The sequence below is a fragment of the Mucilaginibacter phenanthrenivorans genome (assembly GCF_024721155.1).
GTDB lineage: Bacteria > Bacteroidota > Bacteroidia > Sphingobacteriales > Sphingobacteriaceae > Mucilaginibacter > Mucilaginibacter phenanthrenivorans.
Genome location: NZ_JAHVAP010000001.1, coordinates 921066 through 978736, shown reverse-complemented (window position 1 = coordinate 978736; position 57671 = coordinate 921066). Strand labels below are relative to the sequence as shown.

The 57671-nt window shown below is 41.0% G+C and carries 52 protein-coding genes and 1 riboswitch (2 of these 53 cut by a window edge); of the genes, 27 read left to right on the top strand and 25 right to left on the bottom strand.

What is annotated here, in order from left to right:
* Together KXD93_RS04160 and KXD93_RS04155 are read left to right on the top strand one after the other, a co-directional pair.
* A protein-coding gene (locus KXD93_RS04160; protein ID WP_258135602.1) for a homoserine dehydrogenase crosses the window boundary here: on the top strand, window positions 1-996 show its 3' portion. Its footprint begins 237 nt before the window's first position; 996 of the gene's 1233 nt are visible here — the last part of the coding sequence; its start codon lies off the left edge, out of view; the stop codon is at window positions 994-996.
* 141 nt (window positions 997-1137) lie between these two features.
* Window positions 1138-2325 carry a glycosyltransferase family 87 protein gene (locus KXD93_RS04155; RefSeq protein ID WP_258135601.1) on the top strand — a complete coding sequence of 396 codons (1188 nt, stop codon included), beginning with the start codon at window positions 1138-1140 and terminating at the stop codon, window positions 2323-2325.
* 13 nt (window positions 2326-2338) lie between these two features.
* On the opposite strand, the gene KXD93_RS04150 is transcribed toward KXD93_RS04155, so the two are convergent.
* The 4 genes from KXD93_RS04150 to KXD93_RS04135 all read right to left on the bottom strand — a co-directional run bounded on the left by KXD93_RS04150 (window position 2339) and on the right by KXD93_RS04135 (window position 8694).
* Window positions 2339-2824, bottom strand: coding sequence for a hypothetical protein (locus tag KXD93_RS04150; protein WP_258135600.1), 486 nt, complete (start codon window positions 2822-2824; stop codon window positions 2339-2341).
* A 173-nt stretch (window positions 2825-2997) separates the two neighbouring features.
* Entirely contained in the window at window positions 2998-4653 is a 1656-nt protein-coding gene (locus KXD93_RS04145) for a dihydrolipoamide acetyltransferase family protein (protein WP_258135599.1), read from the bottom strand.
* 43 nt (window positions 4654-4696) lie between these two features.
* On the bottom strand, window positions 4697-5953 hold the full coding sequence (locus KXD93_RS04140; RefSeq protein WP_258135598.1) for a competence/damage-inducible protein A: 1257 nt from the start codon (window positions 5951-5953) through the stop codon (window positions 4697-4699).
* Window positions 5953-8694 (bottom strand): putative LPS assembly protein LptD, encoded by a 2742-nt coding sequence (locus tag KXD93_RS04135; RefSeq protein ID WP_258135597.1) that lies wholly within the window; start codon window positions 8692-8694, stop codon window positions 5953-5955. The genes KXD93_RS04140 and KXD93_RS04135 overlap by 1 nt, the downstream gene beginning before the upstream one ends.
* A gap of 52 nt (window positions 8695-8746) precedes the next feature.
* Between KXD93_RS04135 and KXD93_RS04130 the strand changes: the two genes are divergently transcribed.
* Both KXD93_RS04130 and KXD93_RS04125 read left to right on the top strand, forming a co-directional pair.
* Window positions 8747-9652, top strand: a complete 906-nt coding sequence (locus KXD93_RS04130) for an N-acetylmuramoyl-L-alanine amidase family protein (protein WP_258135596.1) — start codon at window positions 8747-8749, stop codon at window positions 9650-9652.
* A 142-nt stretch (window positions 9653-9794) separates the two neighbouring features.
* The gene (locus KXD93_RS04125) at window positions 9795-10739 is read left to right on the top strand and encodes an MlaD family protein (RefSeq protein ID WP_258135595.1); all 945 of its coding nucleotides are present in this window, start codon (window positions 9795-9797) and stop codon (window positions 10737-10739) included.
* Window positions 10740-10841: 102 nt separating this feature from the next.
* On the opposite strand, the gene KXD93_RS04120 is transcribed toward KXD93_RS04125, so the two are convergent.
* Window positions 10842-11957 (bottom strand): trans-sulfuration enzyme family protein, encoded by a 1116-nt coding sequence (locus KXD93_RS04120; protein ID WP_258135594.1) that lies wholly within the window; start codon window positions 11955-11957, stop codon window positions 10842-10844.
* 77 nt (window positions 11958-12034) lie between these two features.
* Between KXD93_RS04120 and KXD93_RS04115 the strand changes: the two genes are divergently transcribed.
* From KXD93_RS04115 to KXD93_RS04100, 4 genes are all read left to right on the top strand, one after another.
* Window positions 12035-12256 carry a hypothetical protein gene (locus KXD93_RS04115; protein WP_258135593.1) on the top strand — a complete coding sequence of 74 codons (222 nt, stop codon included), beginning with the start codon at window positions 12035-12037 and terminating at the stop codon, window positions 12254-12256.
* 143 nt (window positions 12257-12399) lie between these two features.
* Complete coding sequence (mqnE, locus tag KXD93_RS04110) at window positions 12400-13593, top strand: aminofutalosine synthase MqnE (RefSeq protein ID WP_258135592.1); 1194 nt, start codon at window positions 12400-12402, stop codon at window positions 13591-13593.
* Window positions 13594-13746: 153 nt separating this feature from the next.
* The gene (locus KXD93_RS04105; RefSeq protein ID WP_258135591.1) at window positions 13747-14364 is read left to right on the top strand and encodes a histidine phosphatase family protein; all 618 of its coding nucleotides are present in this window, start codon (window positions 13747-13749) and stop codon (window positions 14362-14364) included.
* A 7-nt stretch (window positions 14365-14371) separates the two neighbouring features.
* Window positions 14372-15118 carry a menaquinone biosynthetic enzyme MqnA/MqnD family protein gene (locus KXD93_RS04100; RefSeq protein ID WP_258135590.1) on the top strand — a complete coding sequence of 249 codons (747 nt, stop codon included), beginning with the start codon at window positions 14372-14374 and terminating at the stop codon, window positions 15116-15118.
* A 100-nt stretch (window positions 15119-15218) separates the two neighbouring features.
* Here the strand turns inward: KXD93_RS04100 and KXD93_RS04095 are convergent, their stop codons facing one another.
* The gene (locus KXD93_RS04095; RefSeq protein WP_258135589.1) at window positions 15219-16352 is read right to left on the bottom strand and encodes a glycosyltransferase family 2 protein; all 1134 of its coding nucleotides are present in this window, start codon (window positions 16350-16352) and stop codon (window positions 15219-15221) included.
* 124 nt (window positions 16353-16476) lie between these two features.
* Here KXD93_RS04095 and KXD93_RS04090 point away from each other — a divergent pair, with 124 nt between their 5' ends.
* From KXD93_RS04090 to KXD93_RS04080, 3 genes are all read left to right on the top strand, one after another.
* Window positions 16477-17286 (top strand): SDR family oxidoreductase, encoded by an 810-nt coding sequence (locus KXD93_RS04090; protein WP_258135588.1) that lies wholly within the window; start codon window positions 16477-16479, stop codon window positions 17284-17286.
* Between the two features lie 332 nt (window positions 17287-17618).
* Complete coding sequence (locus tag KXD93_RS04085; protein ID WP_258135587.1) at window positions 17619-18095, top strand: YajG family lipoprotein; 477 nt, start codon at window positions 17619-17621, stop codon at window positions 18093-18095.
* A 344-nt stretch (window positions 18096-18439) separates the two neighbouring features.
* The gene (locus KXD93_RS04080; RefSeq protein ID WP_258135586.1) at window positions 18440-20632 is read left to right on the top strand and encodes a bifunctional alpha,alpha-trehalose-phosphate synthase (UDP-forming)/trehalose-phosphatase; all 2193 of its coding nucleotides are present in this window, start codon (window positions 18440-18442) and stop codon (window positions 20630-20632) included.
* A gap of 334 nt (window positions 20633-20966) precedes the next feature.
* Here the strand turns inward: KXD93_RS04080 and KXD93_RS04075 are convergent, their stop codons facing one another.
* Complete coding sequence (locus KXD93_RS04075) at window positions 20967-21089, bottom strand: hypothetical protein (protein ID WP_258135585.1); 123 nt, start codon at window positions 21087-21089, stop codon at window positions 20967-20969.
* A 28-nt stretch (window positions 21090-21117) separates the two neighbouring features.
* Entirely contained in the window at window positions 21118-22902 is a 1785-nt protein-coding gene (locus KXD93_RS04070; protein ID WP_258135584.1) for a glycoside hydrolase family 15 protein, read from the bottom strand.
* Between the two features lie 279 nt (window positions 22903-23181).
* Between KXD93_RS04070 and KXD93_RS04065 the strand changes: the two genes are divergently transcribed.
* The 9 genes from KXD93_RS04065 to KXD93_RS04025 all read left to right on the top strand — a co-directional run bounded on the left by KXD93_RS04065 (window position 23182) and on the right by KXD93_RS04025 (window position 33181).
* Complete coding sequence (locus tag KXD93_RS04065; protein WP_258135583.1) at window positions 23182-23817, top strand: peroxiredoxin; 636 nt, start codon at window positions 23182-23184, stop codon at window positions 23815-23817.
* 143 nt (window positions 23818-23960) lie between these two features.
* Window positions 23961-24158 carry a cold-shock protein gene (locus KXD93_RS04060; protein ID WP_091142652.1) on the top strand — a complete coding sequence of 66 codons (198 nt, stop codon included), beginning with the start codon at window positions 23961-23963 and terminating at the stop codon, window positions 24156-24158.
* Between the two features lie 112 nt (window positions 24159-24270).
* Window positions 24271-25503 (top strand): MFS transporter, encoded by a 1233-nt coding sequence (locus KXD93_RS04055; protein ID WP_258135582.1) that lies wholly within the window; start codon window positions 24271-24273, stop codon window positions 25501-25503.
* A 52-nt stretch (window positions 25504-25555) separates the two neighbouring features.
* Window positions 25556-26467 (top strand): oxygen-dependent coproporphyrinogen oxidase, encoded by a 912-nt coding sequence (gene hemF, locus KXD93_RS04050; protein WP_258135581.1) that lies wholly within the window; start codon window positions 25556-25558, stop codon window positions 26465-26467.
* Window positions 26468-26519: 52 nt separating this feature from the next.
* The gene (locus KXD93_RS04045; RefSeq protein ID WP_258135580.1) at window positions 26520-26930 is read left to right on the top strand and encodes a hypothetical protein; all 411 of its coding nucleotides are present in this window, start codon (window positions 26520-26522) and stop codon (window positions 26928-26930) included.
* 245 nt (window positions 26931-27175) lie between these two features.
* Window positions 27176-29752: a DNA gyrase subunit A gene (gyrA, locus tag KXD93_RS04040; protein WP_258135579.1), complete on the top strand. Its 2577-nt coding sequence runs from the start codon at window positions 27176-27178 to the stop codon at window positions 29750-29752.
* Between the two features lie 3 nt (window positions 29753-29755).
* Entirely contained in the window at window positions 29756-30874 is a 1119-nt protein-coding gene (locus KXD93_RS04035) for a tetratricopeptide repeat protein (RefSeq protein ID WP_258135578.1), read from the top strand.
* Between the two features lie 6 nt (window positions 30875-30880).
* The gene (locus tag KXD93_RS04030) at window positions 30881-32182 is read left to right on the top strand and encodes a tetratricopeptide repeat protein (protein WP_258135577.1); all 1302 of its coding nucleotides are present in this window, start codon (window positions 30881-30883) and stop codon (window positions 32180-32182) included.
* A gap of 204 nt (window positions 32183-32386) precedes the next feature.
* Window positions 32387-33181, top strand: coding sequence for an SDR family NAD(P)-dependent oxidoreductase (locus KXD93_RS04025; RefSeq protein ID WP_258135576.1), 795 nt, complete (start codon window positions 32387-32389; stop codon window positions 33179-33181).
* Window positions 33182-33248: 67 nt separating this feature from the next.
* Here KXD93_RS04025 and KXD93_RS04020 read toward each other — a convergent pair whose 3' ends face one another.
* Window positions 33249-33440, bottom strand: a complete 192-nt coding sequence (locus tag KXD93_RS04020) for a hypothetical protein (protein WP_258135575.1) — start codon at window positions 33438-33440, stop codon at window positions 33249-33251.
* 188 nt (window positions 33441-33628) lie between these two features.
* On the opposite strand from KXD93_RS04020, the gene KXD93_RS04015 reads away from it, so the two are divergent.
* The 5 genes from KXD93_RS04015 (at window position 33629) to KXD93_RS03995 (ending at window position 38684) form a co-directional block, all read left to right on the top strand.
* Window positions 33629-35287: a sensor histidine kinase gene (locus KXD93_RS04015; protein ID WP_258135574.1), complete on the top strand. Its 1659-nt coding sequence runs from the start codon at window positions 33629-33631 to the stop codon at window positions 35285-35287.
* Window positions 35280-35969 carry a response regulator transcription factor gene (locus KXD93_RS04010; protein ID WP_258135573.1) on the top strand — a complete coding sequence of 230 codons (690 nt, stop codon included), beginning with the start codon at window positions 35280-35282 and terminating at the stop codon, window positions 35967-35969. Before KXD93_RS04015 ends, KXD93_RS04010 begins: the two co-directional genes overlap by 8 nt.
* Before the next feature lie 145 nt (window positions 35970-36114).
* Entirely contained in the window at window positions 36115-36591 is a 477-nt protein-coding gene (locus KXD93_RS04005) for a GNAT family N-acetyltransferase (protein ID WP_258135572.1), read from the top strand.
* Entirely contained in the window at window positions 36588-37211 is a 624-nt protein-coding gene (locus KXD93_RS04000) for an RNA-binding domain-containing protein (RefSeq protein WP_258135571.1), read from the top strand. The genes KXD93_RS04005 and KXD93_RS04000 overlap by 4 nt, the downstream gene beginning before the upstream one ends.
* Window positions 37212-37307: 96 nt before the next feature.
* Window positions 37308-38684, top strand: a complete 1377-nt coding sequence (locus KXD93_RS03995; protein WP_258135570.1) for an MATE family efflux transporter — start codon at window positions 37308-37310, stop codon at window positions 38682-38684.
* 13 nt (window positions 38685-38697) lie between these two features.
* On the opposite strand, the gene KXD93_RS03990 is transcribed toward KXD93_RS03995, so the two are convergent.
* From KXD93_RS03990 to msrC, 5 genes are all read right to left on the bottom strand, one after another.
* Window positions 38698-39537 carry a histone deacetylase family protein gene (locus KXD93_RS03990; RefSeq protein ID WP_258135697.1) on the bottom strand — a complete coding sequence of 280 codons (840 nt, stop codon included), beginning with the start codon at window positions 39535-39537 and terminating at the stop codon, window positions 38698-38700.
* An 83-nt stretch (window positions 39538-39620) separates the two neighbouring features.
* Window positions 39621-40907, bottom strand: a complete 1287-nt coding sequence (kynU, locus tag KXD93_RS03985) for a kynureninase (RefSeq protein WP_258135569.1) — start codon at window positions 40905-40907, stop codon at window positions 39621-39623.
* Between the two features lie 50 nt (window positions 40908-40957).
* Window positions 40958-41560, bottom strand: coding sequence for a DNA-3-methyladenine glycosylase (locus tag KXD93_RS03980; RefSeq protein ID WP_258135568.1), 603 nt, complete (start codon window positions 41558-41560; stop codon window positions 40958-40960).
* The gene (locus KXD93_RS03975; RefSeq protein ID WP_258135567.1) at window positions 41557-42204 is read right to left on the bottom strand and encodes an alpha/beta hydrolase; all 648 of its coding nucleotides are present in this window, start codon (window positions 42202-42204) and stop codon (window positions 41557-41559) included. The genes KXD93_RS03980 and KXD93_RS03975 overlap by 4 nt, the downstream gene beginning before the upstream one ends.
* Window positions 42201-42680 (bottom strand): free L-methionine (R)-S-oxide reductase MsrC, encoded by a 480-nt coding sequence (gene msrC, locus KXD93_RS03970; RefSeq protein ID WP_258135566.1) that lies wholly within the window; start codon window positions 42678-42680, stop codon window positions 42201-42203. The genes KXD93_RS03975 and msrC overlap by 4 nt, the downstream gene beginning before the upstream one ends.
* Before the next feature lie 123 nt (window positions 42681-42803).
* Between msrC and KXD93_RS03965 the strand changes: the two genes are divergently transcribed.
* The gene (locus KXD93_RS03965; RefSeq protein ID WP_258135565.1) at window positions 42804-43052 is read left to right on the top strand and encodes a hypothetical protein; all 249 of its coding nucleotides are present in this window, start codon (window positions 42804-42806) and stop codon (window positions 43050-43052) included.
* Window positions 43053-43283: 231 nt separating this feature from the next.
* On the opposite strand, the gene KXD93_RS03960 is transcribed toward KXD93_RS03965, so the two are convergent.
* The 7 genes from KXD93_RS03960 to KXD93_RS03930 all read right to left on the bottom strand — a co-directional run bounded on the left by KXD93_RS03960 (window position 43284) and on the right by KXD93_RS03930 (window position 53881).
* Window positions 43284-44036, bottom strand: coding sequence for a Dph6-related ATP pyrophosphatase (locus tag KXD93_RS03960; RefSeq protein WP_258135564.1), 753 nt, complete (start codon window positions 44034-44036; stop codon window positions 43284-43286).
* A 124-nt stretch (window positions 44037-44160) separates the two neighbouring features.
* Window positions 44161-45789 (bottom strand): RagB/SusD family nutrient uptake outer membrane protein, encoded by a 1629-nt coding sequence (locus KXD93_RS03955; RefSeq protein ID WP_258135563.1) that lies wholly within the window; start codon window positions 45787-45789, stop codon window positions 44161-44163.
* A gap of 21 nt (window positions 45790-45810) precedes the next feature.
* A complete protein-coding gene (locus tag KXD93_RS03950) occupies window positions 45811-49041 on the bottom strand; it encodes a SusC/RagA family TonB-linked outer membrane protein (RefSeq protein WP_258135562.1) in 3231 nt (1076 codons plus the stop codon).
* 385 nt (window positions 49042-49426) lie between these two features.
* A complete protein-coding gene (locus KXD93_RS03945) occupies window positions 49427-50110 on the bottom strand; it encodes an SIR2 family NAD-dependent protein deacylase (protein ID WP_258135561.1) in 684 nt (227 codons plus the stop codon).
* 102 nt (window positions 50111-50212) lie between these two features.
* Window positions 50213-50785 carry a DUF6580 family putative transport protein gene (locus KXD93_RS03940; protein ID WP_258135560.1) on the bottom strand — a complete coding sequence of 191 codons (573 nt, stop codon included), beginning with the start codon at window positions 50783-50785 and terminating at the stop codon, window positions 50213-50215.
* Window positions 50786-50847: 62 nt separating this feature from the next.
* Window positions 50848-51909, bottom strand: coding sequence for a DUF5074 domain-containing protein (locus tag KXD93_RS03935; RefSeq protein WP_258135559.1), 1062 nt, complete (start codon window positions 51907-51909; stop codon window positions 50848-50850).
* 13 nt (window positions 51910-51922) lie between these two features.
* Window positions 51923-53881: a TonB-dependent receptor gene (locus KXD93_RS03930; protein WP_258135558.1), complete on the bottom strand. Its 1959-nt coding sequence runs from the start codon at window positions 53879-53881 to the stop codon at window positions 51923-51925.
* Between the two features lie 169 nt (window positions 53882-54050).
* A riboswitch (cobalamin riboswitch) is annotated at window positions 54051-54247 on the bottom strand.
* 160 nt (window positions 54248-54407) lie between these two features.
* On the opposite strand from KXD93_RS03930, the gene KXD93_RS03925 reads away from it, so the two are divergent.
* The gene (locus KXD93_RS03925; RefSeq protein WP_258135557.1) at window positions 54408-55121 is read left to right on the top strand and encodes an SRPBCC family protein; all 714 of its coding nucleotides are present in this window, start codon (window positions 54408-54410) and stop codon (window positions 55119-55121) included.
* A gap of 248 nt (window positions 55122-55369) precedes the next feature.
* Here KXD93_RS03925 and rplT read toward each other — a convergent pair whose 3' ends face one another.
* The 4 genes from rplT to thrS form a co-directional block, all read right to left on the bottom strand.
* Window positions 55370-55714, bottom strand: a complete 345-nt coding sequence (rplT, locus tag KXD93_RS03920) for a 50S ribosomal protein L20 (RefSeq protein WP_252790598.1) — start codon at window positions 55712-55714, stop codon at window positions 55370-55372.
* Between the two features lie 74 nt (window positions 55715-55788).
* The gene (gene rpmI, locus KXD93_RS03915) at window positions 55789-55989 is read right to left on the bottom strand and encodes a 50S ribosomal protein L35 (protein WP_073400151.1); all 201 of its coding nucleotides are present in this window, start codon (window positions 55987-55989) and stop codon (window positions 55789-55791) included.
* Window positions 55990-56102: 113 nt separating this feature from the next.
* A complete protein-coding gene (gene infC / locus KXD93_RS03910) occupies window positions 56103-56669 on the bottom strand; it encodes a translation initiation factor IF-3 (RefSeq protein WP_258135556.1) in 567 nt (188 codons plus the stop codon).
* 1 nt (window position 56670) lies between these two features.
* On the bottom strand, window positions 56671-57671 hold the 3' portion of the coding sequence (gene thrS, locus KXD93_RS03905) for a threonine--tRNA ligase (RefSeq protein WP_258135555.1). The gene runs 925 nt beyond the window's last position; only the last 1001 of its 1926 coding nucleotides appear in the window; the start codon falls outside the window, past its right edge — the gene reads right to left on this strand; the stop codon is at window positions 56671-56673.

Sequence of the window (57671 nt, the reverse complement as noted above, 5' to 3'; positions counted from 1 at the left end):
ATTGTATCAAGGGCGCTAAGTTCAGGCAAAAATGTGGTATCCGCCAGTAAAAAAATGATTGCGCTGCATTTGGAGGAACTCATAGAACTACAACAAAAGCATGGCACATCCTTATTATATGAAGGTTCGGTTTGCGGTAGTATCCCTATTATCCGGAATTTGGAAGAATATTATGACAATGAATTGCTGCACTCTGTAAGCGGCATTTTTAACGGATCGTCAAACTATATTCTTTCCAAAGGATTTAATGAAGGGCTGGACTACAATTCGGCATTGCAACAAGCGCAGAATTTAGGCTTTGCAGAAACCGATCCAACCAGCGATGTGGGCGGCTTTGATGCCAAATACAAACTGGTAATAGCTGCAGCACATGCTTACGGAGTAATTGTAAAGCCGGATGATGTGTTCAATTTAGGCATCCAGAACCTGTCGGCTCACGACCTGCAATATGCCCGTGAGAAGAACCTTAAAATTAAGTTAGTTCCTGTAGCGAAGGAACTTGACGAACAACATGTTGCCTTGTTCGTATTGCCAAAATTTGTTAACGACAAGGAATTCTTATACAACGTGGAGTACGAATACAATGGTGTAATTGTACAGGCAGCGTTTGCCGACCAGCAATTCTTTTTCGGAAAAGGGGCAGGAGGGCACCCAACCGGCTCTGCTGTGCTATCAGACATTGCTGCATTACGTTACGGCTACCAGTATGAGTACAAAAAAGCTAAGGAACGTAAGGGGCTTAACTTCACCAATAATATTGAATTGAATATTTATTTAAGGTATGAAGATGAAAGCCTGGTGGAAGCGCTGGACTTTATACATATCCACGAAAGATACTATTCAGGCAGCTATAAATTTGTTATTGGGAAGATTAATCTTCAAAGTTTGGTTGATAACCAGCAGCTTATTGCAAATAACCAGGCATTTGTGGCATTTGCCGATCAGCTTGCCGGAGTTACTTTGGCAACCGAAGTTAAAGCGGCAGCATTAGCTTAATAAGATTTTTTTTGTAGGTTTTTTAGTTTTCAAAATAGGCCCCTTCCAGGGCCTATTTTATTTAAAGGCAAACTAACGGAGCGGTTTAGCCTCTTTTGCTATATTTGCGCCGAACCAGATATCTTATTCCCGTCTCTCCAAATGAATAAAGTAAAAGATTTTATAACCAGTAAGCCCTTTGTTTTATGGGCGTGGTTTGTTTTAAGCTTTTTACCCATATTAAAAGGTGTGCTTATTCCCGGCGCCAATCCTACAGGCAACTATAATAATTATCTCGTCTACAAACACAATTTCATAAATCTTATACACCTGCATAGCTTATTTGGGGCGCAGCCTGAGTTTTATTTCGATCTTAATCATTACGGGCCTGTGTTTGCAATGGTAATTGCCCCTTTTACCATTTTTCCTGACAAAATCGGAGTGATACTATGGGTGATGTTTAATTCATGGATCCTTTATTTAGCTGTGAGAAAACTCCCTATAAATGAAAAACAATATTTAGCGATCCTGCTAATAAGCCTGTTCAGCATAATTGGATCTGCGGGTAATACACAGGTTAATCCGCTTATTGCTGCGCTGGTGTTATTTAGCTACACATTCATAAAAAACAAGCAGGACTTTTGGGCCGCCCTCATGATCATATTGGGTACCGCAATAAAACTCTATGGCATTGTCGGCCTGGCATTCTTCTTTTTTTCTGATAATAAGATCAAACTGATCCTGAGCATGGTATTTTGGTCGGTAGTGCTATTTGCTTTACCGATGTTATTTTCATCGCCTGCTTTTATCATAAAAACCTACCATGACTGGTACCCCGATCTTGTTGCAAAAAATGCGGCCAATGTTGTTTCTTCAAGAGCCTATGTATGTGTTATGGGGATGATCAGCAAAATTTTCAATTACTCCAACTTACCAAATACGGTGGTGTTACTGCCCGCTCTTGGTCTATTCGGATTATCGATTACAAGAATAAAATATTGGCGAAATGTACAATATCAATTATTGCTCGCCGCTTCGGTGTTGATCTTCACTGTGATTTTTAGCAGCGGATCTGAACCACCGACTTATATTATAGATATGATAGGGGTGGGTATTTGGTTCGTAGCGTTAAAAAGGCCAATAACAGGTTTTGAACGGGTCCTGCTGATCTTCGCATTGGTGGTAACAAATGCTCCTTCTGACATCTTTCCGCACTTTTTGTGGGTCACCTATGTGCGACCGTATGCCTTAATCGCCTTACCGTCATTCATGATTTGGCTAAAAATTGTTTATGAAATGCTGACACGGAAGTTTGATGAAGAAGTTACTACGCCAGTGGCTGCTGTATAGCTCCTTCCTTTTGTTAAGCCTCGATGAACAGCAGTAACGGCGATGTATAAAATTTATCGGCAATCACGACTATCGGCAACCCATAGGCCAAAGCAAGGATTCCGATATTTTTCAAGATGCCAATAAAATGATGCGGTTGTGGGGGCGTGTTACTCAGGGGCAATACAACCAGGTTCATTCCCATCCAAATGACTATTGCAATTGTTAACATTAGGGCAGACCTAAATTTAAGAATAGTTATAAGCCTGGTATAGAATAGGAAAAATACGGTCGTCCAAATAAAGGCTATACTGTAATGGAACAATACACCATAATAAATCATTTCATTTCCGGTGCCGAACGCAGCCTTACCGAAAATCCCACTGGCTATGAATTTAAATATTGACCCGGCGGGAACGTCGTAATTAATAAGGATAACAATTAAGGCGTCTATTGTACCGGTTAATAAACCTGTGAGGATGATCCACGCCAACGGCTTTTTTATTTTTACTTGTTCCATTGTGATACTTTTTGCATAGTGTTAAGTTACAATACTCAAATTTCACAAATCAAAAAGCGCCTTACAATTCACAGGTTATACATGTTGAAACAAATTGATACAAGATTATTGTTCGTCATAAAAAAAATCCCGCTTAACTAGTTAAGCAGGATTGATATTTTAAACCAAAAAATTTAGAATTCCCGGTCTGTTTCCCAATTTTCAAGGTAATCGGCAACTCGCCTTACAAACGATCCGCCCAATGCACCATCAACAACACGGTGATCGTATGATAGCGAAAGGAACATCATATGCCGAATGCCGATCATATCACCTTGCAGTGTTTCAATTACCGCCGGTTTTTTCTTTATAACGCCAATAGCCAAAATAGCTACCTGTGGTTGGTTGATGATGGGCGTACCCATAACGTTGCCAAACGAGCCCACGTTAGTTATGGTAAACGTGCCGCCCTGCACGTCATCTGGTTTAAGTTTACCGCTGCGGGCACGGTTTGCAAGATCATTAACAGCCTTTGTTAGGCCAATAAGGTTTAACTCATCAGCCTTTTTAATAACCGGAACTATCAGGTTACCGCTTGGCAATGCTGTTGCCATGCTGATATTAATATCTTTCTTTTTGATGATCTGTGTGCCATTTACCTGGATATTGATCATCGGTAAATCCTTTATCGCCCTTACAACAGCCTCGATAAATATTGGTGTAAAGGTTATTTTTTCGCCCTCACGCTTTTCAAAGCTCGATTTTATCCGCTCGCGCCATAAAACAAGATTGGTCACATCAGCCTCAACGAAGGAGGTAACATGCGGTGAGGTATGCTTGCTCATCACCATATGGTCGGCAATTAAGCGGCGCATCCTGTCCATTTCGATTATCTCGTCTCCACCCGATACCGAAACTCCCTTTGTTTTGCTTTCTGCCGGTTCCTGCGCAACAGGTTCAGGAGCAGCGGCGACAGGTTCTGGCTTTGGTGCTTCTGCAACAGGTGCTGGGGCTGGGGTTGGCGCAACAGGCTCCGGCTTCGGTGCTTCTGCCACGGGTTCAGCTTTTGGCGCTTCCACAACCGGCTCAGGAGCTGGGGGCGGAGTAACAGGAGCGGCAACGGGCTCTGGTTTCGGAGCAGCTGCAACAGGTTGTGATCTTTGCTGAACATAAGCCAAAAGATCGTCCTTGGTAAGGCGGCCTTCAGCCCCCGTCCCGGGAATTTGATCTAATTCAGCATTAGATATGCCTTCCTGTGCGGCAATATTTTTTACCAGTGGTGAGTAAAAACGCAAACCGTTTTTATTCCCATCATCAATTTTATCTTCTGTTTTTTCCTGAAGTTGCTCAATGTATGGTACTGCAACAGGCTCAGCAAATACCGGCTGTTTAGGTTCTTCGGGTTGTTTTATTTCTGGCTGTGGTACAGGCGCACTAACAACGGGTGCAGGAGCCTGGTAAACAGGGGGAGGAGTACTAATAACAGGTGGCGGTGTTTCCTGAATTGGCGGCTTAATTTCTTCAATAGGCCTGTGCATTGGTGGAAATGCAGCAGTAGCAGCTTCATGAACGGCAGGGGCACCGGGTGCTTCCTTTGTTTCTTCAGGTTCGTTTGTTTCAATTATTGCAATAACTGCACCAACCTTTACAACATCATTGTCTTTATATAACTGCTCAACCAATTTACCTGATACCGGCGATGGAACTTCCGAATCCACCTTGTCGGTAGCAATTTCCATTACTGTTTCGTCGGCTTCAATGTAATCACCTGGTTTTTTAGTCCATTTAATTATAGTTGCCTCTTCAACACTTTCGCCCATTTTTGGCAGCAACAATTTATATTTAGCCATAGACAATATATAGATTAAAAGCCAAAATTAGGGGATTTTGCGGTTATTCCGCAGAATTGTGGAGTAAAGTATTCAACATATTTAAGGCCGAAATTGCAGTCCTTTCGATGTTTTCCCGGCGTTTATTCCCAAATGTTAATTTCTTTACCACTGTTTTGTTAACAGATGCCACCGCTATCCACACTGTCCCTACCGGCTTTTCAGGGGTGCCGCCATCAGGGCCGGCAATACCGGTTACAGCAAGGGCAAAATCTGATTTAAAGTTCTTCAATGCGCCCTCCACCATCTCGGTGGCCGTTTCTTCGCTAACCGCTCCGAATTTGGTTAAGGTCTCTTCTTTCACGCCTAAAATACTTTCTTTTAATTCGTAGGAATAGGAAACGGCACCGCCAAAAAACACCTTGGAAGAACCTGCATGTTGGGTAATTAAATGCGAAATATAGCCGCCAGTGCAGCTCTCAGCAACAGAAAGGGTGAGGCCCCTGTCACTCATGTAGTTTAAGATGGCTTTTTCAATCGAAATGTCCTCTTCAGCAGCAACAACGTTGGCTACACGCTCAACTATCCTTGCCGAGAACTCTTCAACTTTTTGCCGAAGGAATACTTCGTCATCACCATAGCCGCTAAGCCTGAGGCGTACCTGGCCAAGCTTTGGCAGGTACGCCAATTTGATAAATGGCGGCAATGAATCTTCTATATCGGCAATTCGTTGCGCCAGGTATGATTCGCCTTCGCCGACGGTTAAAATGGTTTTATGAATAATTGCAGGGAGATTGAATGATGCCTTGAGTTTCGGGATAACCTTTTCCTGCATCATGTACATCATTTCATGGGGCACACCCGGCATCGACATATAGATCTTGCCATCCTGGTTAAACCACATACCCGGCGCAGTACCATTATCATTTAGGATGACTTCACAATTCTCAGGTACAAGCGCCTGCTGCTTATTGACATCTAAAAGCTCAGTAAGCGTGCCCCTGATCCGTCTAAAGATCCTTTCCACATTCTCCAAAGCTTCCTTATTTTCAATTAGCCCAACATTAAAGTATTCGGCTAATGTTTTTTTGGTGATATCATCCTTGGTAGGGCCCAGGCCACCTGTTATCAGTATGATATCAGCGCGGTTGGCAGCTTCCTTAAGTGCGGTTAAAATATGGTCCCGGTCGTCAGAAACGGACGAGATTTGTTTAATGCGGACCCCGATGTTGTTCAGTTGCGCGGCCATCCACGCTGAATTAGTGTCAACAATTTGCCCGATGAGTATTTCGTCGCCTATGGTAATTATTTCTGCAAGCATTATTGATTGCCGTTAAAATATGAGCTGCTGGTGTAATCGCTTCTTTTGCTAAGTTTCAGATCCTGCAAAATGGCAGCTTTCACCTTTAATGTAACGTTATATGATTTATAAATTCCGAACGGCACCCACTGTACATTAAGGTCCCAGCAATGCAAGTCCCGGTATATGGAAAACGAACTCACCGCCAGTTTACCGGCTCTTAAGTCGAAGTTGGTGTTGTACTGTATTTTCCATTTGGAGGTAATACTCACGTCGCCACTTAGCATCACCGTATTGGTGCTGTTGGTATTGATGATATTATTATTAAAACTAAAGTTATAATTGAAAGCAAGGTTCCACGGCACATTAAAATCAATATATTGGCTCGGATCACTGTTGATAAACGCCAGTTTCTGCGCCTGTTGCGGGGTTATTGTCTGAAGCGTGCTTCCGGGTGTTACAGGCACATGCGGCTTAAACGTAGTGGAGTTTAAGCTGCCGCTCATTGAAAAGCTAATTGTCGTCAGCATCGGAAATTTTCCATCTTGGAAAGTGTACCTGTTTATCTCGCGCGTATATTTCTGGATCACACCATTTGAAATGGTATCGAGCACCAACGTTTCATATGGGTTAAATGAGCCATACAAGCTAAGGTTAACCTTCTGGTTCAGGATAGCAGTATGCGCCGAAAACGAAATAGGAGAGAGCTTTAATGAGTCCTGTGCGAAATTGTAGAACGTCGAAACCGAAAAACCATCCAGTAAATTCACTTTCCGGGCCTTACCTGATGTATCTGTTGTTTTAGGCTTCAACTTCATCTGGATGGTGTTATCAACACTCAAGCTGATCCCGGCCTGCTTGCCCGCTGATGGAAATCCGTCAGGAAAAATAGAGTAAAGCTGGCTCTGCGTTGGATATGGAATTGCTGCGTTGCTTACTATTCGTTTATAATAACCATAGCTCGGATCAGAAAAATCAGGATTGTAGTTGAAGCTGATGGTTGGCGTCATCACGTGCCTGATGGCAATGATATTTCCCTTCTTAAAGTTTATTGTACTGTAAAGCTTAGTTGAAAGGCCCGTACTTAAGTTGTATGATCCGGCTCTTTTAAAGCCGCTTATGGTGTCGATAACCGGCTGTGTGGGATCAATTACTACACCATCCTTTGTGACACCGCCACGGATGTAACTTTTATTTATAGTTTGAAGGTACCAGTGATCGGTATAGTTAACAGAACTACTGAACTGGAAGTATTTAAGCACATTTAAGCTTAAGCCAACCGGTATTTGGTGTACAGCACGACTCTGCAATTTTTTTGATAAGGTAGATCCTTTAAATAATTGTGCCTCCGGGATAGCATCCACCTCGTTCGTAGCCTGCAAGCTATAGCTAACTGTCAATTTCTGGTACCATTTCTGCTCGCCAACACGATCCTTTGAATCAAACGGGTTGATGGAAGCCATTGTAAAGCTTAAGGTAGGCAATTGCAGCGTAACGGTCTTGTTGGTCAGATCCTGGCTGTGCGACAGGCCCACGCTTAAGTTAAAGGGGGTGCCATCCCATGTTTTACTATAGTTAATTGAAGATCGTAAGTTATTCTGTGTTAGAGAATTAAGGTTGTAGTTATTCTGCGCCGGGTCATTCCGGTAGTAGGTTGAGGTACCCGCATTCACCGAGGCGCTAAATGTGCTTCCCGGGTGAGCGTTGGGGTCCTGGCTATGCGACCAGGTAATGTTAAAGTCTTTTTGTGCCGGGTCGCCCTCAAGGCCGTAATTGTGTGAGCCATAGCTTAATGACACCGTTCCACCGTATTTATATCGCTGTAAATAGTGGGCAGTAGTATTTAATTCGTACGATCCCTTTGAGTACACAGTACCCATAGTAGTAAGATCGAGATAATCGCTAAAGCCTATGTAATAACCGAAGTTTCTTAAATAAAAGCCCAGTTTTTGATCCTCGCCGAACGTGGGGATTATCACACCTGATGCCCGTTGATCAGGTTTGGGGAAGAAACCGAACGGAATGGCAAGCGGGAGGGGAATACCCTCAATTTCAAGATATGCAGGACCGGAAATTATCCTATTCTTCTCGCCAATACCCTTCGTTATTACAATCCCGAAGTGGGTGTCTGGTTGAGGCAGGTCGCAGGTACTGAACGTGGTATTGCGGTAAGCCACCTCCGTTTCATTCAATTTTTTTATTTCGCCTCCGGAAAGGTAATTGCCATCCTGCTCGGAGGCAGGGTTAAAAACCCGTCCTTTTTTTGTTTTATAATCAAATAGTAACGAATCAGACTCTACCGGCTTATCCTTTGATTGCTTTGATATCGGCCTGCCTACGTACCGTTTGGTTATAGGGTCGGTGCTTCCCTTGGCAAATATGAGGTGGTTTTTTTGGTCGAGGCGAATATAATCTGCATCCAGTTCAAAATCTTCATATGTTACCCTTGCCCGGCCGTATAAGTAGGTAATATCATGCACTTTATCAGTAATTACCGAATCTTCCGCATGAGATGTTACCTGTGATTGTAAACCGCCATTCGACCCGTTTTTGGTGGTGTCATTTTTGGCAGCGGCATTTTTTTTGCCTGCATTTGCCTTAGATTTTTTACCTTTAGTAACTTTCGTAGTCTTAGAGGTGTCAGCTTTTTTGAGAGAGTCTGTTTGCAGCGTAAAAACATAGGTACTGACGTTACGCGATGACGCCATCACATTTGCCGTTAATATTGTTGCAAGAAGAAAAAATAGGCTTATGAATTTCAAAATTGATTATGAATAGTATTTTTGCAGATATAGTTAACAGCGTTCAAAAATAATGAAAAATAAGGCATTGAAAAGATTGATTTACGGTTTATTGGTTTTACTTCCTTTATCACCTCTTTTTTCGTTTGCATTAAGTTCACTCCAAAATCAGGATACTACTGTAAGTCCCGGTTACAAGTTGAAAACCATTATTGTTGATGCCGGCCACGGCGGTCATCATTCTGGTTCAACCGGTAACTTTTCTCAGGGCGCTTCCGGCTCATATTCCTTGGAGAGAAATGTAACGCTGGCTATTGCCTTAAAATTGCAAAAGGCGATAGAAAAAGACTTGCCCGGTGTAAAAGCCGTTTTAACCCGCTCAACAGAAGAAGATGTTTCCTGGCAGAGAAGAGCAGAGATTGCCAACGAGAACAAGGGAAACCTGTTTATTTCACTGCATTGCAACTCGCTACCAGGCCGTCGCGTTAGGGAGGTGGTTGGTCATAAACACGGCAAAGCTATTTATAGAAGCACCGAGGTTGCCGATCGTTCTGGCAAGGGGGTATTGCTGCTTGTATATGGTTTTCACCGAACCAAGGAGGAAGAAAAGGCAATAAAGGAAAACCTGATAGAGGATGATACCGAAATGAACACCAACCCCGATCCGAACGATCCGGAGTCTATCATCCTGATGAATGAATACAAGCGTAAATATCGCCGGCAAAGCATAAAAATGGCTGAACTGCTTAATACCGAATTTACCGAAACCGATGGCCGGCATAGTGATGGCATTCGTGAGCAGGGAATATTGGTATTATGTCACAGCGCAATGCCCGCTGTGCTGGTTGAAACCGGCTATATCAACAATCCCGACGACGAGGCTTACCTCAACTCGGAAGACGGGCAAAATGAAATTGTTGCTTCAATAATAAGAGCAATAACAAATTATAAGGCCGAAGTAGAACAAGTATCACAATAAATAGTTGTTGAGGTTAGTGATTGGAGATTAGTGAATAGAGACTAGTCCGATCGTCTTCAATAATTAAAACAAACATTAAATTTTTTTTAACATTATCCTTTTTAACTAATCTCTAACCTCTGGTCTCTAATAACTACATCCCATGAAAATATCAAACGAAACAAAAATTGGCGCATTAACGGCAATTGGTATAACAGTTCTAATACTCGGTTATAGCTTTTTAAAGGGGAACGATGTTTTCTCGGGTTCCAATAAGTTTTACGCCGTTTATAGAAGCGTTGATGGGCTTTCAGTGTCAAAGCCGGTGTTGGTAAATGGTTTTCCGATAGGCAACGTTTCAAAAATGAAGCTGCTACCCAACGGACATACAATTGTTGAGTTTAAGGTTGATCGCCAATACAACGTACCATCAAATACGCTGGCAAAATTGGTAAGCACCGATCTTTTGGGAGGAAAGGCTATTGTATTTGAATACGGCAATAGCAACACTTATGCTGATGATAACGATACGCTCCGCGCTGATATCCAGGGCAGCCTGGCAGAAAGCCTGCAGCCAATTCAGACCAAAGCCGAAAACCTGATCTCCAAGTTGGACTCGTCGCTGGCTTCCATCAATAAGATCTTAAATCCTAATTTTCAAAAAAATGTGGACAGGAGCTTCACAAGTATCGCGAACTCCCTGCAGACACTTGAAGGAACCACTAAAAAAATTGACGCGCTTATTGGTGGTCAGTCGGCACATATAAACGGAATAATGGAAAATGCCGAAGTTGTATCAGCTAATTTAAAAACCAGTACAGGAAATTTAACAGGTATTACAAGTAATTTTCAAAAGGTTAGTAACGATATAGCAGCAGCCAACATTAAGCAAACGCTGGATAACGCCAATAAGGCGATGGCCGACCTGCAGGAAACCATCAGCAAAATAAATACCAACAAGGGCAGCCTTGGCTTGTTGTTGAATGACCCTCAAATGTATAATAATCTGAAGGATGCATCTGCAAACCTGAACGGCCTGTTCATCGATCTTAAGGCACATCCAAAAAGATATGTAAGCTTCTCTGTCTTTGGCGGGAAGAAGGATTGATTTAGTCCGAAAGTCAGTAATGTCCGAAAGATATATTTTAAAATACAACAGGCCTGCAAAATGCAGGCCTGTTGTATTTAATGCAAGATAAACGATATTAAATTATCTTAAGGCTTGCTCCATATCTTCAATCAAATCGTCTATATGTTCCAAACCGACTGACACCCTTAATAAGTTAAAAGGTGTTTTAGTATCAGGCCCCTCCACTGTCGCGCGGTGTTCAATTAAACTTTCCACACCGCCTAAGCTGGTAGCTTTTGTAAAGAGTTTTAGGCCGTTAATTACTCTTCGGGCTTCGTCCTGCCCGTCCTTGAGTGTAAATGACAGCATGCCTCCAAACGCCGTCATTTGCTCTTTTGCAATTGCATGTTGCGGGTGCGATGTCAGGCCGGGATACATCACCTGTTCAACCTTGGGGTGCTGCTCTAAATATTCAGCCAATAACTGCGCGTTATGCACGTGGCCACGTACGCGATAAGGCAAAGTTTTGATACTTCGTGTAAGCATATAGCAATCCATGGGCGAGGGGATAGCGCCGCCCATTTCCTGTACCTGGCGAATCTTTAACCACCAGTCACTCTTTTCTTTGGTTATTAAAGCGCCGCCCATAAGGTCGCTATGCCCGCCAAAATATTTGGTGGTTGAATGCATTACAATATCAGCGCCTAAGGCAAGGGGCTGCTGGCAAATGGGTGTTGCAAAAGTGTTATCGCAAACCACTTTTATGCCCCGGGCCTTTGCTATGGCAACTACCTTTTTTATATCCGTTAATTTAAGGAGCGGGTTTGATGGTGTTTCGATCCAGATTATACTGGTTTCGGGCCTTATATAGCTTTGCAAGGTTTCCGGATCGTTTACATCGATAAAGTCAAAGGTCAGGATTCCGGTAAACAGATTTTTTAGCTGGTTCCGCAAACCGTGGTACATATCGTCGGGTGCTATAATATGCGTACCAGGAGGCAGCGACTGAAAAACTGACATACCTGCAGCGTTACCGGATGAAAATGCAGCTGCTTCGACACCACCCTCAAGTTTGGCTATTACATTCTCCAGCAATGCGCGGTTTGGATTGCTTGATCGGCTGTAAATATGGCCACCCGGGAATGTACCATCTGCTGCACGCTCAAATGTGGTTGATAAAATAATCGGCTGGATTACAGCCTTTGATGTTTCGTCAACGTGATTTCCGGCGTGTATGGCAATAGTTTCGGGTTTCATAAGCACATAAATTTGGACAAACTTAATATTTTGGATTTAGGATTTTTTTGTAAATTTGATTAAACATTAGTTAAAAAATGAAAGTAGGACGTATCCCCGTAGCATCCATAATATTGCTTGTTTTCTTTTTGGCGACAATTATCGCCAAATTATTCTACCCACAGTCGTACCATGCACTTCTTCCTTACCTTGATGGCGGCATGATAGGAGCTTTGTTTGTATTAGGCTTGTATTATGTTAATATCTACCTTTCCGCGTGGATGAAAAACCGGAAGGAAGCATCAACATCCGAAAGGTAGTCTTCTCTATTTACCTCAGTCCCGTAACATACGGCTTTTGTATGTTACATCATTATTGGCTTTCTGTGTCTCGATTAACAAACCAATAAATGTTACACCACGATTACAGTAACATTTCCTATTTTTGCATAAAAGTTTTTTGAATGGAAGCTGAAAGTAATCTGCTTATATTATTACGGAATCCGCATTTATCTGCAGGTTTAAAACAAATAGCCGAAAAGGTACTTCACGGCGAACGTGTTACTTTTGATGAAGGCGTTTTATTGTATGAAGAAGGTGAATTGGGATACCTGGGTGTATTGGCCAATTACATCCGCGAAAAACGCCACGGCAATAAAACCTATTTCAACCGTAATTTCCATATCGAGCCAACCAACCTTTGCGTTTACGATTGCAAGTTTTGTTCATACTCCCGTTTGATCAAACAAAAATCAGAAGGGTGGGAGTACACGATGGACGAAATGATGGACATCGTAAAAAAATATGACAACGAGCCGGTAACTGAGGTGCACATTGTTGGCGGCGTTTTGCCGCAATATGATGTTGCGTTTTATAGCGAACTGTTCAGCAGGATAAAAGCACATCGTCCCAACCTGCATGTTAAAGCCTTAACCCCGGTTGAATACCATTACATATTCAAAAAAGCTAAGATTGATTATGCCACAGGCATGAAGCTAATGCTCGATGCCGGCCTGGAGTCAATCCCTGGCGGTGGCGCTGAGATCTTTCACCCCGAGATCCGTGAGCAAATTGCAAAGGATAAGTGTACCGGCGATCAATGGCTGGCCATCCACGAGGAATGGCATAAACTTGGTGCAAGGTCAAATGCGACTATGCTTTACGGTCATATTGAAAAATATTGGCACCGGGTTGATCACATGGAACGCTTACGTGAGCTACAGGACAAGACCGGCGGCTTCCAAACTTTCATCCCGTTAAAATTCCGTAACCAGGACAACCAGATGTCGCACGTGCCTGAATCTACCGTGGTAGAGGATTTGAGAAATTATGCCATAGCAAGGATCTACCTTGACAACTTCGATCATATCAAAGCCTATTGGGCTATGATAAGTCGCACTACTGCACAATTATCATTAAATTTTGGTGTGGATGATATCGACGGCACACTGGATGATACCACCAAAATATACTCAATGGCCGGTGCTGAGGAGCAAAAGCCGGGCATGAGTACCAAAGAACTGGTTGAGTTAATAAAAAATGTAGGCCGCGAACCAATTGAAAGAGATACCCTTTACAACGTGGTAACCGACTACACTAACTTTGAATTTCCACAGGAGGCAAAACCGCAATTTTACCGGTTGCCGGTTATAAATTAGTTTATTGGTTCACTGGTTTATTAGTTCATTGGTTCATTGGTGCATAGTTTAATAAGTTAACAAAGAAATAGTCTGCATATTTATATCATTAAAAAAACTTCACATCGTTAGTTCGCCGCTTTACAACCAATGAACTAATGAGCAAATGAACTAATGAACAAACAAATCTACATCGTCCGTCATGGACAAACTGATCTGAATAAAAGAGGCATTGTACAGGGGCGGGGTATGGATACCGATCTGAATGATGAGGGCCGCAAACAAGCCGGGCAGTTTTTCGATGCCTACAAACAAGTTCCTTTTGATAAGATCTATATTTCTGCATTAAAACGCACACAGCAAAGCATTCAGCAATTTATCGACCTGGGGATCCCGTTTGAAAAACTGTCGGGACTGGATGAGCTGGCCTGGGGAATCTATGAGGGCCAACCTGCTACGACCGAAAATAAAGCCGCATTCCTGCAAATTATGCGCGATTGGCTGGATGGCAACCTCGATTCTAAATTTGAGGGCGGCGAAAGCCCCAACGAAGTAAAGGAAAGGCAATTAGAAGCGCTAAAGGTTATCATGAGTCATCCTGAAGAGGAAACCGTGTTGATTTGTATGCACGGCCGCGCAATGCGTTTGTTGCTATGCCTGCTTACGGGCAAGCCACTTACTGAAATGGACAGCTTTCCGCACCAGAACCTGGTTTTATATAAAGTTATTTACAACGGCGAGAAATTTGAGATCGTTGATTTTAATAACGCCGAACATTTAAAGAATAACTAGAACTACCTTGAATACTAAAATAAGAATATCCGCAGTTAGCTACACCAATACCAAACCCTTTTTATACGGCATCGAACACAGCGACATTATTAATAAGATAGACCTGAGCCTTGATATGCCCTCTGACTGTGCCCAAAAACTCATCGATGATAAGGTTGACATAGGTTTGATCCCCGTTGTGGCTATATTAAGCCTGCCGAGATGGGAAATTGTTTCTGATTATTGCATCGGTGCTTCCGGCCCGGTAAATTCTGTTTTTATTTTCAGCAATTGTGAGATCCATGAGATTAAAACATTGCAGCTCGACCCGGAATCACGTTCTTCGAATAACTTAGCACGGGTATTGCTTAAAAACTACTGGAAGACAGATCATCAGATGATCGAGAATGCATCCGATTATGCAGCATCAAATGATCTCCATACAGCCTTTGTACAAATAGGCGATCGTACTTTCGGTAAAAAACAACAATATAAATATGTGTACGACCTTGCCGGAGAATGGCAAGAGTTTACAGGTTTGCCTTTTGTGTTTGCTGCCTGGGTTGCCAATAAACCTATCCCCGCGGACTTTATGGATGAGTTTAACAGATCTATGAAACTAGGGTTGGATCATAGGGCTGACCTTTTAAAAGAGCTGCCTCAACGGGCAGATTTTGATTTAGAAGACTATCTGATGCACAAGCTTGATTTTGACTTGACAGCGGATAAGAAAAAGGCGCTGCATTTGTTCCATGAATACATAAAGGCGCTGTAAACTAAGATTTTTAAGATAGAAAGACTATAGGATCAATCAGGCTGATAATAAAATCTTATAATCTTTGTCAAGCATTCAGTCTAAAATCGTATTAGTTATATTAATTTTCTTCCTTCAACATTTTAAGAGAATAAAAACTTTCACGCCAATATATACCACCCCGTACAATCGTTATTGCAGTCGCCCGTAAAAATATCCAGGCGATAAAAAAACCGGAAAAGGGTATCATAAGGGCATACCACCATTTATTAGGCGGAACTATAATCATATAGGTTATATGGCAAAACAACATAATAGCCGCCATTAAACGGATTGTTGTTGTACCGAAGATAAACATCACCGGCATTGGTAACGCAATGGCTATTAATATAAATAACACGTTTGCTATGGCTGTAGTTAGTTTATAATCTGCAATAGCAAATGAATTTTTTAATACCCCATTTGCAAGCTGCCTGAAGCTTTTATACCATTCCAAACAAACATATCCCTTACCTGCCAATACATCCTGCTTTAGGTTTGCCAATTTGATCTTCATACCGAGTTGAAGGTCATCATCGGGCCTTAGCCTGATTTTAGCGTGTGTACCTATCTTTTCATAAGCGCTGCGCCTCACCAGGTTAAAGGCGCCAATACCGGATGATGATTTGGACTTTGGATTTTTTGCATCCCAAGGCTTCATATCGATCATCAGCATTATACAAAGGGTTGCGAACACACTGTTTAAAAGGGCAGACCCTGATACTAAATCAGGTAAAATAGTCATGTGATCTAATTGATTATTCACCGCATAACCTAATGCCCGGTTAATAGCATCCGGGTGAAACACAATATCGGCATCTGTAAAAAGCAGCCATTCTTCGGTACTATTACGATAACCCTGGTACAACGCATTATTTTTGCCCAACCACCCATCCGGCAATGTATTGATGGTTAATATGTTAAGTTGCGGGTAGCCTAGTTTAAAGTTTACCAGTATTTCGGCAGTTCGATCAGTCGACCGGTCGTTTATTACAATAACGCGGCAGTTTTGATAATTGATATTACAGATGCTTTGCAGAGCTTTTTCGAGGTCATCTTCCTCGTTACTTACAGCAATTATAATTGCAAGCGATGGCGGTTCCTCAATGAGTGGCTGCTTGCTTAACTGCTTTATTTTTTTAAAGCCTATGAGCAAATGAAAGTTTAAGAATACCGTAATCGTGCAAATTGCGAGGCTGTAATAAAAAAATACCATTGCGATTAGATTTTGCGTAAAGCTAAAAATATGATTCATTTATTATTTTAATTTCATTGCGTAATTCACGAAACAATCTTCAGCAAATCACATTAGCTTAATATTAAACCATTATATTACAGCTATGAATACATCCCCATCATTAAAAGGACAATCGGCATTAGTAACCGGAGCGGATAGCGGCATAGGCAAGGGCGTAGCATTGGCGCTTGCACAGGCTGGTGCAAGGGTGGTAATCAACTACGCACATAATCAGGATGCTGCCGACGAAACTGTTGCTGAAATAAAAGCTGCCGGTGGCGAGGCGTTCGCTCACCAGGCTGACGTTAGCCACGAAGCAGAAGTACAGGCCATGTTTGCCGAAATGTTTAAGCAATACGGAACTATAGATATACTGGTAAATAATGCCGGCCTGCAAAAGGATTCCAGGTTTGTGGATATGACGCTCGACCAATGGAACACCGTCATTGGCATAAATCTTACCGGCCAGTTTTTATGCTCGCGCGAAGCTGCAAGAGAGTTTATCCGCAGGGGAGTGGTTCAGGACAGGAGCAGGGCCGCCGGGAAGATCATTTGTATGAGCAGTGTGCATGAAGTTATTCCCTGGGCAGGACATGTAAATTATGCAGCAAGCAAAGGTGGTATCAGTATGTTCATGAAAAGTATTGCACAGGAATTAGCTCCGCATAAAATAAGAGTAATGGGTATAGGTCCAGGCGCTATTCAAACCCCTATTAACAGATCTGCCTGGGATACACCCGAAGCGCTAGAAAAATTACTAACCCTGATTCCCTATAACCGCATAGGCAAACCTGACGACATTGGCAAACTTGCCGCCTGGTTAGCGTCGGAGGATGCCGATTACATTACCGGCACCACCATATTTATGGATGGCGGTATGACGCTTTACCCGGGATTTGCTGATAATGGGTAAGAATTGGTTGTAAGTGTTGTAAAAGTTGGAGAAGTTGTAAACTACAATCAACGTAAATTACAACCCCTTACAACAACTACAACCTTTACAACTTTACGAAACAACAAACCCGCGTTAATTTCATGTAAAAAACATGTTACCAAATCACAGGGGCTGTTTTTAAGGCTTTTTGGCGTTTACATATTGTAAAAAATACACTAAGTATCTTGCGATAATTTAAATTTTTTATGTTAAATTGACATTAATTATAAAATATTCATAAAAATGCATTTACAATTATATAAATGGCAAGTTTTTGTTATTTTTGTTGCGGATTTAAAATTTAACATAACATGAAAAAGATATTTTTAACAATCGCAACTGCTGCTTTGATCAGCGTAAATGTATTTGCTGCTGATGGTGGTAAAAAAGGTGAAACGGCTACAGCTTCTTATGCTGTTCAACAAGCTTTCTCTGCTGATTTTTCTAATGCAACCAACGCTGTATGGACTATCACAAAAAATACCCAGAAGGTTGATTTCTTAATCGACGGTGTTAAGAAAACTGCATTTTACACTTTAGCCGGTGAATTTTTAGGTACTACACAGTATGTTAGCTACGATGCAATCCCTGCAAGGTCACAAAAATTGATCGCTTCAAGCTACAAGGATTACACTGCTGGTGACGTAATTGTTTACCAAACAAACGAAGCTTTAAACCGCGACATCGAGTCAACTACTTATTTTGTTGACTTAAAGAATGCTGAACACGAAGTATTGGTACGTGTTACCAACTCTGGTGCTATTGAATTCTTCAAACAGGTAAAATAAGCTACCAAATTAAAATTGTTATCAAGCCATCTGCATTAGCAGGTGGCTTTTTTTGTTATCACTGATTTTTGGGAATTGGTTCAAATTGCCCGAACATAAGGTCGGGCATTTTTTTTGAATGGCATTCGAATTCTTCGAATCTGGTTTGTGCCGTATCATTGTTCTTGCCAAAATTATCACGTTGTGAATGACTGTATTATTGTTAAAAAATGCCCCAAATGGCCTAAAAAAGCATTTTTTAAAAACAAATAGCCTTGAAAAACCTTATTAAAAGGTGTAGATATTCTGTGGAATGAATTTGTGAAAATTCGTCCCGGCTTGTAGAATTAGTAGCTATAATAATTATGTCAAAAACAATAATAGTTTCAAACAGGTTGCCGGTCAAAATTTCAAAGGCAGGGGATGAGTATACCTTGGCCCCAAGTGAAGGGGGACTGGCTACCGGTTTGGGATCGATATATAAAAAGGGAAATAATAAATGGATAGGATGGCCAGGCGTGGAGATCACGGAAGAACACGACAGGCAAACGATAACAAGCCAGTTAGAGGAGTTAAGCCTTGTGCCGGTATTCTTAGACCAGGAAGAGATAAACCAATATTACGAAGGCTTTAGTAATGACGTACTGTGGCCGATATTCCATTACTACACCTCCACCTATGCGGTTTATAAAGAATCTAACTGGGATTATTATAATGCTGTAAATCATAAGTTTAAGGATGCTATATTAGCCATTGCTAAACCTGGCGATGTGATCTGGATCCACGACTACCAGTTATTGCTCTTGCCTGAATTAATAAGGCGGGAAATGCCTGATGTTTCCATAGGTTTCTTCCTCCACATCCCGTTCCCGTCTCACGAAATGTTCAGGTTAATTCCCTGGCGTTACGAGCTGCTGGAAGGAATGCTGGGTGCTGACCTGATCGGCTTTCATACGTTTGATGATGTGCGGCATTTCTTAGGCGCAGCAACACGCATCCTGCCGGTTAACTCATCAGCGAACGTAATCACCTCGGGAGATAGATCGGTAGTAGTGGAGTCGTTCCCGATGGGGATTGACGAAAAGAAATATTCCTCATTACCACTTGAAAAAGAGGTAGTTGAACAGATTGCCTTAATAAAGGAAACATTTAAAAACACGAAGCTTATTCTGTCAATTGACAGGTTGGATTATAGTAAAGGCATCCTGCAACGTTTACAGGCATTTGAACAACTGCTGCAGTTGCACCCGGAGTATTGCGAAAAAGTAACCATGCACATGATAGTGGTGCCATCGCGGGATACCGTGCCGCAATATGCCCACCTGCGTGATGAAATTGATAAAAGGGTAGGGAACATCAATGCCATGTACCGTAATATGGAGTGGACACCGATTCATTACTATTACAGGTCATTTCCAATAGAAACGTTGTCGGCATTGTATTATTCGGCAGATGTGTGCCTGGTAAGCCCGATGCGCGATGGAATGAACCTGGTGAGCAAGGAATATATTGCCAGCAGGATAAATAATGATGGCGTGCTGATTTTGAGTGAAATGGCGGGTGCATCTAAGGAATTGATTGATGCCATTATCGTTAATCCAAATAACACCAAAGAGGTTTGCGATGCGATAATAACTGCCATAAATATGCCATTAGCTGAACAAAAAAGGCGGATGCAACAGATGCGGCAGCTTGTGGCTAAGTTTAACATTACCCATTGGGTAAAGATCTTTATGGACCGGCTAAAGGAAGTAAAGCAAATGCAACGCTCCATGCAAACCAGGCATGTAAGCTTTGCTACCGAACAATCCATCATCAAACGTTATCATAAAACTAAAAAGCGCATTATATTTTTAGATTACGACGGCACGCTCGTTAATTTTAAATCGAATATAAATCAAGCGTCGCCGGACAAGGAGCTTTACACAATTATAGACCGGCTGAGCGAGGATCCCGCAAATATGGTAGTATTAATCAGCGGGCGTAAGCACGAAAACCTGAGCGAATGGTTTGGCGATAAAAATGTTTACCTGATTGCTGAACACGGATCGTGGTTTAAACAGCAGAATACATCATGGCATAAGGTTGCCGGCCTTTCAGATAGCTGGAAACAGGAGATTCATCCGCTGTTGGAAACCTACGTCGACCGCACACCGGGCTCATTCATCGAGGAGAAAACCTATTCATTGGTATGGCATTATCGCAATGCACAAAAAGGCCTTGGCGAACTACGCGCCAACGAATTGATGAACAACCTGAAATACCTCGCCAGTGATAAAGGGTTACAACTTTTACCCGGTGATAAAGTGCTGGAAGTGAAAAACATGGAAATTAACAAGGGTAGGGCAGCTTTAATGCTGCTGGATAAAAACGATTATGATTTTATCATTGCCTTTGGAGATGATTATACCGACGAGGATGTGTTTAAGGCATTACCTGAGTCGGCCGTTACCATTAAAGTAGGGGGGAATGTTTCTGCTGCCAAGTTCTATCTTCGCAACCCGGCAGAAGTGAGGAATCTGCTTTTGAACTTTACGGAAGAACTGGCTGTACAATAGCTTTATTAGGGATTTACGAAATTTTAAATTTTATAAGTTAAGCCTGGTATTCCCAGGTTTTTTCTTTTTAATCTGGCGATAAAATCGTATATTTGTTTGAATATAGCGTCCTGCTAAAACTGTTATCGTTTCGTTCCTTGCTTTCACCGGATGACTACAAATTTTTCACCGTTCTGCCAGTTCTTTTTTACCTAATTTGATTTACTGTGCTATTAATCAGATACTTGTGAAAAATTAGCTATGGATTTTATCAGGGGTAAAATGGATTTTACCATCGTAACTTAAACTTTTATCAGGAGTAAAATCGTCTTTGACATCGTAATTAATTTTTTTATCAGGAGCAAAAGCGCACTTTACCATCGTAACTTAAATTTTTATCAGGACCAAAAAACTTGTTACCATCGTAATCGAAGTTTTTATCAGGGGCAAACAAGTGTTTTGCTATAGAAAACCTCATTTTTAGCAAACAAAATGCAACATGCGCCCTATAAAAATATGGGTCTATCCAATTTCATGGCTATCCGGTAAGCAGCATTCATTAAGCCAACGTGGCTATAAGCCTGTGGAAAATTGCCCCACTGGCTGCCATCTGTTTCATCAACATCCTCACTAAATAGCAATAAGTGATTTGAATATTGCAGGATATTTTCAAACTCGCGCATGGCATCTTCCATACGGCCAACACAGGCAAGCGCTTCGATGTACCAAAATGCACAAATCAGGAAGGTGGTTTTAGGTCTGCCAAAATCATCCTTATACAAATACCTATAAAATAAGCCATTATTACCCTTTAGCTCTTTCTCCAGTGCAATCAGGTGATCCCTGGCCCGCTCGGAAGCGGGGTCGAGATAATTCATCATGATCAGTTGCAGGGTGCTGGCATCAAGGTTGGGGCTGCCGGCCGAATTGGTATAAACTTTTCTCACCGGGTCATAACAGCTTTCAATATGTTTTGCTGCGCGGTTCTTAAGTTTTATGGCTTTATCTATCAGTTCCTGGTTTTCAATAGTTCGTGCCATTTTCTCGGCGGCTGATGCCCCCGCCCATTGGAAGAGGTTACTATAGCAGTGGATGTTTGCCATGTTGCGAAATTCCCAGATGCCCGCGTCCTTTTCATCGATGGTCAGTTCGATTTTATTTAGTAAAGACTGGACCCACCTTGCAGAATCCTTTCTTTCTGAAAAAATAAAACGGTGATCAGTATACAACGGAAGCATGGAGATCAATACTTGCCCGTAAATATCATTTTGAATGTGTTCAGATGCCTGGTTCCCCACACGGACCGGTTGATTCCCCATGTAACCTTCAAGATCGTCCCTTATTTCTTCGACAAGGTCTTTTTTTCCGGTGATGCCGTATAGCGGCTGGTATCGTTGATCTTCGTTAAATGAAATATCAGTTACATAGCTGAAATATTTCTCCATTTCCTCAAAGTGACCAATGTGGTTAAGTGAGGTTAAAACGTAATAAGTGTCGCGAAGCCAGCAATATCGGTAATCCCAATTGCGGCCGCTACCAGGTGATTCCGGCAGACTTGTGGTACTTGCAGCTATTATTGCGCCAGTGTCTTCATATTGATGAATCTTTAAAGCCAGTGCCGAACGGATTACAAAAGGTTGAAAATAAGTAGCTATGGATGAATGTTTGATCCAGGTGCGCCAGTATTGAGTAGTCTCACGCAAAAAGCGTTCTGCCGTAGGGATCAAAGGCGCTTCGAGTGGCTCGCCATAGGTAAGTACCAGATATTTACATTCGCTTATTACAAACGGCTGCTCGTCAAAAACATAGCTTATAGGTATATTGCTGGTAAGCCTGATCTTTTCATCGCCGCCCAAAAATTGGATATGGTTACTACCCCTGTTAACATCAAGCTTAACCCTGCCATAGTCGGATACAGGTTCACATTTAACCACCACCTGCGGAGTTCCCTCTAATGCTTCAATTTTACGGATCAGCATAAGCGCCTTGTAATACCGTTGGTGTTCATAAAATCTTGGGGCAAAATCTGTTACCCGGTATTTAGCTCCTTTAACAGTGGTTATTTCAGTGATTAGCACATTGGTATTCTCCAGGTAGTACTGGTGTGAAGTATAATCGTCAGTTGGTAAAATAGAGAATGTTCCGCCTTTAGTTTTGTCAAGCAAACCGCCGAATATGAATGTACTGTCAAAACGTGGCCAGCAAAGCCAGTCGATATTGGTATTTTTATTTACATGAGCCAGGTAGGCGCAGTTGCCTATGATGCCGGTTTTATAGGTATGTCGTTCCATTGCTAGCTACAACAATGTTTTGTGAATTAAGTTTAGGGTTGTTGGATTAAGTTGATTAAGTTGGATTGGGTTAAATAGGTTAGATTAAGTTGGGATTGGTAACTTAATTCGTAGTAAACTTATCAATGAGTTTTAATAAACTTAATCAACCTAATCCAACCCGATCAACTATTAACTATAATATCCATGTAAATAATAGATTATTTTATAAATCGCTATTGATTAGTTCAACAATCAACTTACCTTAGTATATTATTTAAATAAATAAATTATACCATTATGAGTTTACGATTGGGAGATTTAGCTCCAAACTTTAAAGCCAAAACATCACAGGGTGAAATTGATTTTTACGAATTCCTTGGCGATAGCTGGGGTGTGCTTTTTTCGCACCCGGCAGATTATACGCCGGTATGTACCACAGAGTTAGGTAAAACAGCTTCGTTAAAAAGCGAGTTTGATAAACGCAACGTGAAAGTTGTAGCGTTAAGCGTTGATTCGGTGGAATCGCACAAAGGCTGGATCAGCGACATTAATGAAACACAGAACGTTGAAGTGAATTTCCCGATAATAGGGGATGAGAACCGCGAAATTGCGCTGGCTTATGATATGATCCATCCAAATGCCTCATTAACAGCCACTGTACGCTCGTTATTTATCATTGCGCCTGATAAAACCATTAAGCTTATTATTACTTACCCTGCATCTACCGGAAGAAACTTCCAGGAAATATTAAGGGTGATAGATTCATTGCAATTAACGGCAAAATACAGCGTAGCTACACCGGCCGACTGGAAAGATGGTGAAGACGTTGTAGTGGTGCCTGCAATTAAAACTGAAGACATCCCAGCCAAATTTCCGAAAGGTTTTACACAGGTAAAACCCTATTTAAGGCTTACGCCACAACCTAATAAATAATTTTATTTGGTTATTAATTATTTTATATATTTGAACAGATTGGTTTTTCTGTATCCTTCTGACAATAAATACCATTTTTTTCAGTTTGGATCCGGTTTTTTAATCTTTAACACAATTTTTTAATACAACAATTATAATTATTTATGAAAACTGGAAAAGTAAAATGGTTTAACACACAAAAAGGTTATGGTTTTATTGTTACCGACGATGGTAAAGATCTTTTTGTACACTTTAAGGATGTACAAGGCGGCGTAAACGCCATAAAAGATAACGATAGCGTTACTTATGAAGTGGAAGAAGGCAGAAAAGGACTACAAGCAGTAAATGTAAAAAAAGCATAATTACGAAACCGATGTTTCAAAAGCCTCTGCTCCACAGGGGTTTTTTTGTGCTTTAATTTTTGATAAATTATTAATAATTCTGCTACATTAGCCAACCAAATTTATCCAGTTTATGACCGACGCATCAGCTGCCAAAGCGAAAAGAAATATTATTTTTTTAGTGATAGTAGCCGCCCTTGGCTATTTTGTTGATATATATGATCTTTTAACTTTCTCGATCGTAAGAAAAGCCAGCCTGCTTGACATTGGCGTTAAACCAGCCGATGTGCTTGCCCAGGGAATTCATATTATTAACTGGCAGATGTTCGGTTTGTTACTTGGCGGTATTTTGTGGGGAGTTATAGGCGATAAACTGGGGCGCATAAAAGTACTTTTTGGATCGATATTACTTTACTCTATTGCGAATTTTGCTAATGGGTTAGTGCATGATGTCGGTATGTATACTATAATTCGTTTTATAGCAGGTATTGGTCTTGCAGGTGAGCTGGGCGCGGGAATTACGTTGGTGACTGAAACAATGAGTAAAGAAAAGAGGGGATATGGTACGATGATAGTTTCGGCCATCGGTCTTCTGGGTGCTGCTGCTGCTGTTATAGTAGCAAAATATGGATGGCGTGATGCTTATTTTGTGGGCGGGGGATTAGGTGTCCTTTTACTTTTGTTACGCCTTGGTACATTTGAATCAGGAATGTTTAAAAATATAGAACAATCCGGTGTGTCGAAAGGTAATTTCTTCATGCTTTTTACTAACTGGAAAAGGTTTGGAAAATATTTAGCCTGTATTTTAATAGGCGCGCCGCTTTGGTATGTGGTTGGCGTTTTAGTTACGTTGTCACCTGAATTTGGTAAAGCGCTGGGGGCGAAGGATGCGCTAAATGCAGGTGATGGAATCTTATACACATATGTTGGAATAGCTGTAGGCGGAATCTTCGCCGGGTTACTGTCCCAGGCAACGAAATCACGCAAATTAACCATGGCTGTATTTCTGATCCTGTCGGCTGTCAGTGTAGTGATTTATTTAAATTCAACTGGATTAACAAGCCGACAATTTGTTTGGATCTGCTTCTTTATGGGTTGCGCAGTTGGTTACTGGACTGTTTTTATAACAATCGCAGCGGAGCAATTCGGCACGAATATTAGATCGACAGTCGCTACAACTGTACCCAACTTTGTGAGAGGCTCATTGATATTAATTAACATGGGTTTTGTGGCGCTAAAGGGACACTACGGAATGATTAATAGTGGATATATAATGATGGCAATATTGACTATTGTTGCATTGCTTGCTTTAAGCCAGTTAAAAGAAACCTTTAGCACGGATCTTGATTACGTAGAGGTTTCTTAGTAAACACAAAATATTACATCTCTACACAAAAAAATCTGCAACTTTGCCGCTGATGATTAGCAAAGAACAAATAGCTGCCGACTACCAGTTGATACAGGATGAAATTTGCGCCGCACTTGAGCAATGCGATGGATTAGCGAAATTTGAGGAAGAAAAGTGGGAACGTGATGGCGGCGGCGGCGGTCGCACACGGGTCATTCAAAACGGGAACATTTTTGAAAAGGGTGGGGTAAACTTCTCCGCAGTTCACGGGCAGCTTCCGCATACCATGAAAAAGGCGCTGAACGTTGACCAGGAGAACTTTTTCGCTACCGGCGTATCCATTGTGATCCATCCTAATCACCCGATGGTGCCAATCATCCACATGAATATCCGCTATTTCGAGATGCCATCGGTTAATCCGGAACAAGAGCCGTTGCGCTGGTTTGGCGGTGGAATCGATCTTACACCTCACTACGTTATCGATGGAGACGCGCAATACTTTCACGCTTATTTAAAATCTATTTGCGACAAGTTTAACCATGACTTCTATCATCGCTTTAAAAACTGGGCTGATGATTACTTCTTCATTAAGCACCGCAGTGAAACCCGGGGCATTGGCGGGATTTTTTATGATAGGTTAGCCGCAGGCAATGAGCTTAAGTGGGATGATATTTTCGAATTTTCGAAGGCTTTAGGACGATCATTTATTCCAATATATACTGAATTGGTAAACCGTAACCGCAACACATCGTTTACTGAACAACAGCAGCTATGGCAATATCAGCGCCGCAGCCGATATGCAGAATTTAACCTGGTATATGATGCCGGTACTAAATTTGGGCTGGAAACAAATGGCCGTATTGAATCCATATTGATGAGTTTGCCGCCTACGGCAAAGTGGGTTTATAATTATCAACCTGAAATCGGAAGCGAAGAAGAAAAGACCCTGTCGCTGTTAAAAAAAGGAATTAATTGGGTTTAATAGTCATTGGTCATTTTGCTGCACTGTCATTGGTTAACGTAGATTGTAATACATGAACTTCATAAAGATATGTAAGATCGGTAGCCTGGTAATTCTTAGCCTGGTTCTTTTATCATTCCAACAAGTAACTTCACTTAAAGGCACCTGGGAATATTGCGGCGATGTATTTAATGGTAAAACCGAAGGTGCACCGACGGAGTATTCACTCCAGCGTAAATACACAAAAACAAATTTCGAGTCGTTCCTTCTTGAGAAGGGTCAAAGGGCGGAAAAATATGAAGCGGGCGATTATACGGTAAACGCTGATACCTGCTTGGAAACACAAACATTCAGCTTGCAGGAATCAAAATTGGTAGGGATAACCGTCCACTATGCTTATTCCATTCGCAACGATACGTTGACACTTACGGGAACATTGCCAAGTGGCGGCGTAACAAAGGAGTTTTGGAAGAAGGTTAAGTAATTTAAGCCTTTTTGTATTAATTTCAATAAACGTCAGACCAATAAAGTCCATGTGCTTTCTGGCTTTTTTTCATCTTCCGGGCTTTACTGGCATCCTCTACTTTCGGACTTCCCTAAAGACTTCTCCACACAGAAATGTTACCAACAATATGTACTGTAACCATTAATTTTCTTAACTTCGCGGGTCGTATAGAAACACTTTTTTATACATACAATTATAGAGAAGAATCTACAGAGAAATAAAAAATGGCCGAAGAAACAGAAAACGGAAATACCCCACCAGAAGATAGAATAATTTCAATAAATATTGATGAGGAAATGCGATCAGCGTACATTGATTATTCAATGTCGGTTATCGTATCGAGGGCTTTACCCGATGTGCGGGATGGATTAAAACCGGTGCACAGGCGCGTACTTTATGGCATGCTCGATCTTGGTTTAGCCAATAACAAGCCATACAAGAAATCAGCACGTATAGTAGGAGAGGTGTTGGGTAAATACCACCCGCATGGCGATACATCAGTTTATGATGCAATGGTGCGTATGGCCCAGGACTGGAGTTTACGCTACCCATTTGTGGAAGGGCAAGGTAACTACGGGTCGATTGACGGTGATGAGCCTGCGGCAATGCGTTATACAGAGGCAAGGCTTGAAAAGATTGCTGAAGAAATGCTGGCTGATATCAACAAAGATACCATTGACTTCCAGTTAAACTTTGACGACTCACTAAATGAGCCCACAGTATTGCCCGCCAAATTCCCGAATTTGTTGGTGAATGGGGCATCTGGTATTGCGGTAGGTATGGCCACCAACATGGCACCGCACAACCTTACTGAAGTTGTTGATGCAACGTTAGCGCTGATAGATGATCGCGATATCACTATTGACGGCTTAATGCAACATATTAAGGGACCAGATTTTCCGACAGGCGCTATTATATATGGCTACGAGGGAGCAAAGCAGGCTTTTGAAACCGGTCGTGGTAAGATAGTTATTCGCTCAAGAGCTGAAATAGAAGTTTATAATAACGACCGTGAACGCATTATTGTTTCGGAAATCCCATACCAGATCAATAAGGCGTTAATGATTGAGCGTACTGCCGAACTGGTTAACGATAAAAAGCTCGAGGGCATTTCTGCAATTCGGGATGAATCGAACCGTGAAGGCATCCGGGTTGTTTATGAAATAAAACGCGATGCTAATGCTGCAATCGTATTGAATAATCTTTATAAATACACTGCGCTTCAAACATCATTCAGCATAAATAACATTGCACTGGTACACGGCAGGCCCATGCTGCTAAACCTTAAGGACCTGATCCATCATTTTGTGGAGCACAGGCATGAGGTTGTTATTCGTCGTACAAAATTTGAGCTTTCTGAAGCTGAAAAACGTGCGCATATCCTGGAAGGTTTGTTAATAGCTCTCGATCACTTAGACGAGGTAATTAAACTGATCAGGGCTTCAAATACGCCGGATGATGCGAGAGAGGGCTTAATGACCCAATTTGGGTTAACAGATATCCAGGCCCGTGCCATTTTGGACATGACCTTAAGAAGGTTAACCGGACTGGAGCGCGATAAGATTAAGGATGAGTACGAAGGCTTAATGAAGTTGATTGAACATTTGAAATCTATTTTGGCTGATGAAGGCCTGAGGATGCAAATTATCAAAGATGAGCTGATTGAGATCCGCGATAAATATGGCGATGAGCGTAAAACCGAAATGGTTCACTCATCTGCAGAAATGAATACTGAGGACTTCATTGAGGATGAGGATGTTGTGATCACTATTTCGCGCGAAGGATATATTAAACGTACGCCATTAACTGAATACCGCAGGCAGGGCAGGGGTGGTAAGGGTGCAATAGGAAGTAATAGCCGCGATGCTGACTTTATCGAGCATTTGTTGATAGCATCTAATCATAATTACATGCTATTCTTTACTGAATCAGGTCAATGTTTCTGGTTGCGTGTATTTGAAATACCTGAAGGGACCCGCACATCTAAGGGCAGGGCGATCCAGAATATCATCAATATTCCGAAAGAAGAAAACATCAAGGCATACATCAAGCTGATCAGTCTGAAGGATACTGAATATCTTGAAAACAACTTTATAATAATGTGTACCAAGAAGGGTACCATTAAAAAGACTTCGCTTGAGGCTTATTCACGTCCGCGTGCAAATGGTATCAACGCGATAAATATTAATGAAGGTGATTCATTACTGGAGGCAACATTAACTACCGGCACCAGCGAAATTGTAATGGCGCTTAAATCCGGCCGTGCAATCCGCTTTAATGAATCAACTGTTAGACCGATGGGCCGTACAGCTACAGGAGTTCGCGGAATCTCGCTTGAAAATGAAGCGGATGAGGTTGTTGGTATGATCAGCATTGATAACCCGGAAACCACAGTGTTAGTTGTTTCTGAAAAGGGTTATGGAAAACGTACTGATATTGACGATTACAGGGTAACCAACCGGGGCGGTAAGGGTGTAAAAACTTTAAATATTACTGATAAAACAGGAAAACTTGTTGCCATAAAAGGTGTTACAGATAATGAGGACCTGATGATCATTAATAAATCAGGTATTATTATCAGGATCGCGGTTAGTGAACTGAGAACTATGGGTAGAGCTACTCAGGGTGTAAGGTTAATAACCCTTAAAGGCGATGACGAAATTGCTTCGGTAGCAAAAATTGAGCATGACGAGGATGAAGAGAAGGAGATTGACGAAAATGCTGAAGGCACGGACAATACCGGAACCGACAACAATGAAGCTGCAGGCGCTGAGCCCGTTGCGGATGAACCAAAAGAATAATGAATGAACGCCCGTAAAGTAATATTACCGGTTTTAATTTTATCGCTAAGCACTTCTGCTGCATTTTGCCAGACAGAAGTGCTTAAAGGCGTTGTTAACAGCCTTGCCTTTTATAAACAAAAAAAGGATCTGAAATATTTGGCTGCAGCTAAAAAAACGGTCGACAGCCTGATAACAACCAAAGCCGATTCGGCTGATCTTGAAAAGGTTGTTTATAGGGTGGTTGTTAATTCAAGTATATTATATATTGATTCGCTCAACAAACTGAACCAACCGGCCAATTTTTTTGCCCAAACAACTGACCTTATCGATAACGTTTCGTCAAAAAGAAAAGCGTATAAATACCAGGCTGAGCTAGATTATTCAAAGCGATGCCTGTCAAACGTTTATATTCGAAAGGCATTTGTTTATATGAACAATTCGGACTATAATAATGCGCTGCAATTATTTATGAGTGCTCAAAAGTACACTCCGGGGTTCAAAAAGCTTAATGTCTACATTGCTTACTCAAATAATAAGCTCGGTAATTTGCAGGCTGCTGCCAAATATTACGCCGATTTAGTTGCCAACGACAGCACAAAAGCCGAATATGTTCAGGCTGCATCGACCAATTACAAGTTATTGGGCGATACCACGAGCGCTCTTAATATCATAAAAAAGGGACGCAAGCTTCTACCAAATGATAAAACTCTGTTATTTGACGAGGCCAATATCTATTCTAACAAAAAGGATTATCATTCACTGGCGCCTTTAATACCTGCCTTACTTGATATTAATGCAAATAACGCCGATATTGCGTTTGTAGCTGCAGTATGTTATGATCACCTCAATCAATATGATAAGGCGGAATCACTATATTTACATTCAATTGAACTAAACAGCTCCGTATACGACCCGGTTTTCAACCTTGGTCTGCTGTATTTAAGAGAGGGAGCTATAAAAAAGGAGAAGGGGAACACCCCTAATAACACACGGGCGGCTCAATGGCTTGAAAAAGCGAATGAAATATCTCCCAATAACGTTAATTGCCTGCAGGTGCTACAGGTGGTTTACGCTCAACTAGGGAACGAGGACCAAATTAACAAGGTAAATAATAAACTAAAACAGTTAACCAATCAATAATAAACCATGAAAATCAAATTTTTGATGACATGCCTTCTAGGCTTAGCTTCGGCAACCACCTTTGCGCAAAAGGGGGAATTAAAGGATGCACAGAGCAATTACGACGGGTACACAGTTACCATTTCAGGAGGCGCAAAGGCAAAGATATTAGTAGACAAAGCCATGGCGAGTCTTAAAGATGCAAAAACATCGATAGATAAGGCATCAGTAAATGAAAAAACCGCCAATATGCCTCAAACATATGCCTTAAAAGCGGCGATATATGCAGCTTTGGCAGTTAACGATACGGTTACGACAACGTCGGCTCCGTTGTTTTCGACAGCTGACGACGCGGTGAAAAAAGCGAAGGAATTGGATACGAAAAATGAATTTAAGACACTTATTGACGCTGCTAATATCAATTTAGCCCAGTATAAATTAACAGCTGGGGTAAAGGATTATCAGAATAAAAAATACGAAGAGGCTTATAAGGAGTTTGATTACTACCGCACCGTATTACCAGAGGATACCAACGCAGTATATTACACAGCGCTTTCAGCAACAAACGCAGGAGAAAAGGATCCCAAATATTATCAATTAGCGCTTACAAATTATAAGAAGTTGGTTACGCTAAAGTATTCAGGTAATGCAAAGGCCTATCTGGACATGTCATCGATATACCTTGCTGTAAAGGATACAGCCGGGGCGTTAAAGGCTACAAGCGAGGGCATCACCAAATATCCTGCGTCTTCAGAACTGCGCAAGCGCGAAATTGAAATAGCATTACAATCAGGAAAACAAAGCGAGGTAGTGGCGAAAATACAAAGTGCTATCACAAATGATCCAAAAAATAAGGAATTATATTATTACCTGGCTTTAACTTATAGTAACTTAGGTGACGCTGCAAATGCAAAATCAGCAAAGGACAAAGATGCAGCGGCAAAGACTTCCGACCACAATACAGCTCTTGATAATTACGCCAAAGCGACGGAAGCGTACAAAAAGGCACTGGAAATTGATCCAAATTACTTTGAAGCCAACATGAACCTTGGCTATGTATTGATGCGCCCGGCGCTGGATATTTTTAATGCGGCACAGGCTCTACCGTCAAGCAAGCAAAAAGAATATGAGGCAGAATTAAAAAAATCTGACTCAATGCTTGATCTTGCAAAACCATATCTACAAAAAGCTGTGGAAATAAAGCCTAAGGATAAGGACGCATTAACGAACTTAAGAAGTTATTACCGTGCAAAATCTGATCCTGCAACAGCTGCTGATAGCAAAGCAAAAGCTGCAGATTTGAAAAAGCAGATTGACGCATTACAATAAGAATCAATAGTAAAAGAAAGGGGAAATGGTAGAGTTCCCCTTTCTTTTGCCAATAGTACTTAACATAATGTTAATTATGAGAAAATAAACTATATTGTTTTCGATGTATTGTCAGACCTGTTCCATTTTCATTGCATTATAAAAGTCTGTCGGTAAACAATTACTAAACTTGCATTGAAAAACATAATATAAATTGAAAATCTCATGGATTTAAAAATAAAAAACAAAAAAGCATTGGTTACCGGATCAACAGCCGGTATTGGATATGCAATTGCAAAAGCCCTGGCCAATGAAGGCGCCGAAGTTATTGTGAATGGTCGGACAATTGAGCGTGTTAATAATGCCGTTGAAAAATTAAGGAACGAAACCGGGAACAAAAACATTTCTGGAATTGCTGCGGATTTTTCAATTAAGCTACAAATTGACCGGCTAATTGCCGAACTTCCCGAAGTGGATATTTTGATAAATAATGTAGGGATTTTTGAGCCAAAGGAATTTAATGCGATTCCAGATGAAGATTGGTTCAGGTTTTTTGAGGTGAATGTTTTGAGTGGTGTTAGATTGGCCAAGGCATATTTTGATAAGATGATCGCGAAAAATTGGGGACGAATTATTTTTATCTCAAGTGAATCGGCGCTACAGATCCCGGAGGAAATGATTCACTATGGAATGACTAAAACTGCACAAATTTCGATTGCACGTGGTTTGGCTGAACTTACGAAAGGTACCAAAGTTACCGTAAACGCAGTATTGCCGGGTCCGACCCTTTCTGAGGGCGTCGGTACTTTTGTAAAGGACCTGGCAGCTCAGAAAAAACTAACAACCCAGGAAATGGAGCAGGAGTTCTTTAAAACAGCGCGGCCTACATCAATTCTGCAGCGTTTTATTGATCCGGACGAGATTGCATCAACTGTTGCTTACATAGCTAGTGATCTTGCTATTGCAACCAACGGAGCTGCGATACGGGCTGACGGTGGCTTGGTTAAAAGCCCGTTTTAACGGTAACGATATTAAATAAAAGACGAAGGCTCACCGTAACTGGTGAGCCTTCGTCTTTTACAACATCTTAGTGATGCGTGGTATCCTTTTTCGCCGTGTCCTTCTTCATCGTATCGGGCGTAGCTGCTGGTGTTGCCATCTTAGTAGTATCCTTTTTGGTGGTATCACTGCTGCTTGTGCTCTTTGACGAGCTGCAGCCTGCAGCTATTGTGCCGACCACTGCCGCGATCAGCGCAAAATTTAAGATTTTCTTTTTCATAGGTTGTCTTTTTTAATATAATTACAAGTTTAAACAGAAAAACTTTCGTCATTGTTTGTAATAATTTCTTTATAAAGCGCATTTAACTCCCGATTTCCTTAAGTAATCCTATCGTATGTTAATGTATGTTAACAATTTAAGGCAGTGAAAAAGCCAGGCGTTACCTTTAATCATTAAATTAACCGTAAATGAAACAAAGGCTAAAAATTATATTCGTGCTGATAACTTTTTCGTTGCTGGGTATTATTGTTTTCCAGGTGTATTGGACGATTAGCGCGTACAAGGTAAATAAGGAAAAGTTTGACAATAATATCAACGTCGCCATGCAAAAAGCCATGGAGGATTGTAAAGTAGATTATATAGATTCTGTTCGCAAGGTTTTGGTAAGACGCCTCTCCCCTCCTGAAACCACCATAAAAATCGACACACTTACGATGCCCGAGAAAATGAGCCTGTCAAATAATTGGAGTCATATGCGTTTCGAAGGCCCTCGGCTCCCACCGGATGTTAATATATATTTTTCCAATAAATATATAAAACTGAACGAGCCGTATAGGGTAAACAGCTCGTTACTTGATCGCTACAAAAGTGAGATTGGCCATAACGCAACGATTTCTTCAGTTTTGGCAGACATGGCGACGGATATTCCTGCCCTGAGAGAAAAAGTACTACTGGTGCTTGGAATGTACGACCTGCAGGAACGAAATTTTAGAAATATCAATTTTTATAAAAAAAATCCACATCCAACACGGGAGATGCAGCTAAAATTTATGCATACGCCCATGCAAACTATATATGATTTACCCTCAAATTATAAAACAGCTGATAGCCTTAAGCTAAGAACCTATTACATAAGCGAGTTGAAAAAAAATCATATTAACTCACCGTTCGGTTTACGGATTTCTGCTCAAAAGAATCTTCACTTCAAATCAAGACTTAATTATAGTGAAACAACCGAAGTGGTTTATGACTATCATGGTTTTGTACACTTTAAATCAGTAGGCGAAAGATTATTTATTCGCGCAGTTTTTACAAATCCGCAGCATGCTATCCTGAAAAGTATGCTCCTCCCCTTGCTCCTTTCAGCATTGCTGATGTTGTTTATGGTGTTTTGCTTTATTTACATCATCCGTACTTTTATCGCTCAAAAGAAATTAAGCGAATTGAAGGACGACTTCATCAATAACATGACCCACGAACTTAAAACGCCAATTGCCACCATGAGCGTTGCCATTGAGGGGTTGGAAAAGTTTAATGCATTACATGATGTCGATAAAACACAAAGGTATCTGCAGACCTCTAAAAACGAGCTGCAACGCCTCAATCAATTGGTCACCAGGGTTCTTGATATTGCAGCATTTGAAAATAAGGAAGTACAATTGAACAAAGAATTAGTGTCTGTTGATGAACTTGTAGCTGAAGTTATTGGTTCTGAACAGTTAAAATCAGCCAAACCAATAAATATCACATACATCAATAAGGACAAAATTGAAACTATTTATGCAGATAAAACTCATTTTAGGAACGTACTGGCTAACATACTTGACAACGCTGTAAAATATTCAAACGAACCTATAGCGATTGTTATAAGCAGTTATAAAAGCGATAAACATATTAACTTCTCGATAAAGGATAACGGTCCGGGGATTTTATCTGACCAAGTTAAATTGATATTTGACAAATTTCACCGGGTGCCCGCAGGCAATATTCATACCGTAAAGGGAACAGGCCTTGGATTAAGTTATGTGAAATATATTGTAAAGGCACATGGTGGAGATGTAACTGTTAAAAGTGAAATAAACAAGGGTAGCGAGTTTATTGTTTCTTTACCTTTAGGCAATGGATAAAATAACCGTTTTATTAGCGGAAGATGAATTGGCGTTGGGGCATATAGTAAGGGAAAGCCTGGAGGAACGGGAGTTTAATGTAATACTGTGTGCTGATGGTGCACAAGCTTATACGCAATACTTAAAACACAAGCCGGATATTCTCGCGCTCGATATCATGATGCCAAAGCTGGACGGGTTTGAGCTGTTGAAAAAGATAAGGGAGAAAGATAAAATTACCCCGGTTATATTTCTTACCGCCAAATCGCAGGTAAAGGATGTGGTTGCCGGGTTTGAAATAGGAGCTAACGACTATTTAAAGAAGCCATTTAGCGTGGAAGAGTTAATTGTACGAATAAAGGTTTTGTTGAGCACTAACCGGTTACTTATTTCAACAAAGACTTTAAATAATATAGTTAAAGTTGGCGACCTGGATTTTGACCCGGCCAGGAATAAACTTGAATTTAATAAAACCACGATACATCTTACTGCCCGTGAAAGTGAATTATTAAATCTTTTGTATCAACACAAGCACGAGATAGTTTCCAGGAAGATCTTGCTTGAAAAGCTGTGGGGCAATGATAATTTCTTTAACGCGCGCAGCCTCGACGTATTCATCACTAAGCTTCGCAAACACATGGCGATTGATCCACAGATCCAATTGATCAATATCCGTGGTGTGGGTTATAAATTGGTTTGGTGATGGTGATTGCCTGCAAAATATTCTCAAAATATTGCGTTTTGGCAACAAATTACAAAGGGTTTTACCGGGATTTTTCTGATATTTAGCGGCAAGGGAAACATTAGGCAATGATCCATTGCCTACTTATCTTAAATCCGCATTAAAAATGTTTGTTATAATAAACGATGAGGCTTTTCTGAAAAATGGATTTGTGATCTCGACGGATAAAAGCCTTTTGAATATTGACTTAATCTACAACTACCTGGATAAGGAATCATATTGGGCACAGGGCATTCCAGGGGAAACGGTAAAAAAAGCAATTTCAGGCTCCTTATGCTTTGGGGTTTATAAACGACATGAGCAGGTAGGTTTCGCACGGGTAATAACAGACAAGGCGACCTTTGCTTACATATGCGATGTGTTTGTTGTTGCTGATTACCGGAGAATGGGGCTATCTAAGTGGTTGATCCAAACAATTGTTAATCATCCGGAGTTACAGGGACTGCGGCGCTGGTCGTTAGCAACTGCTGATGCGCACGGATTATATAGTCAATTTGGCTTTACCCCTGTTAGCAAGCCCGAAGTATGGATGGAAATATTTACGCCTTACCAATCGCTTAAAAAGGAGACGGAAGAAAAATGAATTTGAAAAGGCTGATTTTTGAGGGCGAAGGTGTTAAACTCGACTTTAAAAAAACAATTACCAGTTGCGAAAAAATAGCACGCACCATGGTTAGCTACGCCAACAACAAAGGTGGCAAGCTATTGATTGGCGTGGCTGATGATGGCACTATTAAGGGTGTAAAGTCTGAGGATGAAGAACGCTACATGATAACGAAGGCAGCACATATGTTCGCCCGCCCGGCTCTTGAGCCAATATTTGAGGAGGTGTATGTAGATGATAAACTGGTGCTGGTTGTTGATATAGCGGAAAGCCCGTTGAAACCGCATTATGCGCTGGCTGAGGACGGAAAATGGTGGGTTTATGTACGAGTAAAGGATAAAAGCGTGCTGGCAAGTAAAATCGTGGTAGATGTCCTGAAGCGATCATCAGGCACAGAGGGTGTTCTGATAGAATATTCCAATAACGAAAAAGCACTGCTGCAATACCTGGAAAGTGCCGCCCGTATCACCATAAAAGAATGTTGCGACCTATTAAAAATAGGTCGAAAAAAGGCGCAGAAATTATTGGTCGACTTGATCCTGTCCGGTATTATCAGAATAAATACCACGGAGAAGGAAGAGTTTTATACAGCTGTGTAGTTGCAAAGGCTGTAATGTTGAAATGTTGTGCTCCAACTATTCCGTTATAGTTCCTATCTTTCGGTCCTCCGGGTTTACTGACTTTCCGGATTAACCATGTTCCTCTACCATAAATATAAGACACACTATCACAGTAACCTTAAGCTGGCTATCCCTGTTGTAATATCGCAGGCGGGACATCAACTTGTGCAGTTCTCTGACAGTGTTGTTGTAGGGCATTTTGCCGGTACAGTGAGCTTGGCAGCCGTTTCATTAGCCAGCAGCATCTTTGTTATCGTTTTAGTAATTGGTATCGGGATTTCCTATGGTTCAACGCCATTAATCGCACAACTAAATGGTCGGGATGATTTTGAGGAATGCGGAAAACTCTTATCAAATAGCTTATTCATAAATGTAACATCGGGCATCATTCTTTTTGCAGCCTCTGTGGCGTGCTCATTTTTTTTACTTGATCACTTGCATCAAACCCCTTCTGTAATTCAACAAGCCAAGCCATTTTTGATCCTGCTGGGATCGTCCATTATTCCTATGCTGGTATTCAATACATTTAAACAGTTTGCAGAAGGTTTAGGTTTCACCAAACAAGCCATGCTGATATCGATATGGGGTAACGTGCTGAATATTTGCCTTGGGATAATTTTCGTAAAGGGAATGTTTGGCATTGCTCCTATAGGGATAAAAGGAGTTGGATACAGTACACTTATCGACAGATGCCTGATGGCGATAGTTATGGGCATTTATATCTTTCGCTCAAAGCACTTTAAGAAGTATCTAAAGAGTTTTGTACTGACGAGGATCAACAAGATCCGCAGTATGCAAATCTTAAAAATTGGCGCACCAGTGGCGTTGCAGTATACTTTCGAGATCAGCGCCTTTAGCGGAGCAGCAGTTTTGATAGGCACCATCGGCTATCATGAGCAGGCTGCACACCAGGTCGCTATTAATCTTGCATCAATAACCTACATGATGGCAAGCGGACTATCGGCCGCTGCAGCAATTAAGTCCGGCAACTACTTTGGTACAAAGGATCATGAAAATTTAAGGCATTCGGCAATCTCCAGTTATCACATTGTTTTGCTTTTTATGTCTGTAACCGCTTGTGTTTTGATGTTGGGTAATCACCTGTTACCATGGATGTACACTACAGATAAAATAGTTATAGACATTGCAGCACAGTTACTTATCATTGCAGCAGTATTCCAGCTGTTCGACGGAACACAGGTTGTCGGCCTCGGCATATTGCGTGGTATGGGTGATGTAAACATTCCGACGATAATTACATTCCTGGCTTATTGGGTAGTAGGGTTGCCTTTGGGTTATCTACTGGGAATTCCGTTGCATCTTGGCGTTAAAGGGATTTGGTACGGGCTAACGCTGGGCTTAATGACTTCCGCAGTTCTGTTATTTTTTCGCTTTCAGTTCATTAGCAAAAAGCACAGGGATAAAACGATTCTGATTGTGGCGCGGGATTAAATCGTAAATATTTTCAGAAGTACAATTCATTTGCCACCCGGTAAGTATTACAATGTGCATCGACTATATCCTTAATATTCGGCGAATACCCACCTCCCATACTCACCTGTACCGGAATTTTGTTACGAATGCATTGCTCAAATACAAACCGGTCGCGCTCCTTACAGGCTGCGTTGCTTAATGCCATTTTGCCAAGTTTATCTGTTGCTAACACATCAACACCTGAAAGGTAAAAGATAAAGTCAGGTTGCTGCTGGCCTATCAAACTTGGCAGAGTTTTCTTAAGCAACTGCATGTATTTATCATCCTCAACACCATCTGGTAAGGGAATATCAAGATCAGATCTTTCCTTCCTGAACGGGAAATTATTAGCGCCATGCATGGAGAAGGTGAATACTTTTGGATTGTTTTCAAAGATTTGCGCGGTTCCGTTTCCCTGGTGAACATCTAAATCAATTATTAAGATAGATGATGCTAAATTATTATTTAATAGATAGTTGGCTGCAATAGCCTGGTCATTTAACAGGCAGAATCCCTCGCCCCAATTGGTACCTGCATGATGGGTTCCGCCGGCGACATTAAACGCTATACCGAATTGCTTTGCATAATTGCAGCCATCAATCGTTCCTTTAGCTATCCGGATTTCGCGCTCAATCAGCTTTGCAGATAATGGAAAACCTGTTCGCCTTTGTTCCCGCGGAGGCAGTGTCAAATCACGGAGGTGCTCCCAGTAACTTTTATCGTGTGTCCACAGGATCTCTTCTTCGTCGGGAACGCCTGGCGAAAACAGATTAGATTCCTCGATCAAGCCCTCGTGTAATAATTGCGCGGGAATCAGTTCGTACTTAAGCATCGGAAAACGATGTCCCTCGGGTAAGGGATGCGCATATATCGGATCGTAAGCTATTTTGAGATTACTCACTGGTTCAGCCGCTATTATTTGACTTCGACAACCGCGGCGCCAAGAATCCTGCCAACTTCAAAAACCTGCGTAAAGCTGTTATAAAGTGGCACTGGCGCTAAACGGATCACATTTGGTTCACGCCAATCGCCAATAACGCCATTGTCTGTTAAGAAATTGAAAATGGCTTTTGCGTTTTGTTTGCATACAATGGAAAGCTGACCTCCCCGCTCCTGTTTATTTTTTGGTGTGATGATCTTAAACAACACTTCGTTATTGACTTCATTAATGCTATTGATCAAAAACTCCAAATAAGCCGTCAGAAGCTCGCTTTTTTTTCTGAGAGGGACAATGCCGCCGGCTTGCTCAAAAATGTCAAGGGAGGCTTTATGTAAAGCGAGAAGCATAATGGGGCTGGTGCTTAGCTGCCAGCCGGCCGCACCTATCTCTGGCTCAAACTCCGGGGGCATTAAAAAACGGCGATCCTGCCTGTGGCCCCACCAACCTTCAAAACGACTTAAATCGGTGTTGTTAAAATGTTTTTCATGAACATAGATACCGCTGATACCACCGGGACCGGAGTTCATGTATTTATACGAACACCAACAAGCAAAATCCACATCCCAATCATTCAGCTTTAAAATCACATTACCTGCAGCATGCGCCAAATCGAATCCGGCATATGCACCCGCCTTATGGGTGGCCAGGGTTATGGCTTCAATATTAAAACATTGGCCGGTGTAATAATTTATCCCGCCGAACAGAACCAAAGCCAACTCATCAGCATGGGTATTTATCGTTGCAAGGATGTCCTCAGTCCTCAAAATATCTTCGCCATCACGTGGAAATATCTCGACTATAGCGTTCTTTGGATCGAATCCATGAAATTTAACCTGGCTTGCAAGAGCATATTGATCTGACGGAAAAGCGCCGCCTTCCATTATTATTTTAAACCTTTTACTTGTTGGTTTATAGAAACTTATCAACAGTAAGTGAAGATTTACTGTGAGTGAATTCATCACTGTAACCTCTTCGGCTTTTGCGCCGACGATACCGGAAAGCGTCTTAGTCAATTGTTTATGGTAGCCCAGCCATGGATTGTCGCCTGCGAAAAAACCTTCGATCGCGAGGTCTTGCCAATTGGCAAATATATCACTGGTATATTGTTGTGCCGTTATTGGCTGTAGCCCCAAAGAGTTGCCGCAAAAGTAGATGGCATCTCTCCCCTTGTGTTTGGGCACAAGAAATTTTGACCGGAAATCTTTTAAAGGATCCTGCTCATCTAGTTGAGTTGCAAATGCTAACGTGTTTTCAAAATTCATGGTAAATAATCATCAGGAAACGCGGGTGTTGCGTTCGCCGGTAAAATTAATTATTTATTTGGTTTGCTCACGTAGGGGTTTCCTTTTACAAAAAACCGGTAGGGTAACAGCGCGTCGTCACCTGCATAATCTACGCCAACTCTTGGGACAGCAGCTATTTCTTCATCAGCCAAAGACAATCCCTTGTCCTCAATCCAGATAGTATCGCTTTGTAAGCTGTAGGCATTGATGGCGCGGGAGATTCCTAAAGCTTTAGCAACGGATCCAGGCCCCATAGTGATAGTTGGTTTAAGTAACGGCATATTTCTCCGGGCTTGCATCGCCTCGATACCATCGGTAGGATTGATAGCCCGTACAAGTATCGCATGAGGAACCCCTTCAATATTTGTCACGATATTAAACATTTCGTGAATGCCATAACAAAGGTACACATAGGCGATTCCGCCCTTCTGAAACATAATACTGGTTCGCGTTGTACGCCTGTTACCAAATGCATGGGACGCCCGGTCGATTATTCCGTTATAGGCTTCTGTTTCAACAATATAACCACCGGTAGTTATACCGTCTATACGTGTAAATAAATACTTGCCAATTAGGTCCTTGCTTAAGGCTACCACGTCAGGATTGTGGTAATAAGATTCGGGTAATTTCATTTCTCAATGATCTCCTTCAAAATTCTGTTAACCTCTTCTGCCCTGTCAAATATCATGATATGCGTGCCGCCTTTTACTATGATGGCATCGTTTATCCGCCTATAATCAAACACGTCGTCCTTGTCGCCGGTAATGGTGTAAACATTTTTTGGGATGATCTTATTGTCCCAATGCAAGGCTGCTCCCATTGCCCATTTTACAAACTTCGGCGACGACTTCTTCAGCATATCGTTAAACAACCAGTTATCAGCCTTGTTCATTTTGCCAAAAACAAACCTGATCATAAAGCCCATTGAAGTGAATAGTTTTCCCGGAATAAGTTTATAAACCGGCAACACCTTGAATAAGGAGAAATACCAGGGCGCTTCGTCAATTGTTTTAATACTGGATATCAGAATGGTCCTTTCAAGGAGAATTTCCTTGGCAATCTCCATTGCGATCATACCACCCAAGGAATTGCCTATTACAATGGAGTGGTGTGTTATATTGTATTGATGGATAAGCTTTTGCGAATACAATTTTAAAGTGTCAGTTTTATCGGGCTCGATCCAATCTACACGAATAATTTCGTCTGCCTCGATGCTAATCTTGTCATATGCTCTTGTGTCGGCACCAAGACCGGCAATTAAAAATACCTTGCTCATTTAAAGTTTACCAATGCTACTATTTGCTGAAGATATTGAGCATCGATTTCATTGAACTGATCGAGCTCATCGCTATCCACGTCGAGCACTGCAACAACTTTGCCATCTTTAAACACAGGGACAACAATTTCGGAGCGTGAAGCCGAACTGCAGGCAATATGCCCGGGAAACGCATCAACATCCGGAACAACCAGTGTTTTTTCCTGTTCCCAGGCAGCGCCACAAACGCCTCTGCCCAAACCAATCCGGGTGCAGGCAACAGGTCCCTGGAACGGCCCCAACACAAGTTCTCCATCTTTAACCAAATAAAATCCAACCCAAAACCATTTGAATTGCTCCTTTAAAGCGGCACACACATTGGCCATGTTGGCCACCAGGTCGGGTTCGCCCATTAAGAGCGCCTCGATTTGTGGAATTAACGATTGATATTGTTCAGCCTTGTCGGTTGATGTTACTATGTTTAAATCCTCTGCCATAACACAAAAATAGGAATGCTGGAGTAAAAGTAAATAAGGCCAATCTCATATTTAATCTTTTATTTAGCAAAGTAACCGAGCATTATTAATTTGCCAGATCGTTACGATATAAATTTTATCATCATGAGAGTTATTGCCGAATTACCGCATCCTGATTTCAAGATCTCCATCCTGAATATGAACCGGAAGTTTATTATCAAGATTGAGCAGGGTAACCTGGAGCAGACCTACAAAGTTGCAGAAGCCGATGTGCTCGACGGCGTAAATAGTGTATTTGAATTGCTTGATGAAGACTTTTTAAAGACGGTCTCTATCCGGTTTACAGAGATGCGCAAGGATTTTAAGGACTCCTACAATCGCTACAATTATTGATTTAATAAAATTATATAAGTATCTGTAATATAGATTTTTATATTCGTATTTTTACTCATTCAAAATTTTATTTGGCAAAAATGGTATAAAATACCCCTATTGAGTAGCTTGATCTTTAATTCACTTTGTTATTATTGTAACTTAAATATTTGATTATCAATAAAGTAAAGTGTCGTAAAAACAATCGCCAAATTATATTCTGCGCCTTAAAATTGCCAAATAAATGGGAGGTCAGGCCAAAATAAGGTCCTGGTACCAAAAGCCGGCGAGTTTTTGATCTGCCGAAGAATTAGAATCGCTGGCGGCATTTTCGGGAGACTTGTATTCTTTAAAAACCTTCTCCCCCAGTTTATAATTAATGTCGTTTTTGAAGATTGGTCCCTTGAAGGCAAAGGTGTGAAACTCGCCGTTCTCGCCGCAAACGTCAACATCATTCGGTAACGAATTGATCAGTTCAATGGTTATCTTCTCCCCTGCTATATTTTCCAAATGGGCCTGCGTGCAGGCGATCACTGTACCAAACCCCAGGTTCAAAAATTCATTGATCAGCTCCTGGGTATCGCGCTTCCATAACGGATAAATGCCTGTCATACCAATTTCGGCAAGTCGTTCGTCGCGGTACTGTTTCAGGTCTTCTAAAAATATATCACCAAAAATGGAATGTGTTATGCCTTCGCTTTTGAAAAACTGAAGATGTTGGCGCATGGCATTATCATATGTTTCCATATCCGGCATTTCGGGCAGGCGAATTTGGTACAGGGAAATTCCGATGCTTTCTGCCTGTTTAAGTAATAGTTCAACACGAACGCCATGCATGGAGATGCGGTCAGCAGCGTCGTTTATGGTTGTTACCAGGTATTTTATTTCGATGCCTGGGTTTTGCAGGCAATGGAATAGCGCAAGGGCGCTGTCCTTGCCGCCACTCCAGTTGAAGATGCAACTTAGTATTTTAGTATGACTTTGGGGATATGAGAATTTTATCATTCTACAAACTTATTTTAAAAACCCATATTGCTCACAACACGGGCAATAAATAAAGATGGCCGTACAATTTTCATGTACGACCACCATAGTAAACATTAACTGATATTAATAAGAACGCGGGGTATTAATTGGGATTTTTAATAGGTGCACTACCGGACGAAGGCGGATTTAATACATATTCATCTGCCGGAACATCCCAATAATCAAGGAAGTTATAATTGATAGTCGCTTTGGTACTCAACACCCCGCTGGTTGATAACACAACCGCATTAGTCCTACCTCCACCCTGTGAAACATCATATATAACACCCCATCTCCTGGCATCATAAAATGCTGTTCCTCTGAATACCAGGGCCACACGTCTTTCTCTGCGTAATTCCTCTTTGGCCGCTGCTAAACTTAAACTTGTTCCGGATACTGCAGCTAAGCCAGCACCTTGATACACCCTTACTTTGTCCACACTGGCAAGGCCGAGATCAATTTGTCCGGTATTGATCAGTGCTTCAGCTTTCATTAACTCGTTTTCTTCGTAGCTCCCGGCAATAAATAGTTCATAATTACCAGGTGTTTTATTACTCAGAACCAAAGAGCCGTTATCGCTAAAACCAGTAGCTCCTCCGTCAAGCAATTGCCATCTTGTACTGAAGGTAAAGCCGCCAACCTGGTTTAGGTACTGGTTTGTTGTAAAATTGTTTGCTAAGCGTTTGTCTCCTGATTTATATTCTTGTATAAGCCTTTCACTAACCTTAAAGGCCGTTGCTTTTGGAACACCGGTAGTCATTGCTGCTACGGAACCCGTATTAACAGAAAAGATACCGTTTGTTGCAGTTGTGCGGCCTGTAAATACGAGGTCGCTTTGTGTAATACCGGCGTTTGTTAATGTCAAAACGGTAGCCCAATCAGCCGCTGTCATGTCACTGGTTTTTTTATTGGCCAATAGATTACGCGCTTTTAAAGTATTTATGCTGTGGATCCACATTGCAGGCGTTAATACGCCTCCTTTACCGGTTTGCGTAAAATCGGGTATCAGGTTGCCTAATAATGTACCATAATCGGCTGTGTTCGTAATACCGGATAATAATGAACTTGCCTGATCAAGATTTTTATTAGATTCAGCTATCATTGCCGCACTGTTAACATAGTTTGGCACTAATGCATTAACCTCGCTATTGATGATGCCTGCATAGTATATTGAACCAATTTTTGCGTATGCTAACCCTTTCCACCAATAGGCCCAGGCCTTTAAAGTGTTTTTCTTGGTAGTCGCATCGCCCGAAAAACTGATATTATCAACCAATGCCAGTATTTGATTAGCCGCATTATTCAAGCCATACATATATGCCCATTCATAAAAAAACATATTCGAAGCTTGTTTGTCGCGCGAATTACTAATGCGTATAACACTTTTTGATGGAGATGTATTAGTGATCTTAGTGCCATCGTCAAGTACAAGGTAGTCCGGAAGATTTACCACATTAATGTTCTGATTTGAAGCCTCAGCTGAGATATTATCAGCTAAAAGTTCATAATAACCGATACATAACGAAAAATAACTATCTCCCAACCAATTATAACCGGTAAAGCCATTTTTATAAATAGAACCGCTTGCAAGCGATATAAGCCCTGATTCGGTTTTTGCCTGGTCTAAGGTAGGGGAATTGGGATTTTTTACATCCAGTTCCTTTTTGCATGATGTAACATTGAGCAGTCCTGCTATCATCATGAAAACGTATATATATTTATATTTTTTCATTTCTAATTAGATTTATTTTAGTTAAAAACCCAGACTTAATCCCACCTGGTATGATTTGGTATTTGGCATAGAACTATGATCTACTCCCCTGTCAAAAGCTGAATTTGATGAACCTGAACTAATTTCAGGATCAAAACCGGTATATTTGGTAAAGGTTAAGATGTTACGCCCTGTAAATGTTAATGCCACACGCCTGAAAACCTTGTTTGGTATTAAGCTAGTGAAGTCATACCCTAACGAGATATTTCTTAACCTAAGGAAGGAAGAACCCTCCCAGAAATAATCTTTAGTACCATTACGTGCAGGGCCGTTACGTGCCCCAAAATAATCTGCATAAATACTTCTGTAATATGCTGTATAAGCAGCCGTTTGACCGCCAATGGTAACAGGGTTATCATAATCGCCGCTTATACCATCACGGTACATCCACTCTTTAGTTTGGTTATACAGGTGGCTGCCATAAACCCAATCAAACTGAAACCCAAATGTTAAGTTTTTATAGCTGAATGCGTTTATGAACGACATGTTGAACTTAGGATTCGGATCGCCTATGGGGTAAACCTCGTTTGTAAATTGAACACCTTTAGTGGTTTTATTAACAACCCGGCCATTAACAATTTCATAATTTCCATAATCAGCAGGCGCAATATATGCAACGCCTTCCTGGTTTACTTCGTTTATGGTAGTTAATGCTTTATAGCCATAGATCTGTCCTATTTTTTGGCCGGCAATTAAAACCTCCTGTGTACTTCCTGCTGCTGAGGTTAATATAATTGGCGGTCCGTTTATTTTATCAATTACCGAGGTTTCATTGCTGAAGTTTGTAGTAAAGCTCCAGTTAAATTTCCTGGTTTTTAAAATATCCATATTCAGTGATGCCTGCACGCCATGTGAGCTTAAGGAAATGGCGTTGGTTTTTATTGTTGACGCACCTGTTGATGGCGCAACGCTTACCGAATATATGATATTGGAACCTTTCCTGTTCCAATAAGTAGCGCTAACATTAAAGTTGCTAAACCAATTACCACTAAAGCCTCTTATCCCAATATCGGTACCAGCCTCAAATTCTTTTGAAACTTCAACATTAAGCTTTGGATTTTTTTGTGCAAGTGGGAGAGAAAAAACTAATTGGGTGCCTAAGTTAGTCGGAGTAACGGTTGGGTATCTGTCAAATGGCTGCGGCTGTATCCCTGCCTCGCCAAAAGCAGCTCTTAATTTAAATTCAGGAAATATATTGCCTAATTTTCCATTTCTCCAGAAATCAAATGATGATGGCCTGATATAAGCATTAGCATTTGGAAATGTAAAAGGTTTGGAGCCCTCGCCAAATGCAGATGAATAATCGCTCCTGAAACCACCGGATACACCGCCATATTCACCAATGTCAATTTTTTGGTTTACAACATAGCCATAAGTTACAAATGGTTCGATATAATCATCAGTTACCTTCTGCGTCTTTGTTTGTTGAAAATTATAGATCGCATAGCTTGGTAGGCTATAACCATACACGTCAAATTCCTTGTAATTATTTTTTCTGTAATCGTACTGAAGCAAGGTGCTTGTTGTGATTGGCAAGTTTATATGAAAATCCTTTTTAAAATCGGTACGGACAGTGGCCGAAGCATTAAGGTTTTGAAATGCAGTGGTATAGGTATACTTATCTAACTCTCCCGTATTATCACTGTCATTATTAGAATATAACCAGGATGACAGATCAGTTGAATTAGCATTTGCGCTTTGATTTTTTATAATATAGTCAACTTCGTGATGGCTATAGTTTAACCCATATTTTGCATTCAGCTCAACAAACTTATTTACTTTATAATCTGCCTGTATGTTTTGCAAAATGTCTACCCGGTTATCCTTTTTACTGCTGTATTCGGTAGCATAAAATGGGTTCGCACTGTTTACACTAACCGTGCCTGAATTTAACGAGAACGGGGAAGTGCCGTCGGGGAGTTTTTGGTTAAAGTCATAAAACGGAGATGTATTCAATACGCCGTATATTGCGTTTCCACCTGTGCCAAAAAAAGGATTTAGCGTATTTTTGGTATAAATTAATTGTGTAGTTGACCGGATTGTAAACCCTTTAAATAACTCAGTCCCTAAATTGGTAGTTAAATTTGTTCTGTCATTATAACCATTGGTTTTGATATTGCTTTGTTGGTGGTTATTTGAAAGAACAAGGCTATAATCTGTTTTATCAGTCCCACCGGAAATTGTCGCACTGTTACTGGTTGTATAGGCAGTTTTGAATAGTTGTGCAAGGTGGTCGTAGTATTTTAAATTAGTACCGTATTGCTGGCGTGCTATATTTAATGGGTTCGACATCGCAGTTGGGTTGTTACCATCAGCTAAATACTGCCATCTTACACCCGGGTAAGTACCATCGGCATCAAGTTTAATAATGTTTCCGCTGCCATCAATAAAATTACCACTGGCATCAGTTAAAAAACTACTTAGCTTCGCCTGGTGCACATTACCTGTGTTAAGATAGGTGCTGGCGCTTACCGAACTCGACAGATCAATTTTAGTTTTGCCTGATTGTCCTTTTTTAGTAAATACCTGTATAACACCATTGGCACCTTGCGCGCCGTAAATTGTTGATGAAGCAGCACCTTGTACAACTTCAATATGATCTACTGTATTTGGATCAAGCTGACTTATATCAGTTACCCTTGATTCAACTCCATCAACCAGGACCATTGGCGAGGTCCCGCCCTGAATGGTATTGATGCCTCTTAACAGGATGTTTGTACGCGCTCCGGGTGTACCATCAACTGAAGAGATCTGGGCGCCGGGTATTTTGCCTACCAGGGCCTGATCAACAGATGCTTGCGGCGTTTGTGCCAGGTTTTTCCCCGAAACCGATTCAACAGCAATCCCCAGGCGTGCTTTACTTGTAGCCACACCCGAGCCTGTTACAACAACCTCGTTTAGTTGCTTAAAATCATTGTTCATTACCACATTAACAACCCCATTGGATGGGATGGATACGTCTACCGTTTGGTAACCGATAAAAGTAAATGTTAATGTTGCTGCTCCGGCAGGCAGACTTAAACTGAATTTTCCAAGTACAGAAGTTTGTGTACCTGCTTTGTAACCTTTTGCTACTACGCTTACCCCGGGCATGGGTAAGCCGTCATCTTTTGCTGTAACAGTACCGGTAACGGTACGGGTTTGTGAGTAGGCAGAGTTGCCCGCAAACACCAGCAAAAGGAATAGAATGCGGTGAAGGAAGTTTTTCTTCATACGTTAATCATTTTGTTAGTTAATAGTTAACCCAAGATAATATTGTAACATTTGGGTTACAATAGGCGGCTAATTTTTAACAAAATGAAAAAAATGAAAGAAAAGATAAGTGTATTTTTTACACTTTAATAATTTAAGTAGTATTTTTTTACGGTTAAAGTAAAAAATATCTCATTTTTATTAAAATAATTAACGTTTAATTTTACAGAAAATGGCTTTTTACTTAATTTTTTAACAAAAAATGATAATAAATAACTTAAAATAAATAATAATCTTATCTTTTTTATGAAATGTTCTTATTTTTTATTAGTTTTTTGTATTGATGTAAAAAATCTATAATATTTAATAAAAAAATAAATCAAACAAATTGACATATTAATGATTTTCAGACTTTTAAAAGCTTCAAAACCAAATTTAATGTCCCAATACTTGCTTTTTCCTCTATTTTAATAAAGTTATGCCGATTTACATCGGGTATATTAGGGTCAATAATATATTTAGTAATATTACGAGGCACATAATCCACCAACCCAGCCGCCGGGTAAACCGCAAGCGACGAACCCACGAGGATAAAAATATCGGCCTTCATACAAACCCTGGCCGCCTTTTCAATCATTGGCACATCCTCGCCAAACCATACTACGTGGGCGCGTAGCTGGGAGCCAAGTTCACAAAGCTCTCCCATCTTTATTTCCCAGCCATCAATTGGGTAAGTAAGTTTTGGATCTTTGTCAGACTGCGAACGGGTGATAATACCATGCAGGTGTAACACATTGGTTGAGCCTCCCCTTTCGTGCAGATCGTCTATATTTTGGGTGATGATGGTTACCTCATATTTTTCTTCCAGCTTCGCTAGTGCGTAGTGTGCAGCATTAGGTTTTGCTTCAATTACTGATTTACGACGCTCGTTATAAAATTGCTGCACCATGGCAGGGTTACGCCGCCAGGCTTCGGGCGTGGCTACGTCTTCAATGTTATACCCCTCCCATAGGCCATCACTGTCCCTGAATGTTTTTAAGCCACTCTCAGCGCTTATTCCGGCTCCGGTTAGTACAACTATTTTTTTCATAGTAATTATCGTAGAGCTGCAATGTTTTGCGCCCCGAGTTTTATTATCCAACAAAAAAAGCGACCCTTTTAAGAATCGCTTTTCTTAGTAAACTATGTTATGTTAAACAGCGAGTTCCTTATTGGTACGCAAAATTGTGTATTTAGTTTTAGCTAGTTCAAAGCCGCCAAACAGGATAGCTCCGAAAATAATATCACCCAAGATCATGTTTTTTTCAAATGGCAACGCTGCTATCAGCGATGTACCATAACCAGCAAGTGTGTGGGGGTATAATGTACCGTATAACCATGGCAGATCCATAATCAACCAGTGAATAGCTACTGATGCAAATGATGCCAGGAAGACATTTAAAACATTTACCTTTTTTATCAGGCTACCAACAAATACCATAATAGCAAAGCAAAGGTATAACCACAATGATCCGCTATAAAGCAACACCCACTTAGAGGTGTATAAGTAGTTGATAAGTATGTCACTTAAAAACAAGGATAACAAAACTATCACGTATGCCTTCCATTTTGGATTGAAGTAAGCACCGCCAAATAATGCAATTGCACCAACGGGGGTAAAATTGCTTAAAAAGGGATACTTAAAGCTAACCAAACGCATTGCAGTTGCCGCAAGCACGATAAGAATGAGCACGATGGTACGGATGTTAATAGTTTTTGCTGACATATTTAAAATTGTGCCGTAAAATTACAGATAATCCTCTTAAATAAAATGATATTTTATTCTTCTTATTTGTTTACAAAAGCAATTTTACCTGGATTTATGCCAACGGTAATTGAATACTCCAGTTTACCTGTCTTGTCAAAAGCATATAAAGTACCATTTGACGCATAATCCTTTGCATCCGTAACAAATATTTCGCCGGTTAAAGCATCCGCAGCTAACGCATAAGGAGTAGTGATAACCGTTCCATCAGTTATAAAATTGGTTTGTGCGGCGGTCTGTGTTTTTGCGTTGTATACCGCAATCTTATTATCGGCAGTAACGTAATAAACAAAATCACCCTGGGCAACTATTGGTATGTTGTAACCAAGTGCAGGCGCCAGCTGTGATTTTACAATATCAGTTTTATTATCAATAATAGTAATGCCTGCCTTTATGCTTGCAAAATCACCCAATGATATAACATATACATTTCCGTATCCATCAGCAGCAAGAGACACCGGATCGGCGGTTACCGGTATTTTCTTAGTTTCAGTTAACGAGGTTAAGTCAATCACCGAAACAGTTTTATCCGGGTTGCCAAAGCTTAAGCCACCAGAATTAGCCACATACAACTTATCATTTGAAACCACTAATTGCTCAGGATTACGGCCAACTGTAATATACTTGTTTATAGTTAAGGATGTGGTATCCATTACAGCTACATTACCATCGTATGAGGTAATGAATGCATTCCCTTTGTAAAAAGCAACACTTCTGCATTGGTGCAAACTATTCTGTTTAATGACTTTACCTGTTTTTGCGTTCACAACGTCCACCCTATCTGAGTTATTTACAATGATGTACATCTTGGATCCGTAAATTTCAATGTCATTGCCAGTATCACCTAGTTTACTGCCGCCATTCGCGCTGCTAAAAAAATCAGCGGTAAGCTGCTTGGTTGTATAGTCGTAATAAGTAAGTGTACTGTTATTACTTTGAAACACTCCTTGGTTTAGCACATACAAACCGGCCCTGGTGGCAGTAGGAGTATCAGTTTTAGGAATAATTTTGTCTTTATGACACGATGCCAATACGGTTACGAACGCTATGGCGATAAGTAAATAGCTAAGTTTAATTTGTTTCATGATTATTGATTATTTATATAATTATTTGAATTGAAAGTCTTATTGAGCGGCCCGGCATCGGGTAGCTTTGCACAACAGAATAGCTTTTGTCAAAAAGGTTATTCACCTCAATTGATGCACGTACGGGCCAGTTCTTTATTATGGTGTGATAAACAAAGGAAGCATCGCTAATAGCATACCCAGGAATATAATCATCCGGGAGATTATCATTGGTATAATACCTTGACGATGAAATAACCTGGTTAAAATACAGCCCCAGGTGACCATGATCAACACCTGCATTAAAAGCCAGGGTGTTTTTTGGAGTATATGGTAATTGATTAAGGTATATGGATGATGTAGGGTCAGTAACGTTAAGCGCCTGCAGGTAACTATAGTTTAATGAGAATGATCCTTTATAGCCATTTATAGTTTTAGTTTGTGTTTTTAAACTGACATCAATCCCCTTTATATCAACCTTTCCAAAATTCTGGATCGAACCATTGTAGGCGTCCTTAGGGATAAATACAATTTTATTGGTTACATGATTATAATAAGCGTCGGCGGTTAGTGCTATATAATCAATGAACCCATTTAAAGATTTACTGTAGGTGGCGCCTAAGTCAAATTGATTTGTAAACTCCGGTTTTAAGTTTGGATTGCCTATACCTCCATAATAGAGGTCATCAAATGTAGGGTTACGGAATATGTATTTATAAAAGGCCCTTAACTGAAGCCCCGAATTTTCAAATGGCTTAAAAGCAGCAGATAGCGTTGGCGAGAAATTGTTTCGTGCCGGGGCTGACCGGCCAACCTTAACTGTTTCCGTAATATTTGTATTTAGTAAGCTTCCTTCTAATTGAAATTTCCCGAGGGTTAAATTTGAAGCCAGCACATTTAATATTGTTAACCTTGTTGGATGCGGAAATAAAGGGTAAGGATAATTAAAAAGGATACTCAGATCATTAACAGCAACGTCTGCCGAATAGGAAACCTCCCAATTAGCTGTGAAATGATAGGCTAAAGCAGCAGATTGATAAATCTCGCGTTGTGTAAAGCGTTGGTCTAACCTGTGTTCCTCGTTCAAAAAATCAGGATTAACGTAGCGGAGATAATTCTGCGATAGTTTGGTATTCAAAAATAAATGAATTCCGCTGGCCCAGATGCGCTCATAGCCGGCCTGGATAAAAAAGTCCCGGTTCGATAAACGCTGCCTGGATGGGGTTTCGTTATAAAGAATTACCGCGCCGGGTAAACCCCTGTCGGAATCATAATAGTTTACATGCAGGTTAAATTTATTGCTGTCGCTTTTTGTCCAGTACAAAGCTCCGTCAACCTGCTTTGCGAGAATGTCCGCGTTAACACGTTCCCCCGTTGCGGCTGATCCATTTACGCTGTTTTGATATTTATATCGCCCGTTTGCATTTTCAAAATTGCTGTTTAAAATAAACGACCAATTGTTATTAATCCGCTGCTGCCATTGTAAATATGGATTTACCAAGCCGAATGATCCTGCCTTTATTCCTGCAGTAACCTGGTAGGGTTTATTTGCGGTAAGCGCCGGTTTAATAGTCCTAATGGAGAGGACACTCGCCGCTGTGAATGATCTCGCAGGCATACAAATGGTCGATGGCTGGCCATTAAACAACGTAATATCCTGGACGTTATTTAAGTTGAGTTTACTTAAATCAACCTGCCCGTTTTCGGCATCATTTATCAATATGCCATCATATAAAACGGCGGTATGATTAGCGCCCAGTCCTCTTACTGATACAGTTTTCAATCCGCCTATACCACCATAATCCTTAATATTTACACCTGAGAAATTTCTTATGGCACCGGCAACATCAAAAGCACTGTATTGTTCAAAAGCGTTTGCCGAAATTTGTTGTATCGGCACCATGCTTTGCACCTGGGGGATCGGAGAGGTCTTTACCTTAACCTCATTTAACTTTTTAGAAGTATCAGCTTGGGCATTTACGAAAAAAGGCAAAACAAAGCATAGAAGTAATGCTGATAAAAAAGATAAAATACTTTTTAAGCGGAGCCCAGTTCCTTGCATCTGTCGCAGTTTAAACCCACAACTACGAAGAATGGAAAATTTGAAATAGAAACCAAAGCAGATGAGTTTCACATTCAAGCTTCAATCCCCGAAAGCCGTGAATAATATTTATGCCTTGGCAGGTATTCTGACTTACTCCCCTTTACCCGGTCTTCCCATCCTGATTGAAATCAAAACAGTGACCCTATTGATTGGGTATTGGTTATGGAGCTTACAGCTGCGGGACAGTTACAGATTTACACCGTATTCCCTTTTAATCCCGGTATTTAGCCGGGAACCTAAAGCGATGCAAATGTAGAATAAGAATTTATAAACTCAAATTATGTTGCTGATTAAGTTGAGTGAATTCATGGAGTTGTTTTTAGTTTGATTGGATCGCTTAAAGCTTAAATTCAAATAAAGAAAACTGCCTTGTGTATTTATTGTTTAAAAAGCATACCTATTTAAACAACATTATATGGCAACTACAGCATTACAGCGGATTCCGGCAGATAAAAACGGCTCTGCTACTATAAATTTAAACTGGCCAGAGCGTTATATATCGATAGCAGCTGGTGTAAAGCTAAGTTTTTCAGGCATCAGGAATATTTTTAAAAGTCCTTTTTCGAGCATTTTGAAACTCGGCGCCGGTGGATACCTGGTAAATCGTGGCATTTCAGGGCATTGTGAGCTTTACTCACAAGCAGGCAAACTCTCCACCTCACCTGTGAACGTAAACATCCGCACGTCATTCTCAGTGAATAAACCAAGAAACGAAGTATATGATTTTTGGCGCAAGCTGGATAACCTGCCTTTATTTATGAATCACCTGGAGGATGTGGAGATAATCGATGAAAGACGTTCCCGCTGGGTTTTAAAACTGCCTACCGGGGTAGCTAATGTTAGCTGGGATGCTGAAATTGTACATGACGAGCCCGGTTATATGATCGGCTGGAGCTCTCTACCTGATTCAATTATTGATAATGCAGGTAAAGTTCGTTTCCGCGATACCGCCGATGGCGGAACACTGATTGATGTTGTAATAACCTATCAGCCACCCGCTGGCGGGATTGGTGTAAGCCTCGCACATGTATTCAATCCGCTATTTAAAAAACTGGTTGATGACGATGTTCAGAACTTTAAGCAATATATGGATATTGTTGATAAAGAGGGTGTTATTATAGTACTGTAATCCGTTATTTGTCACGTCATTGCGAGGAACGAAGCAACCTCTACATAGGACATTCTTCTAACAGTAATGTCAATGAGAACCTTACTGCCGCTGTTTGCTAACCACAAACTTTTAGTTCCCAGATTAGCATGTGAAGAGATTGCTTCGTTCCTCGCAAGGACGGGGCGGACAAGCCCACAAAAAAACCCGCATCAAGCGGGTTTTTTAATTTCTATCCTAAAATTCTACAAATCTTAAAAATCTTAGTTTTATTTTACAGCATCAACCACTGCCTTGAAGGCATCAGGGTGATTCATCGCTAAATCAGCTAATACCTTACGGTTTAAACCAATTTCCTTTGCTGTTAATTTACCCATTAATTGAGAGTAAGAAATTCCGTGCTGGCGGGCACCGGCGTTAATACGCTGGATCCATAAAGCTCTGAATTCTCTTTTCTTTGTCTTACGGTCACGGTAAGCGTACTGTAAGCCTTTTTCTACTGTGTTTTTAGCAACGGTATAAACCTTGCTGCGTGAACCCCAATAACCTTTTGCAAGGTTCATGATTCTTTTCCGGCGTCTTCTCGACGCTACTGCGTTAACTGAACGTGGCATGTTGTTGTGTTTTGGTAGTGAGTGTCAATTTAATGAACTTGTAAAACTCTAATACCTGGTTAAAAATTTGTTAATTACTTACCTATGCAAAGCATACGTTTTACGTTACCCATATCCGCCTTAGATACTAAGCTGGTGTGAGTTAGGTTGCGCTTACGTTTTGTCGACATCTTTGTTAAGATGTGGCTTTTAAAGGCGTTCTTCCTGGTGATTTTACCTGTTCCAGTAAGCTTAAAGCGCTTTTTGGCACTGGAATTGGTTTTCATTTTTGGCATAACCGTCTGTGTATATATATTTATTAATTAATTACTCTTTTTTTGAGGCGAAAGCTTAAAGGTAAAAGCCGAAAGCTAGTTCTTCCTAGCCTCTAATCTCCAGTCTCTAACCACTATTTCTTAGCCGCCTTTGGCGTAACGGTTAAAAACATCCGCTTTCCTTCAAGCTTTGGCAATTGCTCAACCTTACCCACTTCTTCTAATGCCTGTGCAAAGCGTAAAAGCAAAATTTCACCCTGTTCCTTGTAAACAATTGCACGGCCCTTAAAGTGTACGTAAGCTCTTACCTTTTCGCCTGCTTCCAAAAACTTAATGGCATGCTTTAATTTAAATTCAAAGTCATGGTCATCAGTATTCGGCCCAAACCTTATTTCCTTAATAACGGTTTGTTTGGCATTACTCTTTATCTCCTTAAGCTTTTTCTTCTGCTCGTAAATAAACTTATTATAGTCGGTAATTTTACAAACGGGAGGTACTGCGTTTGGAGATATTTCAACAAGATCCAATTCCTGCTCTTCAGCTAACGCAAGCGCATCACGAAGGGAATAAATACCCTGTTCTATGTTATCGCCTACAAGACGGACCTCCTGGGCCCTGATAAATTGATTAATGTTGTGTTCGGCTTCCTTTTTCTTAAATGGTAGCCTGGGTCCTCTGTTGAAAGGTTTGTTTAATGCCAAGTTATACTGTTATTTCTTTAATTATTTGTTTTTTAAATTCTTCTATGCTCATGCTTCCCAAATCTCCCTGACCATGTTTACGTACAGAAACCAAACCTTCGTTAGTTTCCTTCTCGCCCACAATCAGCATGTAAGGGATCTTTTTGACTTCAGCATCGCGGATTTTACGCCCGATCTTCTCATCCCTGAAATCAATAAGCCCGCAAATATCGGAATCTTTTAACGATTCTGAAAGTTTTTTTGCATAATCTTCATATTTTTCAGAGATCGGCAGGATAATAAATTGTTCCGGTGAAAGCCATAACGGAAAATTGCCTGCACAATGCTCAATTAACACAGCCACAAACCTTTCCAGCGAGCCAAAAGGCGCCCTGTGGATCATTACCGGCCTGTGTTTCTGGTTATCGCTGCCAGTGTATTCCAGCTCAAAACGCTCAGGTAAATTGTAGTCAACCTGGATAGTTCCGAGCTGCCATTTTCTTCCCAATGCATCCTTTACCATAAAGTCGAGCTTAGGGCCGTAAAACGCAGCCTCGCCTAACTCTACAACAGTGCGTAAACCTTTTTCAGCAGCAGCTTCAATGATTGCTGATTCAGCCAGAGCCCAGTTCTCATCGGTGCCGATGTATTTAGCTTTGTTATTAGGATCGCGAAGAGATACCTGTGCAGTGTAATCCTCAAAACCCAAAGCACCAAATACATACAATACCAGGTCGATCACCTTCTTAAATTCCTCTTTTACCTGGTCGGGACGGCAAAATAAATGCGCATCATCCTGTGTAAAGCCGCGTACCCGTGTTAAGCCATGAAGTTCACCGCTTTGCTCATAACGATAAACAGTACCAAACTCAGCATAACGAACCGGAAGGTCCTTATATGAGCGTGGTTTTGTTTTATAGATCTCGCAATGGTGCGGGCAGTTCATCGGTTTTAAGAAGAACTCCTCTCCTTCTTGCGGGGTTTTTATCGGCTGAAATGAATCGGCGCCATATTTTTCATAGT

Excerpts from the sequence above, each read along its gene's own strand:
- KXD93_RS04155 (WP_258135601.1), top strand. The coding sequence starts at position 1,138 with ATGAATAAAGTAAAAGATTTTATAACCAGTAAGCCCTTTGTTTTATGG.
- KXD93_RS04150 (WP_258135600.1), bottom strand. The coding sequence starts at position 2,824 with ATGGAACAAGTAAAAATAAAAAAGCCGTTGGCGTGGATCATCCTCACA.
- KXD93_RS04145 (WP_258135599.1), bottom strand. The coding sequence starts at position 4,653 with ATGGCTAAATATAAATTGTTGCTGCCAAAAATGGGCGAAAGTGTTGAA.
- KXD93_RS04140 (WP_258135598.1), bottom strand. The coding sequence starts at position 5,953 with ATGCTTGCAGAAATAATTACCATAGGCGACGAAATACTCATCGGGCAA.
- KXD93_RS04130 (WP_258135596.1), top strand. The coding sequence starts at position 8,747 with ATGAAAAATAAGGCATTGAAAAGATTGATTTACGGTTTATTGGTTTTA.
- KXD93_RS04125 (WP_258135595.1), top strand. The coding sequence starts at position 9,795 with ATGAAAATATCAAACGAAACAAAAATTGGCGCATTAACGGCAATTGGT.
- KXD93_RS04120 (WP_258135594.1), bottom strand. The coding sequence starts at position 11,957 with ATGAAACCCGAAACTATTGCCATACACGCCGGAAATCACGTTGACGAA.
- KXD93_RS04115 (WP_258135593.1), top strand. The coding sequence starts at position 12,035 with ATGAAAGTAGGACGTATCCCCGTAGCATCCATAATATTGCTTGTTTTC.
- mqnE (WP_258135592.1), top strand. The coding sequence starts at position 12,400 with ATGGAAGCTGAAAGTAATCTGCTTATATTATTACGGAATCCGCATTTA.
- KXD93_RS04105 (WP_258135591.1), top strand. The coding sequence starts at position 13,747 with ATGAACAAACAAATCTACATCGTCCGTCATGGACAAACTGATCTGAAT.
- KXD93_RS04095 (WP_258135589.1), bottom strand. The coding sequence starts at position 16,352 with ATGGTATTTTTTTATTACAGCCTCGCAATTTGCACGATTACGGTATTC.
- KXD93_RS04090 (WP_258135588.1), top strand. The coding sequence starts at position 16,477 with ATGAATACATCCCCATCATTAAAAGGACAATCGGCATTAGTAACCGGA.
- KXD93_RS04085 (WP_258135587.1), top strand. The coding sequence starts at position 17,619 with ATGAAAAAGATATTTTTAACAATCGCAACTGCTGCTTTGATCAGCGTA.
- KXD93_RS04080 (WP_258135586.1), top strand. The coding sequence starts at position 18,440 with ATGTCAAAAACAATAATAGTTTCAAACAGGTTGCCGGTCAAAATTTCA.
- KXD93_RS04075 (WP_258135585.1), bottom strand. The coding sequence starts at position 21,089 with ATGAGGTTTTCTATAGCAAAACACTTGTTTGCCCCTGATAAAAACTTC.
- KXD93_RS04070 (WP_258135584.1), bottom strand. The coding sequence starts at position 22,902 with ATGGAACGACATACCTATAAAACCGGCATCATAGGCAACTGCGCCTAC.
- KXD93_RS04065 (WP_258135583.1), top strand. The coding sequence starts at position 23,182 with ATGAGTTTACGATTGGGAGATTTAGCTCCAAACTTTAAAGCCAAAACA.
- KXD93_RS04060 (WP_091142652.1), top strand. The coding sequence starts at position 23,961 with ATGAAAACTGGAAAAGTAAAATGGTTTAACACACAAAAAGGTTATGGT.
- KXD93_RS04055 (WP_258135582.1), top strand. The coding sequence starts at position 24,271 with ATGACCGACGCATCAGCTGCCAAAGCGAAAAGAAATATTATTTTTTTA.
- hemF (WP_258135581.1), top strand. The coding sequence starts at position 25,556 with ATGATTAGCAAAGAACAAATAGCTGCCGACTACCAGTTGATACAGGAT.
- KXD93_RS04045 (WP_258135580.1), top strand. The coding sequence starts at position 26,520 with ATGAACTTCATAAAGATATGTAAGATCGGTAGCCTGGTAATTCTTAGC.
- gyrA (WP_258135579.1), top strand. The coding sequence starts at position 27,176 with ATGGCCGAAGAAACAGAAAACGGAAATACCCCACCAGAAGATAGAATA.
- KXD93_RS04035 (WP_258135578.1), top strand. The coding sequence starts at position 29,756 with ATGAACGCCCGTAAAGTAATATTACCGGTTTTAATTTTATCGCTAAGC.
- KXD93_RS04030 (WP_258135577.1), top strand. The coding sequence starts at position 30,881 with ATGAAAATCAAATTTTTGATGACATGCCTTCTAGGCTTAGCTTCGGCA.
- KXD93_RS04025 (WP_258135576.1), top strand. The coding sequence starts at position 32,387 with ATGGATTTAAAAATAAAAAACAAAAAAGCATTGGTTACCGGATCAACA.
- KXD93_RS04020 (WP_258135575.1), bottom strand. The coding sequence starts at position 33,440 with ATGAAAAAGAAAATCTTAAATTTTGCGCTGATCGCGGCAGTGGTCGGC.
- KXD93_RS04015 (WP_258135574.1), top strand. The coding sequence starts at position 33,629 with ATGAAACAAAGGCTAAAAATTATATTCGTGCTGATAACTTTTTCGTTG.
- KXD93_RS04010 (WP_258135573.1), top strand. The coding sequence starts at position 35,280 with ATGGATAAAATAACCGTTTTATTAGCGGAAGATGAATTGGCGTTGGGG.
- KXD93_RS04005 (WP_258135572.1), top strand. The coding sequence starts at position 36,115 with ATGTTTGTTATAATAAACGATGAGGCTTTTCTGAAAAATGGATTTGTG.
- KXD93_RS04000 (WP_258135571.1), top strand. The coding sequence starts at position 36,588 with ATGAATTTGAAAAGGCTGATTTTTGAGGGCGAAGGTGTTAAACTCGAC.
- KXD93_RS03995 (WP_258135570.1), top strand. The coding sequence starts at position 37,308 with ATGTTCCTCTACCATAAATATAAGACACACTATCACAGTAACCTTAAG.
- KXD93_RS03990 (WP_258135697.1), bottom strand. The coding sequence starts at position 39,537 with ATGCTTAAGTACGAACTGATTCCCGCGCAATTATTACACGAGGGCTTG.
- kynU (WP_258135569.1), bottom strand. The coding sequence starts at position 40,907 with ATGAATTTTGAAAACACGTTAGCATTTGCAACTCAACTAGATGAGCAG.
- KXD93_RS03980 (WP_258135568.1), bottom strand. The coding sequence starts at position 41,560 with ATGAAATTACCCGAATCTTATTACCACAATCCTGACGTGGTAGCCTTA.
- KXD93_RS03975 (WP_258135567.1), bottom strand. The coding sequence starts at position 42,204 with ATGAGCAAGGTATTTTTAATTGCCGGTCTTGGTGCCGACACAAGAGCA.
- msrC (WP_258135566.1), bottom strand. The coding sequence starts at position 42,680 with ATGGCAGAGGATTTAAACATAGTAACATCAACCGACAAGGCTGAACAA.
- KXD93_RS03965 (WP_258135565.1), top strand. The coding sequence starts at position 42,804 with ATGAGAGTTATTGCCGAATTACCGCATCCTGATTTCAAGATCTCCATC.
- KXD93_RS03960 (WP_258135564.1), bottom strand. The coding sequence starts at position 44,036 with ATGATAAAATTCTCATATCCCCAAAGTCATACTAAAATACTAAGTTGC.
- KXD93_RS03955 (WP_258135563.1), bottom strand. The coding sequence starts at position 45,789 with ATGAAAAAATATAAATATATATACGTTTTCATGATGATAGCAGGACTG.
- KXD93_RS03950 (WP_258135562.1), bottom strand. The coding sequence starts at position 49,041 with ATGAAGAAAAACTTCCTTCACCGCATTCTATTCCTTTTGCTGGTGTTT.
- KXD93_RS03945 (WP_258135561.1), bottom strand. The coding sequence starts at position 50,110 with ATGAAAAAAATAGTTGTACTAACCGGAGCCGGAATAAGCGCTGAGAGT.
- KXD93_RS03940 (WP_258135560.1), bottom strand. The coding sequence starts at position 50,785 with ATGTCAGCAAAAACTATTAACATCCGTACCATCGTGCTCATTCTTATC.
- KXD93_RS03935 (WP_258135559.1), bottom strand. The coding sequence starts at position 51,909 with ATGAAACAAATTAAACTTAGCTATTTACTTATCGCCATAGCGTTCGTA.
- KXD93_RS03925 (WP_258135557.1), top strand. The coding sequence starts at position 54,408 with ATGGCAACTACAGCATTACAGCGGATTCCGGCAGATAAAAACGGCTCT.
- rplT (WP_252790598.1), bottom strand. The coding sequence starts at position 55,714 with ATGCCACGTTCAGTTAACGCAGTAGCGTCGAGAAGACGCCGGAAAAGA.
- rpmI (WP_073400151.1), bottom strand. The coding sequence starts at position 55,989 with ATGCCAAAAATGAAAACCAATTCCAGTGCCAAAAAGCGCTTTAAGCTT.